Raw genomic sequence first — 51,762 nt, forward strand, 5'->3', positions numbered from 1 at the left:
GAGGTAGGGCGACTCGGGCGTGGAGACGTTGAGGTCGTCGGCCCAGCTCCCGCCCACCAGCGCGGGGAGCAGCACGCTGTGCCCCAGGCTGGAGACGGGGAAGAGTTCGGTGACGCCCTGGAGGGCGCCGACGACGAGGGCTTCCGCGTAGGAAAGATGCCCGCTCATCGACGCCCTCCGTTGATGACGCCGGACTCGGTCTCTTCGGCGGTGCGGCCGCCTCGCCGGTGTCGCAGCACTTCGATGAACAGCGGCGTGAGTGAGACGAGCACGATCAAGGCGATGACGGGGAGAAGGTACCTGTCGATGTTCTGCGCGCCCACGGCGTCACGGAGCGTGCCGGCGGCCAGGTAGCCGGCGAGAAGAACGGCGTCGGTCCACAGCAGCCCGCCGACGATGTTCCACCGGAGAAATCGCCCGAACGGCATCTGAAGGACACCGGCGACAGGATTGAGAAGCGTCCGCACGACGGGGACGAAACGGGCCAGCACCACCGCCTTGGCCGGGCCGTACCGGTCGAAGTAGGTCTCGGCCCGGGCCACGTGGGCTGATTTGAACAGGCGCGAATCCGGCCTGGCGAACAACCGGCGGCCGAATCGTGCGCCGAGATGATGGCCGAGCTGAGCGCCGATGATGGCGGACAGGGGCGCGACCAGCAGCAACAGCGGCAGGCTGAGTCGCACGCCGACGATGTCCCGCGCCACCGGGGAGGCGGCGATCCCGGCGAGGAACAGCAACGAGTCGCCCGGCAGGAAGAAGCCGACAAGCAGACCGGTCTCGGCGAACAACGTCGCCGCCACGCCCGCCACACCGAAAGCCTGCAGCAGAGAGGTCGGATCGAGGAGGTTGACGGCGGCACTGAGCGCCGCGGGCGTGGCCGTGCTCACGCGGACCGCACCGCTGTGGCACGGAAACGACACTGTCCGAGGGGAAGGTACACCGGGGTCTCCCTACGCACAAACGGCTGTTTTTCCAGCTGAGTACGGCATGACACTACACGATGTAGTAAGTACGTTCCTACACGATGTAGGAGCAGCGGATGCCCGAGCGCTCGTGCGCCCACGGCGGGTACGGTGAACACCGACGAATCGAGGTGAGATGGCACGCAGGGACGCGGCCCGGCCAAGACGTTCAGCGGGCCAGCTGGAAGGCGAGATTCTCAGTGCCCTGTGGGCGGCCGACGGGCCCATGACCGCGATCGAGGTCCAGGCGGCCGTCGGCGACGATCTGGCTTACAACACGGTGCACACGATTCTCACGCGGCTTCACTGCAAGGGGCAGGTACACCGGCTGGGCCCCGCGGGCCGCTCGACATACAAGCCGGCGAAGGGGGCCGCGGAGGTGGCGGCCGAGCAGATGAGGGCTGTTCTCGACACCGGCGCCGACCGCGGCGAGATCCTCATGCGCTTCGTCTCCACGCTCGGCGCCGCAGAAGAAGCCGCCCTTCGCGCCGCGCTGGATGCGGAAGGCTCGTAGTGACCGTCTCTGTCTACCTGCCCCTGCTGGTCAGCGTCGTACTGGCGGTGTCCGTCCGGCCGCTCGCGAAGGCACTGCCGCCTCGGCTCGGCCTGTGGGTGTTGACGGCGGCCGCGGTGATCGCAGGGGTGGGAACCGTCTGGACCTCTCTTCTGCTCGGGTCACTGCTCGTCGACGACATTCCGGCGTTCGACGCCGCCGAGCGGTTGGTGCCTGTCGACGACATGATGTCGCTGGGCGCCGCGGCGTTCCTCGGCACGGGCGCGGTGCGCTCGTGCCTGGCCGTGCGCCGCCTGCTCCACACCCGGCGGCGCCTGCGACGGCTCAATGCGATGCCAGGCGGAGAGCTGCTCGTGGTGGCCGATCCGAGACCGGACGCCTTCGCCGTTCCCGGATCGCGCGCCGGCGGCGGACGCGTGGTCGTCACCCAGGGCATGCTTCGCGCGCTCGACGCCGGACAGCGGCGGGCGCTGATCGCCCATGAACGGACGCACCTGCGGGCGCGCCATTCGATCGCATTGTCACTGGCGGAGCTCGCCGCGGCGATGAACCCCCTGTTGGTTCCCGTACGGCGAGCCGTCGGGTTCCTGAGCGAGCGGGACGCGGACGAAGGCGCCGTTGCCGTGGCGGGCAGCCGCCGCCTCGTCGCCGAAGCCCTGGCCGCCGCGGCCCGGGCCAGATCCGCCTCTGCCGCCGCCTCTCCCCTGGCACCCGGCTTCCACCAGTTCGGTGTGGTCGACCGGGTCTCCGCCCTCCTCGCTCCTGAACCCGTCACTCGCCTTCGGCACGTGTGGATTGTCGGAGCGATGACCCTGCTGGCGGTGGGGGCGGCTTTCGACGCCACGCGTGACTTCGCGTGGATCGTGCAGATCCTGCTGAGGCACTGACTCCATCGATTCCAGGGGCCGCCGGCCAGGACTGCGACCACGAGCAGCCGTCATCGGCTTGGTCACTCACGTCGCAGGCAGGCGCAACTCGATCAGACCGCCGCGTGAGACCTTGGCGGTCAGGCTCCCACCCGCCGCGTCGGCGAGTCGACGCGCGAGGGCCAGCCCCAGGCCGGCGCCCTCTCCCAGGCCGGCGGCGGCTCCTTGGACTCCCGGCATGAAGACGGTCTCGACCTCCTCGGGGGTGAATCCGGGACCGTCGTCGGCGACGGAGAACACCACGTCGTTCCCCTCGCGGGATATCCCCACCACGATCGTCGCGCGGCCGTACCGCACGGCGTTGTCGAGCAGGGGGTGGAGTATGCGCAGCACGACGTCCTGATCGCATGCGACGACCTCATGCGTCGAGGCTGCGGGATCCAGCCGCACGTCCTTGCCGCGGCCGCTGTAGGAGGCCAGCACCGTGTTCGCCGCGTCGAATGCCTTGCACGTGCCGGTGGAGGGATCGATGCTCTGCTGAGCCAGCCCGATCAGTGTGTCGACCGTGTCGGCCAGCCGGTCGGTTCCCACGAGGACCTGCCGGAGCGCGGTCCGCAACTGCTCGGGCGGGCGATTCTGCCGGAGCGCGATCTCGGTCTCCAGCCGCAGCTGCGTGAGCGGGGTCCGCAGCTCGTGCGCGATCTCGGCGGTAACCCGCTTCTCGTGGCGAAGCGCCGCGGACAGCCGGGCCAGGAGCGTGTCGAGAGTCGCGGCCAAGCCGGTCAGCTCGTCGCGTGGAGGTCCCAGTCCGAATCTCCCGTCGAGATCGTGCTCTGACCATGTGGCGGCCTGGGCGGTCATCTGCCCCACGGGCCGCAGCGCATGCACCACGGTGCGGCGGATGAAGAACGCGCCGGTGGCGAGGATCAGAACGTCGAGGATCAGGGCGCCGGCCAGTGTGGTGCGTGCGGCGTCCTCGTACGGAATCAGCGACAGGGCTGCGACCACCGTCGCCTTCGGCGCGCCGGCGTCTCGCAGGCGAAGGGCCAGCATCCGCGTGTCGTCGTGCACGTCACGGGGGATGGTCTGCGGAGATGCGCTGACCGCACGGGCGGCGCCGTCGAGCCGGCTGAATCTGGAGGGGCTGCTGATCAGGGTCCCGCGGCCGTCGAACACCCACACGCCGCTGTCGAGCGCCTCGTCGTAGGGCGTGTCCGTGAGTGTCAGGTGCCCCTGCCGGATCGTGACGTTCGCCGCCGCGGCCTCCGCCCGCGCCCGCAGCACGGCGTTCGCGTCTTGCTCAAGCCGCCACGACAACACAGCGGAGAACCCGATGGTCAGCGCCCCGAGGGTCGCCGCGAGCGTGGCCGTCGAAGTGATGACGAGCTTGTTGCGGATCACGAGATCGAATAGCCGACGCCGCGAATGGTGGTGACCACCCCTGCCCGTCCTATCTCGGCGAGCTTACGGCGCAGCCGCAAGATGTAGGCGTCCAGCGTGTTGTCGTACACCATGGCACCGGGTGGCCAGGCCGCGTTGATGAGCGCCTGGCGGCGGACGACCTCGCCGCGACGCGCCAGCAGGAGCGCGAGAACGCGGAACTCGGTCGGGGTGAGAGCGGCGGCCCGATCTCCGTCCCGGAGCGTGTGCGAGGCCGGGTCGAGGTGCAGTCCCGGCGGCACGGGACGCCGGGGGCCGCTTCGGCGGATCAATGCGAGCAGCCTGACGACAAGCTCATCGAAGTGGAAGGGCTTGGGGAGATAGTCGTCCGCGCCGGAGCGGAATCCCGACACACGGTCCGTGATGCCGCCACGCGCGGTGAGGAAGAGCACCGGCGTCTCCACCCCGCGCGCCCGCAGGGCCAGGCACAGGTCGCGGCCGTCCACGTCGGGAAGGCCGATGTCCACGATGAACACCTCCGGCGCCACAGCGTCGATCTGGCGGAGCAGGTCCGAGCCGGTGGAGACGCAGACGGGGACCTCGAACCCCTCTTCTCGCAGACCGCGGCTGAGCACCCGACGCAGCGCGGAGTCGTCCTCGACGATGGCGACGGTGGAGGTCATGGGACCAGATCTCCCTACACGTTGTAGTAGGTCGGGGTCGCCAGACTATGCGACGGCTCACGAGGGTCGCCAGGGAGCGTCGCCGCACGTGAGACCGGCCGCCACGCAGTCAGGTCAAGTTCAGGTGCGGGGTGCCAGCCTGGGCCGATGATGACTCCTGAATCGAGAACGGCCGCATGGGCCGCCAGGCGGGCTCTCAACAAGGTGCCCGCGGTCACGGTCTATTTCTGGATCATCAAGATCCTCTGCACGACCGTGGGAGAGACCGCCGCCGACTTCCTCAGTTCCACGCTGAACTTCGGGCTGACCAACACCACATACGTCATGGCCGTCCTGCTGGCCGTCTTCCTCTTCTTCCAGTTCCGCGCCAGGGCGTACACGCCATGGCTCTACTGGGTCACCGTGGCGCTGATCAGCGTTGTGGGCACGCTGATCACCGACAATCTGACCGACGGCCTCGGGGTTTCACTGGTGGTCACCACGGTCGTCTTCGGGATCGCGTTGATCGTGACCTTCGCCACCTGGTACGCCGCCGAGCGGACGTTGTCCATCCACTCCATCTCCACCACCCGGCGGGAAGGCTTCTACTGGTTGACCATCCTGTTCACCTTCGCGCTGGGGACCGCGTCGGGTGACCTCGTCGCCGAGCGCCTGAACCTGGGCTATTTCCCGTCCGCGGCGATGTTCGCCGCTGTGATCGGGCTCATCGCCCTCGCCCACGGGATGGTCAAGGTCAACGCCGTGCTGACCTTCTGGCTCGCCTACATTCTCACCCGGCCGCTGGGGGCGTCACTCGGCGACTACCTGTCGCAGCCGCGTGAGGAAGGCGGCCTGGGCCTGGGAACCGTCGTCACCAGTGTGCTCTTCCTGATCGCCATTCTCGGCTTCGTGGTCTACCTGACCGTCAGCAAGCGCGATCAGGACGTCCGCGTCGCAGCGCCCTCCGCGCACACCCGGCCCTCGTCCTCCGGCCGCGCACGCCGGGCGGCCGGAAGCCGGTACGACAGGAGGTGACGGTGCAGCGTATTCGGAGCCGGCTGCGCGGCCGCGACCGGACCACCAGGCAGCGACCTGCATGACCGCACTCGCCGCCGGCGTCGCGCTGCTCGGCTCGTTGTTCTTCGCACTCGGCGCGGCGCTGCAGCAACACGAGGCCGCGCGTTCCTCCACGCCCCGTCTGCGTGTCCTGCTTCGCAGGCCGGCCTGGCTGGCCGGCGCCGCGGCGAGCGCCGCCGGGGCCACCCTCCACATCGTCGCGCTGAGCCTCGGCCCGCTGAGCGTGGTGCAGCCGATGGGAGTGGCCAGCCTCCTGTTCGCCCTGCCGGTCGCCGCCGCGATGCACGGCCGCCTCCCGGGACGCGGGGAACTCGCCGCCGCGTGCCTGGTGAGCATCGGGCTGACGGGGCTCGTGCTCCTCGTCCCGCCGTCCTCCCAGACGCCGCAACTGACCAACGCGGGGGCGGTGGCCATGCTCACGGCCACCGGCCTCGCCGCCCTGGCCTGCTTCGGCCTCGCCCAGCGCTCGGCGGGCGCCGTCCGCAGCGCCCTGCTCGCGCTCGCGGCAGGAGTCCTGTACGGCACGACCGCGACGTTCACGCACGTCGTCGTGGGGGGAACGGGCGACAACCCGTGGTTCCTCGCGGCCCTGCCGTTGCCCGCGATGGCCGCGCTGATGCTGATCCAGCGCGCGTACGCCCCTCCCGCCAGGGGCGCCAGGAATACGGGCCGAGAGCGGGAGCGGGGGCATTTCGGCGTGGCGTTCGCCACGCTGCAGGTGACCGATCCGCTCACCGCCGTAACCTGCGGCGCCTCGCTCCTCGGTGAACCCCTGCCGGACCACGCGGCGATCGCCGTCGCGTTCGCCCTGGTGGCCGGTGCCGGCATCGCCGTACTCGCACGAACCACGCCGCTGCCCACATGAGCTCCTCGACAGCGCCTCCGGCAGCCTGAACAAAGGATCGATGACCTGATGAACGCCTTCCCGCTTGACGCCGTACCTCCGCTCGAACGGCAGGCCCCGCACATGCCGTCACAGGGAGCGGACGCCGACCGCGGCCGCACCATACTGATCGCAACGGACACCTACCCGCCCGACGTGAACGGCGCCGCCTATTTCAGCCACCGCCTGGCGAGCGGCCTCGCCGCCCGTGGCGCCGAGGTTCATGTGGTGTGCGCCTCCGATCGGGGCCCGCTGCGCGTGGAGAACGTCGACGGCGTTGTGGTCCATCGGCTGCGTTCCGCTCCGCTGCTCGTCCACCCGACGATGAGAATCAGCTTGCCCATGGGGCTCGGCCGTACGCTGTCGCGGTTGATCGGCCGGATAGGCCCGCAGGTCGTCCACGTGCAGGGGCACTTCGTGGTGGGCCGGGCCGCGATCGCGGCGGCCCGTACGGCCGGCCTGCCCGTGGTCGCGACCAATCACTTCATGCCGGATAACATGTTCCAGTTCGCCCATGTTCCTGTCCGGTTTCGGCCAGGTGTGGGCGACCTCGTCTGGCACGACTTCAACCGGGTGTTCGCTCGCGCCGACCGCGTCACCACGCCCACACGGATCGCGGCGGAACTGCTCGCCGCCAAGGGCTTCACCCGTGAGGTCGAGGCCGTTTCCTGCGGGATCGACCTGCACAGGTTCCAGCCGCAGCCCCAGCAGTGGGCGAGGCAACGGTTCGGGCTGGCCGACCGGCCCACCATCTTGTTCGTCGGCCGCCTCGACGAGGAGAAACGCCTGGACGAGCTGGTGTGGACCCTCCCCCACGTGCTGAATCACATCGACGCGCAGATCGTGTTCGTCGGGACGGGAGGGAAGAGAGCGGCCCTCGAACGGCTCGCCACACGCCTCGGCGTGGGCGAACGGGTGCGCTTCCTCGGTTTCGTCCCCGACGCCGACCTGCCACAGGTGTACTCCGCCGCCGACGTGTTCGCCATGCCGGGCGTGGCCGAGTTGCAGAGCATCGCCACCTTGGAGGCGATGGCGAGCGGGCTCCCCGTCGTGGCGGCCCGCGCCATGGCGCTGCCGCATCTCGTGGACGGCAACGGCTACCTGTACCGGCCGGGTGACGTCAGGGAACTGGCCCGGCACCTGGTCGGCGTCCTGAGCTCGGCCGAACTGCGCGGCTCGATGGCCCGCGCCAGCCTCGCGCTGGCGGCCACTCACGATCATCGTCGTTCTCTCGGGCGCTTCGAGGAGATCTATGCGGAGCTGCAGCGGACGCCGAAGCCCCATCGGTGACTGAGGACCGCCGCCTCCTCGTCACCCGCTGGTGCGGGCGGCTGTGTGTGGAACGGACACGGTCACGGTCGTGCCCGCGCCCGGCGTGCTGGTCATGTCGAACCGGCCGCCGTTGTCTTCGATCAGATGTTGGACCAGGCGGAGGCCGATGTGGCCGGGGCGGGGTGGCAGTGGTGGGGTGAAGCCCACGCCGTCGTCGGTGATGGTCATGGTGACCGTCGTCATGTCGGTGGCGGCGATGCGGATGAGCACCGTATGAGAGTGGGCGTGGCGGAACGCGTTGCGGAGCAGTTCGGCGGCGACTCGATAGAGGATGCGGGCGGGCTGTTCATCCAGGGGTCCAAGGCCGGGGGCGGCGATCTCGACGGCCGGACCGGGGCCGGGCACCTCGCTCTCCAGGATTCGCGCGGCAAGGCCGTGGAGAGCTGTTCGGAGGTCCTGGCCGACGGGGTCGGCCGGGAGGAGTTCGGTCAGCAGAGTGCGCAGCTCGCGTACCTCGCCGGCCAGCAGGTCCTGAGCGCGGTCGAGGAATTCCCGGTGACGGGGCCAGGGTTGATCGGTGAGCTGGGCCCTCTGCAGGAGCAGTCCGACTCCGGCGAGGTCCGGGATGACGCTGTCGTGCAGTCGCCTGGCCAGGTCCCGCCGGGCGAGCTCGGAGGCGGCGAGGCCGTATGCACGTGCCGCACGCTGCGCGGCGCGGTCGCGCTCCAGCCGGCGTGCCAGCGTCACCGACAGAGGGACGGTGGCGGCGGTGATCAGGACCAGGCCGAACAGCACCGTCGGCAGCAGGACCCAGGTGGTCTGCCTCGTCGTCGCGCCCACGTCCACCGGCAGATAGAGCTCCAGGCGCATGTCGTTGCCGCCGGCGTCGCGGAAGCCGAAGAAGACCTCCATGCGGCTGCCGGGAAGGCTGCTCTCATAACGGTGGTCGGCGTCGTCAGGTGCCGGCTGCACGAGCACGTCATCGGCTGCCATCCGCACGGCGATCCGGGAGTCGAGACGACCGGACATGCCCTCGACGCGGGGCTCGTCGGAGAACATCACGGTGGCGAGGGCTCCGTGAACCCGGTAGACCTTGACCCGTTGCACCGTGCCTGCTTGGAGGAACGGCCAGATGTGCGCGCGCAGATCTCCGCGGCCGAGGTCGTCGAGCCGCACGAAGTTCCGCTCGGACATCGGTGCGAGCACGGCCGCGGCGACCTGGCGGCCCATCGTCTCCACGCTCCTGCGCGCATCGTCCTCGGCGTACCGCCACGCGCCCACCGTGATGAACACCGACACTGCGGTCACGACCACGGCGGCGAGGAGCATGTGAGCCGCGAGTGTCCGCCACAGGACACGACGGCCTGTCGAAACCGTCAAGATCAATATCCGGAGCCGATGGTGATGAGGCCGAGCCGGTCGGCGGACACCACTGCGTCGAGCTGCGTGTGCACGCCGAGCTTCGCCATGACTGCTTTGATGTGGTCGCGCGCGGTGTGGAGTGATATTCCCAGCGTCGCGGCGATGCGGCTGGCGTCGTTGCCCCTGCCGAGCTCGCGCAGCACGTCGTATTCACGGTCGGTGAGGTGGATGCGGCCGCGACGGCGCTCCACTACGACCATCGGGTGCGCCGCATCTGCGGATCGGATGGCCGCGAGGATGCGCGTGAGCGGCGCGTCCTTCCCAAGGAAGGCCACCGCGCCGGCGGCGATCGCCCGGTCAGCGAGGTCCGACCGCGAGTGAGCGGTGAGCACGACGATCCGTGCCTCAGGGCGCAGCCGGTGTAACCGCGTGATGACGTCGAACCCGTCCGCGTCGGGTAGCTGGAGGTCGGTGACAGCGACGGCGAAGTCGAGAACCGCGGCCTTGGCGAGGCCCTCGCGGGCCGTGCGGGCGGTGGCGACGCAGTGGATGTCGGGCTCGACGTCCAGAGTCAACGCCAGGGAGTCGGTGAAGACCCGGTGGTCGTCGAGCAGCAGGACGGGCAGCGATGGCACCCCCCAATTTTAGGGAGGTACCCCTAACTAAGGGAAGGCTAGCCTTCCTTCGAGTTCCGAGATCGTATTCGCCAGGGAGTTCGTGTGCGAACAGCCAGACATCTTCTCACCGCGGTCGCCGTGATGGCCGCGGTCGCCCTTACCGCCTGCGGTGCCGACGAGACACCCACCGGTAGGAGCGCCGGCACTGCGCAGGAGCCCATCGTGCTCTACAACGCGCAGCACGAGGAGGTCGGCAAGGCGTGGGCCGAGACCTTCACCGCGAAGACGGGCATCAAGGTGGAGATTCGCAACGGCAGCGACTTCGAACTGGCCAACCAGATCGTCGCCGAGGGCGCGGCCTCCCCGGCCGATGTGTTCATCACGGAGAACTCGCCCGCGATGGCGCTGGTGTCGAGCAAGGACCTGTTCGCGCCCGTCGACGCGGCGACGAAGGCGCAGGTCCCCGCACAGTACTCCTCCAGCAAGGGTGATTGGGTGGGCGTCGCGGCCCGCTCCACGGTGTTCGTCTACAACAGCTCCCAGCTGACCGACGACCGGCTCCCCAAGTCGATCATGGATCTGGCGAAACCCGAGTGGAAGGATCGATTCGGCATCTCCCCGAGCGGAGCCGACTTCCAGGCGATCGTCAGCGCCGTATACGCCGTTGAAGGCGACGCCACCGCGTCGGCCTGGCTTCAGGGTGTCAAGAACAACGCCAAGATCTACCGCGGCAACGGCACCATCATGAAGGCGGCCGACTCCGGCGAGGTGCCAGGCGGCGTCATCTACCACTATTACTGGCACGGCGACCAAGCGGACGGCGGAGCCAACAGCTCCAACACCAAGCTGAAGTACTTCGGCGGCAAGGACGCCGGCGCGTTCCTCAGCGTGTCCGGCGGCGGAGTTCTGAAGTCGAGCAAGCACGCCGCCCAAGCCCAGCGGTTCCTCGCGTACATGACCAGCGCCGAGGGACAGAAGCTGCTGGCCGACGGCAACGCGCTGGAGTACACCGTCGGCACCGGGGTGCCGGCGAATCCGAAGCTGAAGCCGCTGGCCGAGTTGGACATCCCGCCCGTCGACCTCAACACGCTCAACGGACCGAAGGTCATTGAGGAGATGCAGCGGGTCGGCCTCCTGTGAGCCTGATCCACGCCGCGCGCGCCGGCGGCCGGCCGATTCAGCTCGGCGCGGCCGTCGCCGTGGCGGTGCTCACCCTGATCCCGGCGGGATACGTGCTCGCCGGAGTGCTCACGAACATCGACGCCACCCGGCTGCTGTGGCGCCCCCGCGTGGGCGAACTGCTCACGAACACCGTGTTGCTCGTCATGCTGGGCACGGCGGCATGCGTGACCGTCGGCACCCTCGCCGCGTGGCTCGTCGAACGGACGACCCTGCGCGGTCGGCCGATTTGGACCGCGCTCATACTCGCGCCGCTCGCCATACCCGCGTTCGTGAACAGCTTCGCCTGGTATTCCCTGTCGCCGTCGTTCGCAGGGCTGGGCGCCGCTGTCCTGGTGACGACGCTGTCCTACTATCCGCTGGTCTACCTGCCGGTCGCCGCCATGCTGCGCGGCATCGACCCTGCGCTCGAAGAGCAGTCGCGGATACTCGGCAACGGCCCGTACCGCACTTTCTGCCGGATCGTCCTGCCGCAGGTGCGGCCGGCGCTGTCCGGTGGCGCCCTGCTGGTGGGGCTGCACCTGCTCGCCGAGTTCGGCGCCTTGGAGGCGTTGCGCTTCGACACATTCACGACCGCGATCTATGACCAGTACCAGTCCACGTTCAACGGGGCCGCGGCCACCGCACTCGCCGGAGTGCTCATCCCCCTGTGCCTGCTGCTGCTCGGCTCCGAGAAGGCGTTGAGCGGTCGCGCCCCGCTGGTCAGAGTCGGCGGCGGCGTGGCACGGCAGGTGATCAGGTACCGGCTCGGCCACACCGCGCCGGCGGCGCTCGCCGGGCTGGTCGTCCTGGTCGCCGCTGCCCTGGGCGTGCCGCTGGGCTGCATCGCGTTCTGGCTCCTCACCAGTACCTCGACCGAGTTCCCCACAGCCGAGTTGCTGCAGACGACGAGCACGTCGATCGTCTTGGCTCTTCTCGGCGCGGCGGTCACCACCACACTCGCGTTCCCAGTGGCATGGCTGTCGATCCGCCGACAGGGCCGGCTCAGCCGGGTGGTCGAACGGAGCACCTACCTGGGCAACTCGCTCCCGGGCATCGTCGTCGCGCTCGCGCTGATCACCATCGCGGCGCGTCATCTGCCCTCGCTCTACCAGAGCACGGTGATGCTGCTCGCAGCGTACGCGGTTCTGTTCATGCCACGGGCCATGGTGAGTCTTCGGGCCGTGCTGAAGCAGACACCCCCCGAACTCGGCGACGTCGGCCGCTCTCTCGGTGTCGGGCCCGCCGGAGTCATGTCGCGCATCACGCTCCCTCTGATCGCCCGAGGCGTCGCCACCGGTGCCGCGCTCGTGTCCCTCGCCGTCATCACCGAGTTGACCTCAACCCTGCTCCTGGCGCCCATCGGCACGCGTACGCTCGCGACCCAGTTCTGGAGCGCTTCCACGTCCATCAACTACGGGCAGGCTGCGCCGTACGCACTGTTGATGATCCTCATCTCGGTGCCCGCGGCGTACCTGCTGACCCGTCGCAGCGGAGAGGTGGGGCGATGACCGACGGCTTGAAGGTGACCGGCCTTGCGAAGTCGTACGGGCCGGCGAAAGTGCTCGACGGACTCGACCTGGCGGTTCCCGCCGGCCGGTTGACGGCGCTGATCGGACGCTCCGGGTCCGGCAAGTCGACCCTCCTGCGGCTCGTCGCCGGCTTCGACCGGCCCGACGCGGGAACCGTGTCGATCGCGGATCGCCCGATGGCCGATGTGCCCCCCGAGCGACGGCGCATCGGCTACGTGACGCAGGAGGGAAGCCTGTTCCCGCACCTCACCGTGGCAGGGAACGTGACGTTCGGACTCCCGTGGCGCACACGGCGCGATCGCCGGGTCGTCGACGAAATGCTCGAACTCGTCGCGCTCGACCATCGGTACGCACGCCGTTACCCCCATCAACTTTCCGGAGGTGAACAGCAGCGAGTGGCGCTTGCCCGGGCTCTCGCCACGCAGCCCGACCTTGTGCTACTCGACGAGCCGTTCTCCGCCCTCGACGCCGAGCTGCGCGCCGACACACGCCGTGCCGTCACCGCGGCGCTGGCCGCCACCGGCACCACCACCGTGCTGGTGACCCATGACCAGGCTGAGGCGCTGTCACTTGCCGCGCAGGTGGCCGTCCTGCGCGACGGCGTCATCGTGCAGGCGGGCCCTCCCGAAGAGGTCTACCGCCGACCGGTCGACCCCGCAGTCGCCGCCTTCGTCGGCGAACTGACCACGATCCCCGCCCAGCTGACCGGCGACACGGCTGAAACGCCGCTCGGCCCCATCCCCCTGCCAAACCCGGCCTACGGCACCGGCACCGTACTCGTACGCCCCGAGCAGATCGTGTTCACCGACACCGCGACCGCCCGCGTACGCGGCAAAGCCGTCGCGATCGACTTCCGCGGCCACGACGGCCTGGTGGATCTGCTGGTCGATGCCGAAACCGGCGGCGTCAGGCTGACCGCGCGCTGCGCCGGCCAACTACTCCCGGCGCCAGGACAGCGGGTCGGCCTGCACCTTGTCGGCACAGCGCTAGGTGTGCTGACCATGGACATCGGCGACGGCGCAGTGGAATTGGCGACGCAGCGTTCATGGTCTTGAAATGGAGCGAGTGCGTGACTATGGAGCCGCGTAACCGGACAGGGGAGCCCATCCCGGGGGTGGCTTCACGAGGCTTCTACATTGGCCATTGGCCTGGATCGAGCGCTCCGACGGAGTAGCTGTCGTATATGTCGAGCAGGTCCACTGGGCACTGCCTCCCAGGGGGCACCGCTGAGTTTCGGCCGCAGGAACTCCTCCACGGCTTGGGCGAGGCACCGGTGCAGGGAGTCGGCTTCGTCCACTGCGTCGCGTTCGTCGAAGAGGACATGCAGCCCCAGCGTGGGAACGCTGTGGCAGGCTCGAACCACGGTCCGGCGCTCCGCCGGGGCCAGACCATTCCACCTGGGATACGGAAGATCCTCGCCGAGCGCGGCGATCGCAACACGCTCCCCCTCGGCGATCCGGTCGCCCGGCAGAGCGAGGACAGTAAGCTGACCCGGCCGATCCCAGCGCAGGATGCAGAGGTTTGGCGTCGTCATCAGCGCACACACATTTCCGGTAGACCTCTGACGTAGTCGATGTCCCAGTTGCGGTTCGGAAACATGAGCAATCGCATGGCAGGACTGGTGGAGCGCACGCCTCAGCGACGTGACCCGAGGCGCTCCAGCAGGAGTCCCTCCCTGGTGGACCAGGGGCAGATCTCCACGCTCGTGGCCTCACAGACCTCCATGAGAGCCTCGGCGATCAGCGCTCCGGCGAGGGACTGCTCGGCGCGGTGGCCGCTGATGCCCGGCAGCTCTCCACGGTTGGCCGGGTCCATGCCGGCGAGCATGGATAGCGACGCCTTCACGCCACTCAGCGACAGACGGCGGCGCGAGCAGGACGGGTCGCCCTGAGCAGCGGCGAGGCGGGCGAGCTGAGTGAAGGTCTTCGAGCTCGCGAGGACGTGCCCGCCCGGCTCAGGGGTCGGCAGACCGGGTTGCCTGCTCAGCTCCCGGCGCAGATGTTGCCTGACCCTGCGCAGCTGGCGCGAGGAGGAGACGGCCCCGCCGGGCAGCCATCTGCGCGTGATCGTCCTTGCGCCCAGTGGCAGTGAATGCACGGTCTGGGGCTCCCGGGCGTCGCCCGAGGCGATCTCCACGGTGCCGCCCCCGATGTCCAGCACCAGCAGCGGATCGGACGTGTGCCCCGTCCAATGGCGGGCCGCCACGTAGGCCAGTCGCGCCTCCTCCCAGCCGGGCAGCACCCGCAGCCGCGTGCCCGTGGCCCCCGCGATCCGGGCGATGACCTCGTCGCGATTGGGCGCGTCCCGGATGACGGAGGTCGCGAAGGCGAAGACGCGGGACTGCGCGGCCGGACTGGCGTCCATCGTCTCGGCCACCGCCCGCTGCACGCTGCGGATCCCACTCTCGTCCAGTTGCCCGTCCGGAGCGAGCATCCGGTGCAGGCTCAGCCGTACCTTGTGGGACAGCACCGTCTCCAAGCCGCGGTGATCGCGGGGCCGGCGGACCACGGTCAGCAGGGCACTGTGACAGCCGACGTCGAGAACAGCTGCCTGCCGCATCTTCGTACCACCTCTCCGCGGGTCCACCCGTGGGGGATGGATCGTCGCTCGGTGGTGCGTCGTCAACCGGAGGCCGGGGAGCCGTTTCGACCAGGTCGTGCGAAAATCCGGGGGACCCTGCTTCCAGGATAGTCGCTTCGAGGTCAGGTCGATCATCACACCGAGGTCACATCGTGACTTGGAGCGATCGCGCAGGCTCCTGCGAGACGGAATGCCGTTCGTCGTCCGGCAGCGGCCGTCCGGCGCATGTGGCGCCGATGTTGCCGACGGCCCCCGCCCGCTCACCGCAGCGCCGGACGGCCCAGGTTCTCGCCTGGCAGATCGTTCCATACCGTGACAGAGATCAACGGCCGTCGCGTTCCTGGAGGACGAAATGCCACGGCACCGCAGATTCTCCCTCGTCATGGCGACCGCGCTCGCCGCCGCCCTCTCCACTACCCTTGCGACCGGAACCGCCGCGGTCGCCGAGCCCGCCGGACGTCCAGGGCACGGGCCCCACCCGGGACCTTCGTGCCTCGGCCCGGACTTCGGCAGGGACGTTCCCGGCCCACCCCCGCCGACGGTGGTGAAGGGCTCGCTGCCGACCGGCAACCCCCGCCCCGGTCCCGACATCCTGTACGCCCCGCTCGCCGACGCGCCCCAACTGCAGAACACCCTGCCGTGGAAGGCCGAGCCGATCCTGGTGTCGGGGACGAGCGCGTACCGGCGCGGCGAGTTCCTCTACCAGGACTTCCTCTACGACGACGCGGGGGCGGGACCGTACACCTATCCGACCGACCCGGCCTACGCCAGGAACGCAGCCGACCTCGTCGAGTTGCGGATCAAGCCGCTGGCCCGCGGCACCGCCATCCGGCTCACCTACAACACCATGCTCAACCCCGACCTGGTCGGCACGACGATCGCCTTCGGCGACGCGGCCGGGGTCCGCCCCCTGCCGTACGGGGCCAACGTCAAGGCTCCCGCGACCCTGTTCGTGACGGTCCACGGGTCGACCGCCACGCTGACCGACGCGGCCACCGGCACCCTGGTCTCCGAGGCGCAGCCGCAGGTGGCCGTCGACACCGTCCGCCGCCAGGTGAGCATCTGCGTACCGTACGCCGCCTTCGACCCCCGCGGGCAGCGCTCAGTACGGGTCGCCGCGGGCACCGGCCTGTGGGACCAGGCAGCCGACCGGTACCTCCTGCCCGGCACCGAGCCGGCCGACGCCACCCACCCCGGCGGCGCCGGCACGCTCACCGCCCCGCCTGCGTTCTTCAACGCCGCCTTCCGGTACGACGAGCCGATGAGCGGGTTCCGCACCGGCCGCCAGACCGCAGTCCTGCGCACCGGCGACCTGAGCCCGTTCTTCGCAAACGTCGACTTCGTCAAACTCGCGACCGGCAGGGACGACAACATGACCGGCCAGCCGGGCGGCGTCCCCAGGACGGGTTACATGAACCGCATCCTGGCCAGCCATTTCGAGTCGGCGCAGGGCCGCGGAACCGCCACGACCCTGCAGCCGGACCTATGTCCCGCGACCGGCTGCCAGGCGCCCAGCTACGCCGGGCGGCTCCAGCCGTACGAGATCTACGTGCCGGAGCGGTCGGCCCCGCGCAACGGATACGGCCTCATGCTCAACCCGCACGCGGCCGGCGGCAACCACAACAGCTACTCCGGAGGCCAGCCAAAATGGCAGCAGGAAGTCGGTGAGCGCGACACCCCGTACATCTCCGTGACCCCCAACGCCCGCGGCACCACCTACTGGTACTACGGACAGGCCGGCGCGGAGGTCTTCGAAGTCTGGGCCGACGTCGCCCACCGCTACAAGCTCGACCCGAGCCGGACCGTCATCGGCGGCCTTTCGATGGGCGGCTACGCCACCTGGAAACTCGCCGGACAGTTCCCCGACCTGTTCGCCGCCACTCCGATGATCGTTCCCTGCCCCAGCGCGGGCGTCGGCTACCAGCAGGGCGGGACGGTGCCGGGCGGCCAGGCATCCCTGACCCGCCTGCTCGCCCCCGCCTTCCGCAACGTCCCGCAGCTGGTGTGGGCCGGCAGCCAGGACCCGGTCTGCTCGTACTGGGCCCAGGTCGAGTACATGGACACGATGGACCAAATGGGCTACCGCTACCAGTTCTACTCGTTCCCGGTCGGGCACGCTTTCCCGCTCGGCAACGAGTTCCAGCCCATGGTCGACTGGATGGGCGACCGACGAGTGGTGCGGGACCCCGCCCACGTCACGTACGTGCTCAACGGCATGATGAACGAGCCCGCGGTCGGCCTCAACGCCGACCACGCGTACTGGGTATCCAGGCTGAAGCTGCGGAACGGCGGCGTTACCCCGCCGACCGGGACGGTCGACGTCTTCTCGCACGGGTTCGGCACGGGCGATCCCGCGCCGGCACCGCTGCACACGGAGTCGGGCCAGCTGCAGGGTGCCACCCAGCCCATCTCCTACGACATGCGGTCGCGCGACTGGGAGAAGGCCCCCTCCATCCCCGTCAAGAACCGGCTCGACATCACGGCGACGAACATCGGCGAGGTAACCGTCGACGTCCGGCGCGCCCGGGTACGTTGCGACGCCGTCCTGGACGTGCACAGCGATGGACCGATCGCCGTCACCCTCGACGGCTGCGGCCCCCGAGGTCGGCACCTGTTCGACGGCACCCGATGAGCTCGACGGCCTGAGGCGAAGGCGGCCGCCCGGGAAGCCGGGCGGCCGCGACGGAGCCGGCGGACAAGACCGCGGACCTGCGCGGTTGCCGTTATCTCCCGCTAGCTCTGTGGGAATTGTCAGTGCGGGGCGACCGCCTCCAGCCGTGCGGGCGTGAGTCCCCCGGTACGGTCGAGGGCGCGCATTGCTACGGCGCATCCGGCACCGACTGCGGCAAGTGCCCACCATGGCAGTCCCGGCAACGCCATCTGCCGGCCGGCGTCGATGGCCGCCCCTGTCAGCAGGTTTCCGGCCGCGATGCCGACTCCGGACAGGGTGTTGTAGAGGCCGTAGTAGGTGCCGATCATGCGGTCTCCGCCGAGAATCGCGATGGTCGTCATCTCGAACGGATAGACGATCATCGTAGAGATCGTCAGTAGAGCCGTGGCAAGGAGCACGGCAATGAGCGCGAGGCTCGCTGGGAGCTTCAGCGGGGCGGTGAGAGCGAGAGGAAGAAATGCGAGTCCCATCAGCCATAGGCCCCGCGTCATCGCCTGGCCGGGTGTCCACCGGGACTTTGCCCACGCGGTGATGGGAACCTGCCCGGCGATCGCGAGTCCGCCAGAAAGGACGAACAGCAGAGTTACGCCGAGCTCGCTGCCACTCACCCGGCGGACCTCGATCGGCAACCCCAGGTAGACCTGGAAGTTGAGCACATAGGAGCCGATCATGGCGAGGGAGAACAGCAGGAACGGCCGGTTGGACAGCGCCTGCCGCCAGTCGTGCCAGATGCTCTCGTCCGCGCCGGTACGACTGCCTCGACGCGAGGGCAATGCGCGCGCCTGCGCGATGGCGAGCAGCGCGAACAGAAACGCCGCCGTGAGGCAGGTGACCCGGAAGGCGAACCCGGTGAGCAGCAGGCCGACGAGCGGCCCGATGAGGATTCCTAGCTGGTAGAACACGTTGAAGACCGCGAATGCCTCAACCTTGCGTTCACCCGCTTCCTGCGCCACATAGGCGCGGACCGCGGGATTGAAGAAGGCGCCGGCCAGGCCGGTGATGGCGGACGCCGCAAGGAGAGCCGGCACCGTGTCGACCAGGCCCAGCAATGCGAAGCCGACGGTCCTCAGGACGAGACCAGTAAGGATCATCGGCTTGTAGCCCAGCCGGTCGGCGAGGCTGCCGCCGATCAGGAACATGCCCTGCTGGCCCAGGTTGCGCACGCCCAGGATCAGCCCGACAAGCCAGGCGGCCAAGCCCAGCTGCCCCGCGAGGTGGCCTGCCAGATACGGCATGAGCATGTAGAAGCCGACGTTGATGGAGAGTTGATTAAGGAGCAGCAGTCGGATGGGACGGCTGAACGATCGTGCCTGTGCGACGGTCGTTTTCATGCGAGCGGATCCACCACCTCCGTGCAGCGGGTCCATCGCGTGACCTCGCGTTCGTCCAGGTGACTGAGCTCGTCCGGGAAGGGATCGGGAATCTTCTCGAGCAGTCCGTGCTCTGCGCAGTACTCATCGTTGTAGACGGTGTCGAAGTAGCGTTCCGGACGGTCGGGGAAGACGGCGGCGATCCGGACGCTGCTCGGCTGGGTGACGGCCTGCCAGGAGGCGACGAGCGCGACCGCGCCGACGCTCCATCCTCCGGTGGCGAATCGGGCACTGGACAGCTGGCGGCAGGCCCAGACGGCCTCTGCCGGCGCGACCCAGTGAATCTCGTCGATGCTGTCGTAGGCGACGTTGCGTGGGTGGATGCTGCTGCCGAGGCCTCGCATCAGCCTGGGCCGGGCGGGTTGCCCGAAGATCGTCGAGCCTACGGTATCGACCCCTATCACTCGCAGATCGGGGAACAGACGCCGCAGGACGCGCGATATACCCGCGCTGTGGCCTCCGGTGCCGACACTGCAGATGAGCATGTCGACGCGGCCGAGTTGGCAGGCCAGTTCCATCGCCAAACTCTGGTACGCGGCTACGTTGTCGGGATTGTTGTACTGGTCTGGGCGATAACCGCGCGGGTGCTGTTTTAGAAGCTGTTCCGCCCGCTGACGGCGCGCCTCCTGCCACCCGCCGGTGGGATGAGGCTGGTCCACAACATGAACCCGTGCTCCGTAGGCGGCTAGTAGTCGGCGCATCATCGGCTCCATGCCCGGATCGGTGACCAGCTCGACTGGGTGCTCGTAGACCATTCCGGCGAGCGCGAGACCCATGCCGAGGGTGCCGCTGGTGGATTCGATGATCGGTGCCCCCGGCACCAACTCGCCGCGTTCCCGTGCGCGGCCCACCATGTGCAGGGCAGCCCGATCCTTGATTCCACCGGGGTTGTAGCCCTCCAATTTGGCCCAGAACCCCTTCCGTGAGCCGGACCAGATTTCTGGGATCCACAGCACTGGAGTGTTTCCGACCAGCATGGCCGGCGATGGGCAGGTTGAGCCGGCCACCCAATGGCCGGGCGTCGGAGTTTTGAGGGCCTGAGGCGCAACACGTAGGCCGAGCGTTGTCATCGTCTTCCCCTTGAGCGACGTATCAGGACAGATCGCATGGGGCGTGGCCATACCGAAGGCCGAGCACGACAGGATTGATCAGGCTGAGCGTGCCCATGTGGAAGCTACGGCGATGGCTCACGCCGTTGCGATCACGTCCGTGACGTGCACAGGGTGGTCAGCAGGCGAACGCCTGCCAGGTGGCTGGGAGGTCGCAGCGGAGCCGCGCACCGGAAGCGGGCTCCAGCCCGGACGGCGCCCGCAGGCAGAAGAAGCCACCCTGCGGACAGGCAGAGCAGTACGAGCTCGGCCGGCCGGTGCGCCGCGTCTGCGGGAAGAGCTGCGGTACTTGAGCAGTCCAGGTGGTCGTCCGGATGCGGATGACCGGGATGATGGTCATCCGGGATGGCGGCTGCGGAGATGCCGCTGGATATGGGTGTGCCGCTGACGTGGTAGCCGCACAGGCAAAGGACGAAGTGCAGCACCATGGTGACGCTGAGCGTTGCAAGGCACGCTGGGGCGCGCCTCGGTGTTCGTGAGCTTCTCGCGGCGACGTCTGCGATCACACCCTCGAAGGTATGTCACTGTGAGTACATGCACATCTAACTGCGCGTAATAACGCAACGTAGACGGTTCTGTGCGCCATTCCGGCCCATGTCACGCGATGGATCTCACGCGCCTCGCCTGGGAACGCGAGCTCCATGGTCGCGTCGCGACGAAACCGCATGCGCAGCTCTCCTATGAAACGTGGGAGCCTGGCGGCAGCCGACTCTGATGCAGCATGCAGCGGTCGGTGTCGCGTCGCAGTGCGATTCGTCGCGCCCGCCCGTACCGAACTACTGGGTTTGACAGCACGCCAAGGCCCTGCGATGGGGCTTCTGGCCCTCGGCATGGAGTTGCGTGTGTGTCATCCCGGCCGCTTTGCGGGCGAGTGGGACGGCGTCGCTTTGGGCCTCGTGAGCGGGTGTGTCGGGCGAGGACTGGGGCTGATCACAAGCTTTGTCGTTTGACCGCCTGTCGTCGATGTGGCCTCCGCCGGTTCTTCTTCGTGCAAGGTGTGGGCGCCGGCGAGTAGCACGCCGGCGGTCGTGGCCGCAACGGCGGCGATGGCGATCTGGCGGGTGGACAGGCGTCCGTTGCGTTGTTTGCCGGCGGCGAGTTTCATGCCGACGATCGCGGTGCGCAGGAGGACACCCATGACCATGCTCAGCAGGATGGGGACCAGTTGGGGAGGGAGCGGTGCGATGGTGGCGGTGGCGACACCGACCGCAGGGCTGACGCAGGAGACGACGAGCCAGGGCGCGAGGCGCTGCCGTGCGATGTCCAAGAGAGCGGCCAGGGCGAGTCCTTCGCTGGCGGAGTGGACGGTCAATGCGATGACGACCACGACGGAGGCGGTCAGCGCGAGGGTGGCGCCTTCGATGGCGCGATGCATGGTCAGGGCGGCCGCGGTCCCCATCCCGCCGAACACGGCTGCGTCAATACCCTGCTTGACCCGCCGGTGAATACCTGGTGCGTGCATGCCGTTGCGAAGTGGCTCGTCCTCGGGACAGGCACAGCCCTTGCGGGTGAAGTAGGTGATGACGAGGAAGCCGAACGCGGCGGCGAGCGCCGGCTCCCAGAGAGGGACACCGGTCTCTCCAGCTTCGGCGTAGGCGTCGGGGAGTAGGTCGACGAGGGCCGTGACGATCATCATCGCCGAGGCGATCGCCAGCCACAGGGTCATCCGTTGGCTGTTGCGTCGTGCAAGCCATGCGCCGGCGAGCGTAGAGGCGCAGACGAGCAGGACCGCTGCCCAGGCTTCTTGACGTGCGGGCTGTCCTTCGAGCACTGGCTCCACGGCCTGTGCCCAGGCGGATAGGGGCATTGAAAGCACCTCGCGTGATCTGTCCGCTATGGATTGACGGCGGGGATAGACATCTCGTCCGTAGACCGGCAGTCATAGGCCACGGTTATGGAGCAAAGTCCCCTGGTGCGTGGCTGTTCACCGGACGGTGGTCGGCGGCGCCTGCCGTGTGGCTGCCGAACACCGGTTGTGGCGAGTCATGGCCATGGAGCTGGTCGAGCAATGTGCGCATGCGGCCGATCTGGCCGTCCAGTGTCTGCTTCATATGCGTGTCGAAGTCGGCGATGAAGGCGTGCAGTGTCTGAATGCGACGTCCAAGCGCTTCCCGGTGATGGGTGCCGTGGGCGGCGGCTCGGCGAACGGCTGCTGTTTTGCCGAGCGCGTCGTTTTCGATCTGCTCGGCTCGGTCGCGGGCCTGGGTCAGGATGGCCTCGGCCTCCTGCTGCGCCTTGGCGACGGTTCGTTCGGCGGCTTCGTGTGCGATTTCGAGGATGCGCGTGGCGTTGTCCCCCAGCGGCGATCGTGCCTGCTGTACTTCGTGAGCGATTTGGCGAGAACGGGCGCGGAGTTCATCGTTCTCTCGCAAGATCGTGGTCAGGGTGGTCTCCACGAGGCCCAGGAAGGTGTCGACTTCCGACAGGTCGTAGCCTTCGCGCAGCCGTACCACGGTGAAGACCTGATTCCGTACGGCCACCGGATCTAGCAGCCCCTCTGGTCCTTTCGGGTCGAGGACCCGTGAGGTCGAGATGCTCGCCGGCGTTTCTGTGGTGTGACCGTGTCCATGTCCATGGCCGTCGCTCATGACGAGTTCACCAAGCCTTTCGACGGGTTAGAGCGTGGCGCTTCTATCGAGCGGATCGTCGGGGCCCCGCTTCCGAGATGCGCGAACTCGGAAGCGGGCCTCGTAGTGAAGGCGGGTCGTGGTTTCAGGCAGAACTAGTGCGAGTTGCCACCTGGCGGCCCAGGGCTGTACGGGTTAGCCCTCGGTCGGGGCCGTGTGACAGTGCCCGTGCTCGTCGTAGTGGTCGTGGTCGTGGTCGTGGTCTTCCTGGCTGTCCGTTGGAGCGCTGCTGGTGCAGGACGTGTCCGTACACGACGAATGTGCGTGCAGGACGGGCTCTTCTGAGTTCATCGAAAGCTCCACTTCGCTATGGACCCTGTTGCGTGGCATGTTTGATTGCCAGGCGATATGTGGTGTCGCGCGATTTGAGGTGGATCAGCCGTCGCGGCTCTATGGGCCGTGTTGATGGTGTGATGGCGGAGAATCAGTGGGGCTGTGGGAGCGGCGCCACTTGTATCGCCGTGAGAGCGATGTCGGACCCGCGGATGACGCGGAAGAAGGTCGGTGCGCAGAGCCGAGGGGTGAACGCGAAAGGGAGTCGCTGCTAGCCGCCGACCTTCTGGAGGTAGTACGCAGGTGCCCAACCGGGCCGGCCGTTCGAGGATGTGACGGGGATCCAGCTCTGTGTGGCGGTGCATCCCCCGCCGAATCGCCCATTCGTCAGGCTCAGCGTCCCGACTGGCTGAGATGAGGAGCTGCGACTGCTGTAGACCGTGACGGTGCCGGTCGGCCGAACCCGGGTGAGCTGATACATGCATCCCCATGGTCGGGAGGCAGCCGGAGTGGCTGAAGCGAGTGGGCTTCTCGTGGTCTTGCGCAGATAGTGCCCGAATGCCCAACCGGAGCGACCGTTGGACGACTTGACGGCGACCCACCCATGAGTGGGTGCACACCCGCCTGCGAGTCGCCCGTCAGAGACCCGCAGCGACCCCACTCGACGAGCACCGACCCATGGAGCCGTACGTACGTTGAGGTAGCTGCTTCGGCGAACGTTGGCGAGTTGGTACGTGCAGGCCAAGGAGGGGCGTCGCGGGACGGCGGTGCGGGGCGGCGAAGAAACTTTCTGCAGGTAATGGCCGGAAATCCAGCCGGAACTGCCGGTGGGTGATCTGACGGCGACCCAACCACGGCTGGATGTGCATGTGCCGGTGAATCGTCCGTCGGATGTTTTCAGCATCGCGACCGGCCGGGCGTTCAGTGCCGGAGCCGTCCGAACGTTGACGTAACCGCCTGCCCGGAGGTTGGTGAGTTGGTACGTGCAGGTCGGCATCTGACGGGCCGGCACGGCGCCCGCATGGGCCGGATCAGCCGGTACCGCGAGCGAACCTGCGGCGGCGCAGACGGTCAGGGCAGGGATGACGCGCTTGGTGATCTTCACGTTGGCTCCCTTCGAGTCCGCATCGCTTTGCCTGGGGTCGCCAGTCTTGGCCGGATCCAGGTGATCCGACCTGCGATGCTTACTATCCGTAGTTAAATGATTACGCTGAAGGCAACGATTGAGCAATTGTTCAATCGTTTCTTTTACCTAACGCCGAAGTCGACATCGATAACCATGCGCACCCGGTCGGTCACGTTCGGTCTTGACAATGAATGACTGCCGCCTAGGCTTGTACATGTGAATAGTCGTTCAAACGTTGTGCCGATCGTCGCGGACACCTGCTCGTCGCCTGTCGTGGACGCCGAGCGGGTGGCCGCCGTCCAGCGGGCACTCCCGTCGGAGGAGTCCGTGCAAACCTTGGCGCACGTCTTCGGGTTGCTCGCCGACCCCGGACGGCTTCGTCTCATCTCCGCACTGCTCGAGGGCGGCGAGATGTGTGTGTGCGACCTGTCCGCGGCCACGGGGCAGAGCATGTCGGCCGCATCCCATGCCTTGCGACTGCTCCGTGCCGACCGGGTGGTCAAGGTCCGCCGATCCGGGCGAATGGCCTACTACCGGCTGGCCGACTCGCACGTGCGGATGTTGTTCGACCTGGCCATCACCCATATCGGGCACGACACGGGAAGCGGCGGCGGTGATTAACCGCCGGGCGATCAACGACACCGGCAACGAAGAACGAGTTGAGCCCGGACTCGAAAGCTCGCATGCGCACGGAATGGGTGCCGAGGCCGACCGCGCTATCTGTCTGGTGCCCTGGCGCTGATCGTCGCTTTCATGGTCATCGAGGTGGTCATCAGCTTCGCTGCCCAATCGCCCGCATTGATCTCGGACGCGGGCCACATGCTCACCGACGCGTCGGAAACGACGAACTCCGACCTCGCCTGGGCAAACCGACCTGAATGGTCATTTCATTTCTTGCGAACGTGAAGAGTTTTCGCGGGTCACGCATAGCCGAGGGAACCGATGCCGGCAGCACTCTTCACCGCGATCCCGGACAGTGGCACATACAGGGGCATGACCCAAGGAAATGCCCCCTAAATGGATGAATAACTCCGAATTGCCCGCACTTCCCCTGCAAATCGTCGCGAACCTTCGATTCTTCCCCCAGGGTCCGGGCGTCTATTCAACATGAAGCTTGTGACAAATGACACGAAAGCCAGCCAAATCCATTTGCAAAATTTCGATGAGAGCAAATCGCGGCCTGGCTAAAAGGAAATTGGATCTCTAGCATTCAACATATGAGCAACCGTTCAGATGTAGTCCAGAAGGAGGCTGAGACCACGCGCCCGGTCGACCCTGAGCGTGTCGCCTTGGCCCTGGCAGCTATGCCCTCCTCAGAATCGATCGAGGAGTTGGCGCAGATCTTCGGACTGCTGTCCGACCCGCCGAGGATGCGCTTGATCATCGCGCTACTCAGGGGTGGCGAGATGTGCGTATGCGACATCGCGGCAGTGTCAGGACATCGAGAGTCTGCTGTCTCACACGCGCTGCGCTTGCTGCGTGCTCACCACGTCGTCCGAGTACGCCGATCGGGACGCCTGGCCTACTACCGACTCGACGACTCACACGTCCGGATGCTTTTGGATCTCGGGCTGTCCCACATCACGCACGTTCCAGTCGCGCACTCCACCGCTGCTCACTAGCCCGCGGTCGTAAGAGGAGTACTCACCATGACGATCTCGCAACCTCATGGATCCGAGCTGCACGCCGCTCCGCAGGGACACGGCCATGGGCATGGGCACGAAGGCGAGGAGCACGGCGACGGCCATGGACCGGACCTCCCATACGACCATGCGAACGAACGACACCATCCCCAAAATCACGGTCATGGGCACGGTCACGGTCATGGGCACGGACATGCGATCTCCGCCGACGCGGACCGGCGCTACCTGTGCGCTGCACTGGCCCTTCTCGTCGCATTCATGGCCGGGGAGTTGGTCGTCGGGTTCGTCGCACGGTCACTCGCGCTCATCTCCGATGCGGGCCACATGTTGACCGACTCGGCCTCGATCGTGTTCGCATTGGCGGCAATGAGCCTGGCCGTTCGCCCGGCGCGCGGTATCTTCACCTTCGGCTTCAAAAGGGCAGAGATCCTTTCGGCCCAGCTGAACGGGGCGACTCTCGTAGCTCTCGGGGTCTTCTTCCTCATCGAGGCGATTCGGCGCCTGGTTTCGCCGGCCGAAGTCGAAGGCGGATTGGTGCTCGTCACCGCACTGGTGGGCATCGTGGTCAACGTCGGGGCGACGTGGTTGCTGAGCAAGGCGGATCGCAGCAGCCTCAACGTCGAAGGTGCGTTTCAGCACATCCTCAACGACCTGTACGCCTTCATCGCGACGGCGATCTCCGGGCTGATCGTCGTGCTGACCGGCTTCGTCCGCGCGGATGCGATCGCAACCCTCATCGTCGCGACGCTCATGCTCAAGGCGGGTTACGGACTCATGCGGGACACCGCCCGGATCTTCCTTCAAGCGGCACCGTCAGGCCTCGTTCCCGCGGAGATCGGAGCAAGGCTGGCAACGCAACCGGACGTGTCCGAGGTTCACGATCTCCACATATGGGAGCTCACATCCGGCTACTCCACCCTGTCCGCGCACGTGTTCGTCCATCCCCGGGGAGACGTGAGTTCCGTACGACGTTCACTGCAAAAGCTTCTTGCCGACTCCTACGGCATCATGCACACCACCCTGCAGGTGGACCAGGCTTCCCGAATCGCGACAGGCGACGTCGGCTGCGTCGACATCGCCCACTGCGCCGATCCTCACGGACCGCATTTCTTGTCACCGCACGACTGAGTCTCGGTCAGCCTGGCCGTATCAGCCTCGAATTCGATGCACAGCAGTGGTGAGGGGGCCCTAATGGACGGACATCCGGCTGTGGGAGTCCGTAGGTTCGTCGGAGTCGCGAACCGGACTTTCTCGGCGGTGGAACGCGGCGTTCACCGCGTCCGAGTCACAGCGGTACGTGCCCTGCTCATGTCCGTCCTGCTCCCGCTGATGAGCCTTGGGTGTTCCAGCGGGGACGATGACGTCCTGGCGCGCGCCCGTGCTTCGGGGACTCTTCGCGTGGCCCTCACCGAAGCCAACCCTCCATGGAACTTCCTCGACGGCGGTGACCATCCGGTCGGCTATGACGCGGACGTCGCCAATGAACTGGCCAGGCGCCTGAGGATCGGCCGAGTGGACTTCGTGGGATCCGACTTCGCGAGCTTCGTCGGTGGCATACGGGCCGACAGATTCGACATCGTGATCTCCGGACAGACGATCACGGCTCGGCGGCGAACGCAGGTCGACTTCTCCCGCCCCTATGCCGTCAACGAGGTCTCCATCTTCATCCGGCAAGACAACGATGCCATCGCCGGCGTCAAGGACCTGGCCGGCAAGAAGATCGCAGTCTCGGAAGGCACCACGCAGGCCGATTTCGCGCGCACTGGCATCCCAGAGGCGGATGTCCGGACATACAAGAACGCGACGCTCGGCCTGACGGATCTGGCTCAAGGCCGCGCCGACGCCGCCTTGATCTCTCGGTTCCAGGGTGTCTATCTGGCCCAGAACAAGGGCCTTCCGGTGAAACCCGTCGGCCCGACCCTGCAGAGAGAAGTCCTCGGCATGTCCTTCAGAAAAGGGTCGCTGCCATTCAAGCAGGCCGTGGACCAGGCGATAAACGCGATGATCGCCGACGGCACGTTGTCGACGTTCTCCCGCCGGTGGCTGAACGGCATCGACATGGCCGCCGAGCTACGAGAGGTCCAGGCGAGCCAATATTCCTGAACCCACCCAGCAAAGGACTGAACCTCATGGATCTGCTCGAACAATCCGTGCCCATCCTGCTGAAGGGCATGGCCATTACGATCTTCCTCGGTGCGACCTCATTCGTCCTCGGCTTCGGGCTCGGCGGGCTCATCGCATTGGCGAGGATCTCCCGGTTCGCCCTGCTCAAGGTGCTGTCGATCATCTACGTCTCGGTATTTCGCGGGACGCCGCTCCTCATCCAGATCATGCTGGTGTACTTCGGGCTCCCCCAACTTGGCATCCAGATTTCGCCTGTTCCGTCGGCCATCCTCACCTTCACGCTCTACTCGGCGGCATACCTCAGTGAGAACTTCCGCGGAGGCATCCTCGCCGTCGAGAAAGGTCAGTGGGAGGCGGCCGGCTCGATGGGCATGACCTACAGCGGGACGCTCCGGCGGGTCATCTTCCCGCAGGCACTGCGCATCGCCACCCCCGCAATCGGCAACCGGTTCATCGCTCTGATGAAGGACACCTCTCTCGCCTCCGTGGTCACCGTCGTCGAACTCACTCGTGTCGCCGAAAGCGTCGGCAGTTCGACCTTCCGGTATGTAGAGGCGTTCGTCGTAGCCGGCGCCGTCTACTGGCTCATCAATTCAGTCCTGTCCGTCGGGCAGGAACTCCTCGAACGAAGGATGGGAAGGGCATACGCATGACAGACAACGTGGCGATCCACGCACAGGGACTCCACAAGCGCTTCGGCGACCTCGAAGTGCTGAAAAGCGTGGACCTGACCGTCCGCAGCGGCGAAGTAGTCGTGATCATGGGTCCGTCCGGATCCGGCAAGACCACGCTGTTGCGCTGTCTGAACCTCCTCGAGGAGCCGGACGCGGGAAGCATCACCGTCCGTGGGCGGACCGTGGACTGCTCGGGACCGCGTCAAGGCCGCGGCCGGAGGCGACTGATCCGGGACATCCGGGTCCGCACCGCGATGGTCTTCCAGCAGTTCAATCTGTTCCCGCACATGACGGCCCTCCAGAACGTCATCGAGGGCCCGATCCACGTACGGCGCCTACCGCGGTCCTATGCCATAGAGGTCGGCGAACGCCTTCTGGCCCGAGTCGGGCTCAGCGACAAGCGCGACGAACACCCTGCACGGTTGTCGGGTGGCCAGAAGCAAAGGGTCGCGATAGCCAGGGCGCTTGCCATGGAACCCGAGGTGATTCTCTTCGACGAGCCCACCTCCGCCCTCGATCCCGAACTACGCGCAGAGGTCCTGCAAGCCATCAAGAACCTCGCGGCCCACGGGATGACAATGGTGATCGTCACTCACGAGATCGCCTTCGCGCGCGAAGTAGCCAACAGGGTGGTCTTCATGGACAAGGGCTACATCCTCGAAGAGCAGAGCCCGAGCGTGTTCTTCAGCGACCCCGCCAACACCCGCATCCGATCGTTCCTGCGTCTGATGTCCGACACCGGTCCCCACCCCGAACTCGAAGAAGCCAGTTGAGGGGCCATCTGGGTCATAACTCGTCGTGCGCCCTGTCTTTCTAACATCATCAAGCAAAATCCGGCTCGGGCCGCGCAGACCACGGACCGCCTGTGAAGCAAGGCTGGGAAATACAGCGATGCCGCAGAGGCGGGAATCGCTCCGCTGACCGGATCGTTCCGCGTAGAGCCCCGATGGTGTCTTATGCGGTCCACTGTCCGGCGACAGGCTTGGGGGCATGAAACGCGCACTCATCGTCGTCGACGTCCAGGAATCCTTCCGGCAGCGCCCCAACTGGCGGGCCGTGTCCAACCCCGGAATCGTGGGCCAGGTCAACCGTCTGGTGACTTGGGCCCGGGACCGAGGTGACCTCGTCGTCTGGATCCTGCACGCCGAGCCGGGCACCGGCACGGTCTTCGATCCGGACTCGGGCCACGTCCGGATGATGGACGGGCTGAAGCCGGAGGATGGTGAGCCGGTGCTCACCAAGACCTCGCGCAATGCGTTCACCACCACTAACCTGCAGCAGATCCTCACCATGGAAGGCATCCGCGAGCTGGTCGTCTGCGGCATCCAGACCGAGCAGTGCTGCGAGACGACGACGCGCCTGGCCGCGGACCTGGGGTTCGATGTCACGTTCGTCACCGACGCCACCGCGACCTTCCCGATCCCCCACCGCGACGCGCCGCAGGACCGCGAGCTCGAGGAGATCCTCGCCGACCCCCGGACCCTGCAGGTGGCGGAGATCATCGCCAGGACGGAGTACGTCCTGGCCGGCCGCTTCGCCGCCATCACCGGCACGACCGCGTTGGTAGGCTGACCAGATCGTGCCACGAGTCGTCTTCCTGCTCCTCCCCCGGCTGCACCTGCTGGACCTCGCCGGCCCGGCTCAGGTGTTCTCGACGGCCGCCGATTTCGGTTATGCCTACGAGCTGCGCTACGTGGGTGAGCGGGAGGACATCCCCACAGCCCAGGGCCTGCCGATCCGGGCAGAGGTCACCTGGCCCGAGCTGGACCCGGGTGATCTGGTCGTGGTGCCGGGCTGGCGGGGGCCGACATTCCGCGGCAGCCCCGGCCTCGATCCGGAAAGCTCTCGCCGGCTCGTCCAGCATCACGCGGCCGGCGGCACGGTGGCCAGCGTCTGCGCGGGGGCGGACGCGCTCGGCCGGGCCGGGCTGCTCGACGGCAGACGGTGCACCACTCACCACGGCCTGCAGGACGAACTGGCCCGCCGCTATCCCCGGGCGACCGTGGTGCGCAACGTGCTGTTCGTCGTCGACGACCGGGTAGTGACCTCGGCCGGCATCGCCAGCGGCATCGACCTCGCGCTGCACCTCATCGCCGTACGGCACGGGCCGGGGATCGCCGCACGGGTCGCCCGCGAGATGGTGGTCTACACCCGGCGCAACGGTGACGAACGGCAGGCGGGCGCCCTGCGCTACCGCTCACACCTCAGCGACGTGGTCCATCGGGTGCAGGACCTGATCGACTCCCGCTTCACTGAGCCGCTGCCGCTGGACGGCCTCGCCGCCGCGTCCGGGGTCAGCCCTCGCACTCTGACAAGGATCTTCGGCGAGGCTACCGGCACGACCCCGCTGCGCTACCAGCAGACTCTCCGGGTGGAACGCGCGGAGCACCTGATCGGCCAGGGCGCGACGCTGGAGTCCGCTGCCCGCGCGGTCGGCTTTCAGGACGCCCGCATGCTCCGCCGCCTCAGAACCCGGACACGCGGGGCACGCTCCGCTGCCGTCGAGGGCCCGGCCTGAGCTCGGACGTCCGCACCATCCGACGTATATTGGTCAACGACATACATGTCGCGTCATTGATTTACTGATGCGGCCCACATCGCGGCGCGACACGTTCGAACGAGAAGGTGCTGTTCATGCTCTCCCACCTGTGTCACAACCGCGTCGCAGGGCTCCCTGAGCCGGCCCGTGCGGAGATCGTGATCAGCCGCGCATCGCGGCTTGCTCTCGCCGCCTGCTCTCCGGCCGAAGGGCGGGGAGCCGGCGCATGAGACCCGCCGAAGAACTCCGGTACCTCATCCTGGCCGCCCAACGAGAGGGGAATCGACTGCTCCTCCAAGCCCTGCGGCCGTTGGGCATCACCCCTTCCCAAGCCGAAGTGATCCGTGTCCTTCAGGACCACCAGCCGCTCGCCCTCAACAGCCTCGGCGACCTGCTGGTCTGCGAGACCGGGAACAGTCCCAGCCGGCTGGTCGACCGGCTCACGTCCGCGGGCCTGGTCAACCGCCAGATATCGGCACATGACCGTCGCCACGTCGAATTGACCCTCACAGAGGAGGGGCGGCACCTCGCCGGGCAGATCGCCACCATCGAAGACGACCTCTACCGGTCCATCGATGCCGCGGTCGAAGGGCGCGACACCGATCAGATCACCGGCTTTCTCCGAGCATTCGTCGCCGACATGCCAGCCGGTCAGGCTCTGGCCCGGCGCACCGGCGTTTGAGGAGCCGGCTGAGCCGCGGTGCGCAGGTGCCCCCGGGCCTCGCGGGGATGGCGGGCCCGGCGCAGCGCCAAAGCTCCGCCACCTGTTCGTATCCATCAGCGCGGGTGGTGGGTTCCCGGTGCACGGCGAGGCCCGGCCGGTCTTACCCGAGGGTCAGGTGTTCCGGGCTGAGCAAGCTCAGGAAGTCCTTCGCGTCGAAGCGTGCGCCAACCGAGGCGACGCCGGTGGTGTCGCCTGTTCCAGCCAGTATTCGGCAGGCTGCCTCGACGACCAGAGGCGCCGTGACCGCATAGATGTCCCTGCCGCTCGCCACCGCGCGACGTTCCATGCCATCCGACTGTGCGACGACCTCGACCAGGAACGTCTGTGCCGAGCGGCCGTGCTCGTCGGCCGCGACCGGGCCTGACGGGTCAGCGGCGCGCAGGTCGTCGACGGCGTTGCTCGTCATGAACGTGCAGATCTCGGGTGCGTCCAGATGTGTCGGAATGGTGGCGCTATCGGCCATCGTGAATTCGCCGACAACCGACCGGGTGCCGATGGGGGCCGGGAAGGTCCACTCGGTGCGGGCGGCATCGCCGTCGCGGAACTGCAGCCGGTGGCCGCTGTAGACGATCCGACGACCGTCGCGGCGTTGCGCGGAGACACGACCCGTCGCTCGGGTGCCGGGAGTGGGGCGCCAGCTGCTGAGGGCGTAGGCGATGGTGATCTGGTCGGCGGCCGGCCAGTCGTCCGTCGCCATGGTGGCGAGCAGGTCTCCCAGACCGCCGTAGAACGCCACCGCCGGCACGATCGGGATGCCGGCCTCGGCATATGAGGCGAAGGTGTCCGTCACGACCTCGATTTCGGCGGTGACGTCGAGATAGGGGATCCCGGCGCGGATCGCGGATTCGATCACCGGGGCGGCTGTGGCCGCGAACGGCCCGGCGCAGTTGATCACCGCGTCGGCGTCCAGGAGCGCCGCGTCCAGATCGGTGGCGCGACCGCAAGGGATCGGCGTCACGCCCCGCCGCCGTAGTTCGGCTACGACAAAACCACCTGTGTGGCCCTTGGCGCCCATGACCGCGACTCGCTTGTTCATGTGTTCAGCGTCGCCCATGTGATCGGGCACAGCCCAGTGTCCGCAGCGACGTATCCCGTACAGTTTCGGACATGTCCTCCGTCGCTCTGGCTGTCACCGACGGCACCCCACTGTTCGAGCTCGCCGCGGCCTGCGAGGTCTTCGGCGTCGACCGTGAGCTCGCCCACCCTTGGTACGACTTCGCCATCTGCGGCCAGAACGACGCGGAGGTCGGCGGCTGGCTCAGGGCCGGCATCCGGCACGACCTGGAGGCGCTGGCCGACGCCGACACGGTGATCGTTCCGTCCTGTCGCGACGCCGCGGAACCGCCACCGCCGGCGCTGGTCGACGCCGTCCGTGCGGCCCATCGGGCCGGCGCCCGGGTGGCCTCTCTGTGTACCGGCGCGTTCGTGCTCGCCGAGGCCGGCCTGCTCGACGGCCGGCGCGCGACCACGCATTGGGCGCACACGGCGCTGCTGCACGACCGGTATCCCGCGGTCCGCGTCGACCCCGACGTGCTCTACGTCGACGAGGGCGATGTGCTGACCTCGGCCGGCAAGGCCGCCGGCATGGACCTGTGCCTGCATCTCGTACGGACCGACCACGGCACGGCGGTGGCCAACGCGCTCGCGCGCAGCCTCGTGGTTCCCCCGCACCGCCCGGGAGGCCAGGCCCAGTTCATCCCGGCCGCGGTCGCACATGGCCGGAACCATGTCCTCGCCGAACTCATGTCGTGGGTGCTGGAACGACTGGAGCACCCGCTGACGGTGCACGACCTCGCGTGTGAGGCCGGGATGAGCTCACGCAACCTCGCACGGCACTTCAACGCGGTAGCCGGGACCAGCCCGCTGCGCTGGCTGCTGATCCAGCGGGTACGGCGCGCACAGGAACTGCTGGAGACCTCAGACCTGAGCGTCGAGCAGATCGCGTCGCGGACGGGCATGGGCACCGCGACCACACTGCGCCGCCACTTCAGCCAGCAACTCGGCGTGCCACCCGAGACCTACCGCCGGACCTTCCGCCCCTGAGCCGCCGCGGCCTGCATCAGGGCAGCGTGAGAACGATTTTGCCGGTGGTGCGGCCGGTCTGGAGGAGGTCGTGAGCCTTGGCGACGGCGTCCAGAGGGAGGACGGCGGCGATCTCGGGGCGCAGCCGGCCCGCCTCGGCGAGTGCCGCGAGTTCCCGTAGCCCCGCCTGGTCCGACTCGACGACCATGAATGTGGCCCGCTTTCCGGCAGCCCGCGCTTCGCCTGCCAGATACGCCTCGCCGGGAGAGGCGAGGGACACCACGATGCCGCCCGCGCGGAGAGTACGCAGCGAGCGCGGGCCATACGAGCCGCCTATGGTGTCGATCACCATGTCCAGGTCGCTCAGCACCTCGTCGAAATGCACCTCCGTGTAATCGATCAGCTCGTCCGCGCCGAGCCGGCGGAGAAACTCGTGCTTGGCCGCGCGAGCCGTGCCGATGACGTACGCCCCGCGCGCCTTTGCGATCTGGACCGCGATATGCCCGACGCCGCCCGCCGCGGCGTGGACGAGCACGCGCTGCCCCGGTCGTACGTCGGCGATTTCGGCGAGCGCCTGCCAGGCGGTCAGGCCGGCCAGCGGAAGCGCTCCGGCTTCCTCGTCGGTCAACGAGGCGGGCTTGCGCACGAGATGCCGTGCCGGGGAGACCACATACTCGGCGTGCGTCCCTGCCGGCGACGGGTGGCGTGGCAGGCCCATGACCTCGTCGCCCGGCACGAAGAGTGTGACGCCCGTGCCGACGGCCTCGACCACGCCGGACACGTCCCAGCCCAGCCGGACGACCCGCCCTGCCAGCCCGCCGGTCATCCTGTGCCAGACGTCCGTCGGGTTGACCGCGGCCGCGCGCACGCGGACCAGCACCTCCGCCGGGCCCGGCTCGGGCCGTTCCACGTTTGCGATCTTCAGCACCTCGGGCCCGCCGAAGTCGTCCTGGATCACCGCACGCATGACATGTCTCCTGTCTGGAGCCGTCCCGGCCGGACCGCCGGGTTCGCCCAGGCTGCCATCCGGGTCGAACCCTCGGCGAGTGGCTAGATCGCCAATATGTGGAAGGATCTGGCCATGCATCGCGTCGTGGTCCTGGCCCTGGATGGCGTGTACCCGTTCGAGTTGACGATCCCGCAGCGGATCTTCGGCACCGCGACAGGAGCCGAAGGAGAGCCGCTCTATGAAGTGGTGACCTGCGGCGTCACGGCTGGACCCGTCCGAACCAGCGCCGACTTCAGCATCACCGTGGAGTACGGCATCGATGTCGTCGCCACGGCCGACACCGTGGTGATCCCGCCGTTCGTATGCGAACCCGAGGACACACAGGACTGGCTGCCCGGTCCCGTCGCCGCCACGCTGGCCCGGATCCGCCCCGGAACGCGAGTGATGTCCATCTGCACGGCGTCCTACGTGCTTGCCGCCGCGGGCCTGCTCGACGGTCGTCCCGCGACCTCCCACTGGAACGTCGCCGAGCATTTTCAGCGGATGTTCCCGCAGGTCAACGTGGATGCCAACGTGCTGTTCGTGGACGACGGGGACGTTCTCACCGCCGCCGGCGTGGCAGCGGGGATCGACCTGTGCCTCCATCTGGTGCGCCGCGACCACGGAGCCGAGATCGCCAACCAGGTGGCGCGGCGCTGTGTCGTACCACCGTGGCGGGAGGGTGGCCAGGCGCAGTTCATCGAACGGCCCGTCCCGGAGTCGGCGGCCTCGTCCACGTCCGCGACCCGCGCGTGGGTGCTCGAGCGCCTCCACGGGCCCATCACTCTGTCCAGCATGGCCCGGCATGCCCAGATGAGCGTCCGCACCTTCTCCCGCCGCTTCCGGGAGGAGGTCGGCATGACACCGGGTCAGTGGCTCATCCGACAGCGCGTCGAACACGCCCGCCGCCTGCTGGAGACCACCGACCTACCAGTGGACGGAGTCGCCGTGGAGGCGGGTTTCGGAACAGGCGCCTCACTGCGGCAGCACATGACCGCCGCCTTGGGAGTGTCGCCCACCGCGTACCGCCACACCTTCCGCGCAGCGGTCCCCGCCGCCCGATCAGATCTCAGGCCTCGCGCAGGCGACGATCACAGTGCCGGACCTGGCCGGATGATCGGAAGAGTTCGTTGCTGAGGCACTCAACGTGCCCCCGCGTCGGGAGACTCGAGGATGTCCTTCAAAACTCGCAGATTTCGCGCGACGGCACCGGTCATGCCACGGGTCAGCAGGCCACTCGGCACGCTCAGGGTGCCCGCCTGGAGTTCGATCTCGTTGACGAGGTCGGTCGCGGTGGCGGACCTCTCCAGATCGTAGATCGCGCGCCCCTGGAAGGGGCCGAAGCCGCCCTCTATCACGAGGCGGCGGTCGCGCTCGTACTCGACGATCTCGAGCCGTTCCCACATGGGCCTGGGCAGGGTGCGGAACTGCTCGAACACGGTGCCGGGGCCCACCGGTCCCGGCGTGACCGGTTGTGTTATGTGAATCGCGTAGTTCCACGCGGGCAGGTTGCGCAGATCCGCCAGATAGTCGAACACCACGCTGACCTGGCGCTCGACGCGCAACGTGTTGGCGAACCTCACGTTCCTTCCCCTCCGTGAGGATCCGAACAAGCCTGTGATCATCGTTCACTCCTTGGGTGAATGCAGGAGCCGGGCAGATGGGGACGTCGGATGACGCCCAAAGTCATGCGCAGAGTCATGCGCTCGGAACCGGGTTGAGCGGCGTGGTGAGGCGGTCGGCCGCGCTGGGGTCGTGGGCCGCCAGAACCACCAGACCGGGCATCGTGGCGCGTAGGGCGTTCACCTTGCCCACCGCGTCGCGCATCTGCTTCTTGTCGCCCACTCCGGGCAGCTTGCCGTCGGCCAGGAGGTCTGCGTCGTAGGTGAGGTCGCCGACCAGGATCAGCGGAGCGTGGCCGGGGCGGCGGATCAGCAGGGACAGCGAGCCCGGTGTGTGCCCGGGAGTTGGCAGGAGCGTGAGGCTTCCGTCGCCGAACAGGTCGTGGCCGATGCTGAAGGGCGCCAAAGTCGGATCCGCGAGCGGTTCGGGTGTGATCAGGTTCCAGTTGAGCCCCGGCAGGTCGATGTGCGAGGACATCAGGCCGCGGGCCTCCGGAAGCGGCTGGTGCAGGGACTGCCATTCGTCGTGGCTGACGATGATGTCGGCGTGGCCGAGCAGCGGGAGGCCGCCGATGTGGTCCTGGTGAAGGTGGGAGATCACCGCGGTGTCGACGTCGTGGATGGCGTATCCCAGCCGGGACAGGCCGGCCGAGAGCGTCTGGTCGGGTTCGATGGCGAATTTCGCGAGGCGTGAATAGATCAGCCCGTAGATTCCGCCAGGGAAGTAGTCCGGGTCGGTCACCGAGGCGCGGTCCTGCCCGGTGTCGAACAGCACCACACCATCGCGATGTTCGATCACGTAGACGTTGATCGGCCGGGGCGCGGTCCACCGTGTCGAGGTGAACAGCCAGAAGTAGAGGTTTTTCCACGTCGGCCCGACATGCTCTGGCCGGATGGCCACCGAGCCGGTGCTGATGACGGAGACACGCGCGATCGGATCGGTCGATGCGGTCATTTCAGAGCCCTTCACAGGATTGTGTGTCGTGTCATTAAATTACACGACATACATATGAGCGACAAGGCCCGCCCGCAGGTAGCCGGCACGGCCTCACCGCACAGCGCGGCGCCGACCCGGCACCGCGCTGTTCGAGCGACCACTATCGACGTTCGAGGGGGCCCTGGCCCGGTGTCGTGATAGGACGAGTCCCTCGATAAGACAGCGGATGCCTCGTCAGCGGCCGATCTTGCCCAGCTCGGCAAGGTCCTCGTCGGAGAGCGAGAGTCCCGCGCCGGCGATGTTCTCGCGCAGGTGCGCCGTGGACGAGGTGCCGGGGATTAGCAGGATGTTCGGCGACCGATGCAGTAGCCAGGCCAGGGCGACAGACATCGGCGTCGCGTCCAACCAGGCCGCTACGGTCGAGAGCGCCGAGGACTGCAGTGGGCTGAAGCCACCAAGAGGGAAGTAGGGCACGTAGGCGATGCCCTGTTCGGCCAGCCTGTCGATCAGCTCGTCGTCTTGGCGGTATGCGAGGTTGTACATGTTCTGCACGCATACGATCGGCGCGATCGCCTGTGCCTCGGCGACCTGTTCCACCGTCGCGTTGCTCACCCCGAGGTGCCGGATCAGGCCCTGCTGCTGGAGTTCGACGAGCGTCTCGAACGGCTCAGCGAGCGAGCCGGGTTGGGGTCCCTCGGTCGATGGCGACGATGACGGCAGCCCAGAAGAGGGCACAGACCAAGGCGGAATATGACGCTTTCCTAGCGGCATGTCCTAGCCGCAAGCTGCTCGACCGGATCTCCGACAAGTGGGTCACGTTGGTCCTGGCCGCGCTGGGCAGCGACGGCTCGCATCAATTCGGCGCCTACTGCGCCGGTGAGCCCCGGTCGATGCGTTACTCGGAGTTGTCCCGCCTGCTGGCCGGCGTCAGTCAGAAGATGCTCACTCAGACGCTGCGCTCTTTGGAGCGTGACGGTCTCATCACCCGCACCGCGACGCCGACCGTGCCCGTCACGGTCTCTTACGAGCTGACCGACCTGGGTCTCTCACTGCACCAGATGATGCGCGGCCTCAAGACCTGGGCCGAGATGCACATGGACGATGTGCTCGCCAACCGTGCGACGTACGACACCCGCGCCACCTGAACCGGGGAGCGAAGGCGTCACATCAGCGGTGGTGTGAGAAGAGGAGGGTCGGGCGACCCGACCCTCCTCCTCGATTTCCTCGTTGCGTCTACTTGTGCTTGGGGACGTACAGCTTGATCGAGTCGATCGTCGCGGTGCCCTCACCAGCGTCGGTGTACGGGTCGCCGATCACGGGGAAGTCGGGGTAACCCGAGCCGGCCGGCCACTGGTCCGGCCACTCCTGGTGGTCGTAGACGCCGTTCTGTACGAGAGTGCCGTTGTAGCGGCCGTCGTACTGATCGGGCGTGTTGTTGTAGTGCCAGATCGGCACGTTGTCGACGACGAAGTCCCGGTGGAAGCGGATCGTCCGGTGCCCGCCGTGCAGGAACGTTCCGGTGACCTCTTCGGTGTAGCCGGTCTTGTCCCGCTCGACGGCGAAGATGTAGTCGCTGTTCGGCATCAGTTCGGGGATCATCTCTGCCGCCGCGGACGGCGACACCGGCTCGGCGACACCGTCGGAACAGGTGGTCATGAACCACTGCGAGTTGCCGGTGATTCCGCCCTTGCCAGGCTTGTAGTTCGGCAGGCCGTTGATCCACATGTCGATGATGTTGTTGGTGCTGTCGCGGATCGGGTAGTACGTGTTAGTCGTCGGGTCACAGATGCGCCCGCCGCTTCCCGTGCCGATCCGGTCGGGGTGCTGGGCGAACGAGTCCATGAGGATCTTCCGCCGGTAGTGCCAGAAGTGCAGGTTCGCCGGCTGCGGGTTGGAGAAGTCGACGATGCCGAGCAGGTGGAAGGCGTTGTATCCGAAGGGACCATTCGTCACGCTCTGCCAGTCACACGGATTTGTCGTGATCTGGCTGTTCCACCCCTTGGTCCCGATGCCTTCCGCGTACGGGAACTGCGTCTTGCACTCGCCGGCAACGGGCGTGTACCCGTTCTCTTTGCCGTCGTAGAAGACGCTGCCGTTGCGCTCCCCGCCGAAGTCGAGCGTCTTGAGGTGGTACTCGAGACGGTATTCGGGTGGCAACTTCTGCGTGGTGGTGACGAGCGCGCCGTCGTAGGAATCCGGTGAACTGATCTTAAGAACGTTGCCGCCCTTCGCCTTCTCGGTCGAGATTGTCGGCGGCCGCTCCGGAGTGCCGTTCTTGTCCCAGTCGCGGGCCGATAATGAGGCGGTCAGCCAGCCGTCCTTGCCGAATTGCACGTCCTTGCGGTATGTCGCGAAGCTGTTCAGCGCCGCTTGCATGTCGGGGCCGTAGTCGTTCTTCCACCAGTCCCCGTAGTCGTCCATGATCGTGTCGACGGGCTGGTCACCGGTCCAGCGGATCCACGGACTCGAGTCCGTGTTCAGGTCCTTCTCGCGGCCCTGGAAGTCCTCCGAGTACTTCAGTTGCCAGCCGGCGGTGGCCGCCGCCGACTCGGCGTCCGGCGTGGCCGCGGTGGCCGGGACGTTCACGCCCGGGATCGCGGCCGCCGCGATGACGAGTCCGGCGATACCGATCCTCACTGTTCGCTTACTACGCACTGCATCTCCTCTGCTTGTTGTTGTGCAACCCCAGGTTCAGATGCTTGCCTTGCTCAGTGCCCGTTCCGCCGTACCGTTGCCGGCGCAGTGACCGCTGCCCCGGTTCCGGCACAACCGTCAGAACGTGCCCTTCTGGATGTGCTCCTGCGTTCTCCTTGGTGATCTGTGGCGACTCGGCCACCGTGTCCTTCTCCACCTCCTTGCCGTCAGAGCACCTTGATGGCCCGGTCGAGCCCGAGGCGGCCGATCTGGTCGGCGCTGTTCAACCTGGTGACGACGTAGATCTCCCGCCTGCCAGATGACGCGCCGGCAGGCGACCCCCATCAGGTGCCGGACTCGGCCGTGAGCAGGGTGGTGCCGTGGGTGTCGGTGAGCACCAGCCGGGCCTGCGCGCCCGGCGCGACCTTGCCCTTGAGCTTGACCGAGGTGTTCGCCGACCCGGTGAAGGCGCTCTTGTCCAACGCCTTGCCGGTCGTGGCGTCGACCAGGGTCGCGCGCAGCTTCTGCCCGATCGCGGTTGCGAACAGCCGGCCGGTGACGTTGCCCGACGCGTCCACCTTGACGTCCGCGGCGCCGTCGGCGTTCGCGTTGGTGACGTCGCCGAGGTCCATCGTCGGCAGGAACGTTTCCGTCCACGACAGGGTCTGCCCGGCCTTGAGCGTGGCGGGGCTGAAGAACTTCATGGACACACCGGCCCAAAGCTCGATGTAGGGGCGGGCCGAGTTGCCCTTGCTGTAGATGTTGGTGTCGAAGGAGCCGTTCTGGCCCCACTCCCAGAACTTCATGCCGGGGGTCTTGGTGTTGTCGCCGACCCGGACGACGCCCTCGTCGTTCTCGTGGTTGACGACGCCCCACCAATCGCCCTGCTGCATGGTGGCCAGGTCCTGGCCGTAGGCGATGCCCGAATTGGTCCAGTTGGACATCTGCTTGAGCTTGTCCAGCTTGAGCAGGCCGGAGCCGGCGGGACCGGCGGGCTGTTCGACGCCCTCCATCCATCTGTAGCCAGGGTCGCGGTAGATCGTCTTGACCGGCGAGACGACCGACATCGTCGGGGATCCCGAGTGCGATGGGGCGCCCGGCGCGAGAGTCGTGCACGTCCAGTACTCGTACTGCTTGTCCTGCGCGCTCGGGTTGTTCAGGCTGACCGTCATATCGACGGTCGGCTTGTGCGCGTCCACGGAGTAGGTGACGGACGTCTTGATGCCGGTGGCGCCGTGCACGTACTTGGACGGCTTGAACGGGTAGTCGACGTCGTCGGTCTTGGTCATGGTGACCGAGAACTTGCCGTTACTCTGGTCGACCTTGTAGTCCCACGGCACATTCCAGTACTTGCCGTGCTCGGCTTCGGTGAGCGTCGGGAACACGCCGCCGTACACCATCAGCCAGTTCTGGTAGAACGGCGAGTTGCCAGGCGTCCCGGGCGCCGCGCTGGAGAACCCGTACGGGGTGCCGACGGGGTTGGTGTACAGCAGATCGTGCCCGGTCGGCTTGTAGATGATCGAGAGGAGACGGCCGCCGTAGCTGGGCGCGAACGTCGCCTTGATGTACTTGTTCTCCACCTCGATGGTCTTGATGGTCTGCCCGACCACCTTGTCGGCCACGCCGTCCGACCGGACGGACACACCGTCGTCGCTGACCTTGTAGTCGTAGCGCTCGAAGACGGTGGTGGCGTGTGTGTTGACCTTGAGGTAATCCGGGCCGTTCGAGTTGAAGCCGGTACCCGCCGAGGTGACGTGCCTCGGGGCCTGGACGGACACGGACGCGGTGCTCGTGTTGGCCGTGCCGGTGACGTCGGTGACAGCCCCGTTGGCCAGCGCCACCCCGCCGCGCGCGCCGGCCCTGAGGGTCTGTCCGCTGTCCAGCTTGATCACAAGGGTGGACGCGTCGGAGAAGTACGCCGCGTCGTCGCGCAGCGCCTGGCTCACGTCCTGGCCGGAGGTGGTGGTGAGGCCGGTGAAGCGCAGCAGTTCGCGGACCTGGTCGGCCGTGACGTTCGTGCCGCTCACGCCGGTCTTGGTCTCCTTCACCGCCAGGTCGCCGGCCTTGGCGATCCGGTGGCTGAACCGGACCTCGATCCTGTCGCCGGAGGCCCCGACCTCGGCACCGGCGATCTTCGGAGCCGTGTAGGCGCCTCCGCCGCCCTCGACGGTCGCGCCGACCTCGGTGGTGGCCGGTCCCGCGTTCGTCGTCAGTCTCAGGCCGGTGCCGAGGGTCAGCTGATACGAGACGTCGCTGTTCAGGTCGGCGCCGAAGTACAGCCGGTAGCCGCGCTGGCTGGTCCCGGCGAGGCTTTCCACGTACACCGGGTGGACGGACGAGTCGCCGCTCGTGAGCGTGATGGTCGTTCCGGTGTAGGCGCCGGCCGGCATCCCCGACCAGACCGTCCCGGCGAACGTAACGTCGACCGTGCGCGCGTCCACCTGCTTGGCGGACGAGACGGTTGCGAGCGCGGCGTCCTGGATGGTGCCGCGGAACTTGGACCGCTTCGTCGACGAGCCGGGCAGCACACCGCCGTCCGCGGACCGGAAGAACAGGTCGCCGAGCTTGTCGCTTCCGCCGTCGAACCACAACTCGTAGGTGTGGCCGTCCAGCGTGGCGCCGGCACCCAGCACCACCCTCAGTGTCCGGTGGTCAGGGGTGTCCACGGGACGGACGGTCGTGCCCGCGATCTGCGAGAGCGGCCGGCCGTCGAGCGCCGCGTCCGCGCCGCCGGCAACGCCGCCGCTGACCTTGATGTACTGGGCCGCGTACGCCGCATTGGCCGCGGTGAACTGCAGGATGTCCGACCCGAGCGCCTTGTTGAAGGTGATGTCGATCGACTTGTCGTCGTTTGAGGACACCTTGCTGACGCGCAACGACGGCTGCGCCGACTGCTGGGGCGACTGCTGTGACTGGGCGAGCACCGGCTGCGGCAGCGACACGACCGTGCCGCCCACCGTGGTCAAAGCCACTGCCAGGGCGAGGGCCGCGCCGCGCGGGCGCGCCCGGTTAAACTGGGTGTTCATGTAGTCCTCTCCTATGAGGGGTGGTCCCGGAGCCCGGTGTGCAGACCGGGCTCCGGTGGCTTTTTCGGCGGGCGTCAGGCGGATTCGCCGTAGGACGGCTCGACATCTGGGGATGCGCCCGCCCGCACCCGCGCGATCTCCTGCGCGCTCGGGTAGGACCTGGCGCAGCCGGGCCACCGGCACGACAGCGCCCCAGCGATCACGGCCAGTTCGAGCGCGTCGGGCGGTGCCGTCCCGGCGAGCCGTCCGGCCAGGTAGGCGCCGGCCAGCGCGTCGCCGGCGCCCGCAGTGTCGACGACCACGACCGGTGGTGCCGCGACGCGATGGATCTCACCGCCGGTCAGCACCACCGCCCCGGCCGGGCCGTCGGTCAGCACGATCTCCTGCGGTCCCTCGCCCAGCGCGGCCCTGACCCGGTCGGGACGGTCCGTGCCGAGCACCGCGCGGGCGTCCTCGCTGGACAGGATGACGATGTCGGCGGCGCGGGCGAACGCGAGATTCCGGTCGGTATCGGGGCGCAGCATCCTGCGGTGGTTGACGCAGAAGGTCACCGCGACCCCACTGTCGCGGGCCAGTTCGGCCGCCCGCTCGGCAGCCTGGGCGGCACTGCCTGAGATCGCCAGCGAGATCCCGCTGACGTGCAGCGCCCCGGCACCGTCCAGCAGGCGCTTGTCCATGTCCGCCGCACTGAGCCGCGTCGCCGCCGAGCCGGACCGGTAGTAGCCGAAGGCGTGCCCGCCCTGCCGTACCGCGTTGACGTACATTCCGGTGGGAGCGGACGGATCAACGGCGATCCACTCGACGTCCAGGTGCGCACGCCGCCAGAAGTCGAGCAGCAGGCGACCCGGAGCATCCGCGCCGAGGCGGGTCAGCAGCCTGGCCCGGGTGCCCATCCGGGCCGCCATGACGGCCACGTTGGCGACGTCCCCGCCGAAGCCCCGGCCGAGGTAGTCGGAGGGAAGGTCGTCACGCACGCCCACCTCCAGCAGTCCTTCGCCCACGGCGACGAGGACCGGCGTCCCTTCGCTGCTCGCGGGATCGCTGTTGTTTTGGGTCACGCCGACTTCCTCACTCCCGATATCGGTACGGCACAGCGGCTCGCAAATCCGTCGGTCAGCGGATTCGTCAACGTCTAGCTCCTCGCGGTCGTTCCACTATGTAGAATCACAATTTGTCTTGTGGAATCGTTCAAGACATTAAAATGATCGAAATGGGCTGTCAATGGGCGAACCAACCGAAAACGTGCGTCACAGCGGCCGGGGCTCCTCGGCGGGCAACGCGGTGACCAAGACGCTCAACGTGCTGGAGGCCGCCGTCGCCGGACACGGACCGCGCCGGCTCGCCGACATCTGCGCCGATTCAGGCGTTCCGAAGGCCAGCGTGCATCGCATCCTCGCAACGCTCACCGATCTCGGCTTCATCACCAGCGAGGGCGGCGGCAGTTACCGCGCGGGCACGCGCATGCTCGCCCTCGCCGAGGAGGTCAAGGCCGCCGGCGCAACCGGCATCGGCGACGTCCTCACCAAGCTCTCCCGGGAGGTGCGCCAGACCGTCCACCTCGCGCTGCGCAGCGGCGACCACGCCGTCTACGTCCACAAAGTCGAGGCCGACCAGCCCTACCGGATGGCCTCCCGCGTCGGCATGCGCCTGCCCCTGCACTGCACGGCGATCGGGAAAAGCATCCTTGCGCATCTGCCGGAGCACGAGCTGGAGTCCATCTTCGCCACCGCGGGAATGCCCGCCAAGACGTCCGAGACGATCACCGACGTCGAGCGGCTGTCCGCAGAGCTAGCGCAAATCCGCGAACAGGGCTATGCCATCGACGACGAGGAGAACGAAAAGACCATACGATGCATCGGCGCCCCGGTCTTCGACCGGACCGATACCGTCGTCGGCGGCGTCAGCATCTCGACCGTTGCCTTCATCCTGCCCCGCGAGGAACTGCTCACCTTCGCCCCCGCTCTGCAAACGGCTGTCGCCTCTCTCACAAACCTTCTCTAAATAGGCGTTTGATCCTCAAAGGTGGCGAAAGCTGCTATCGGCCCGGTCGAGCCGGCTCCCTTGTCGCAGTGCCGGGCCTGTCCAGTTCAAGCGTGAGAGGTCTACCGGCCGGCGTGGGAAGCGAGAGAGGGCCGGTCGAGGATCGCCTGGCCGAGTGTCAGGCCGCCTCCGATCGCAAGACCGATCGCGGCGGCCTGGCCGATGGCCAGGAACCCCAGCCCGACCTGGCCATGGCTGAGTTGTAGCAGGCCCTGGTAGATGGTGTAACCGGGGGCCAGCGGCACGATGCCCGCGACGGTGTGCAGCAGCGCCGTACCGTTGGTGCGCCGAGCGAAGGCGTGGCCGCCGATCCCGACGATGACTGCGGCGACCGCGACGGCCAGCGCCGGCGGGAAGCCGTACTCCTGCGTGAGCACCAGGTAAACCGTCCAGCCCACCGCTCCGGCCAATCCGGCGGTGAGCATGTTCCACCGCGTCGCCTGGACACAGAAGGCGAAGCAGACGCAGACCATCATCGCGGCCGGAACCTCCACAGGCAGCCCCGCCCAGCCGTGCGGTGTCAACGCGTCCGGCTGGACCTGAGGTACCCGTAGCCCCGAACGGACCGCCGCGTACAGAACCGTTCCCACCCCGGCCACGATCGCTGCGACGACCACCGTGGTCTCCATCGCCCGCGCCGCGGCGGTGACCAGGTATCCCGCGATCGCGTCCTGCACCGCACCGACGAACGACAACCCGGGCAACAACATCGCGATGCCGCCCGCGACGACGAGCGGCGCCTGGGTCGTCGCGCCGGAGAGGAAGAGCACGGTCGCGACGGCTGTGGCGACCGCTCCGCCGAGGACCGCGTGATGAAAGGCGGGAACGCCGCGCCGCGACAACCAGCGGCCGGCGCGGTCGATGAACGCGGTCACGGCGGCGGCGGCCAGGAACACCACCGGCCCGCCGCCGAGCATCACGGTGAAGAAGCCGCCGAGGCACGCCCACGACAGGGTGACCTGCCACGCCGGATGGGCCGGCCGTGCGGCCTCGATCTCGTCCAGGCGAGCCGCCGCCGCGAGCGTGCCCATCCGCCCGCCTCTGATCTGCTCGGCGAAGCGGTGCAGGGCCTGGATGCGCGCGTAGCCCAGGACGGCGGCTCGGACGACCCTGATCTCGGTCAACGGCACCGCACGCGGCCCGCTCCGGTAGGACAGGACGATGGAGCCCGAGGTGACGTCCGCGGCGCAGTTCCGCAGCCCGAAGGCCTCGGCGACCTCCGTCATCGTGACCACCACGTCGGCCGCGGGCGCTCCACTTCTCAGCAGCAACTCGCCCATGCGCAGGACGATCAGCATGATCTCGCTGGCATCCTCGCCCGCGGGCGTGGACCGGCCCCCGGCCGGCTCGGCAGACTCCGGCCCCCGCACGACGGTCATCGTGCCGCGCCCAGACCGGTCAACAGCCCGATCCGCCGGCTCAAGGAGTTCAGAAATCCTTCGTACGGCTCGGCCACATGGGCCGCCTGCCCCAGCACCTGGAAGAAGGCCCGGATTCGATGCTCCGCCTCCGGGGCGCTGCAGGCACGCCGCTCGAGATCCAGCGCCTCCCGCCTGGTGGCGGCCCCCTTTTCCAGGAGCGCCACTCGGGCGTCCCGCTTGTCCGTCATCCCGCCCGCTATCGTCCTGTTTGACACCCTGTGCACGAACCGTACCAGTGGTGGCGTTCGTCATACAGGCTGACGACATGCTGCCGGGCGACTGCCCCCGATTGCCGAGGTCGGAGCGGGCGCGGCCGATGACCGATTGCTGCGGGTCGGGCACGTCCGCCCAGAGTTCTCCGCATGCCGGAAATCGCGCCTCGTCAGACACGGTCGAAGACGAATATGTCGCCGATCATGGGAGACTCCCTTCATGCTGAGGCGAATCGCCTCATGGGACGGGGTGCTTTTCCAACGTAGAAGTCCGGAGATCGGGGCATCCAATAGCGATTTCGCGCGGTCCGACTGAATTTCGTTATGACTCAGGTCGATATGCGAGTTGCCGCAGGGGCAGGGGTATCGCGCAACAGTTGCGCCGCGCGTTCGGCGATCGCGTAGACGGTGGCGTTGGGGAAACCGACCAAGGCGCCCGGCATGACGGAGGCGTCGGCGATGCGTAGCCCTTCGACGCCGCGCACACACAGCGTGGTGTCGACGACGGACTGCTCGTCCGTTCCCAAACGGCAGGTGCCGGCAGGGTGGTTGATGCTACCCAGGTTGTCCCGGACGTACGTGGCCAGTTCCTCGTCCGTGTCCGCACCATGGCCTAGCGCGATCTCCGAGTGGCACCAGGGGGCGAGGGCGGGCGCGGCACCGATGCGGCGTGCGGCCCGCACGCCCGCGATCATGATTTTGAGGTCGTCGCCGTCCTGCAAGTACCGCGGGTCGATCACAGGCGGGGTGAGCGGATTGGCGCTCGCGAGCCGTACGGTCCCGCGGCTGGCGGGCCGGGCGAGGACGACGGATAGGGAATATGCCTGGCCCAGATCGGGCGAGCGGTGGCCGGGCGCGTCGACCAGGAGGATCTGGTGATCGGGACCGTCCGTCGCGTAGGGCGAACGGCAGAACCCCCATACCTCGCTGCGCTGGTTGCGCGCTGAGGGCACGGGCTTGGCTGCGCGGTACACGAGGTTGCTGATCGGGTGGTCCCGGAGGTTCGCGCCGACTTCCGGCGCGTCGTGCACGACGGGGATGCCGAGACTGTGCAGGTGCTCTCGCGGTCCCACTCCGGACAGGAGGAGGAGCTGCGCGGAGCCGAAGGTTCCGGCTGTCAGGACCACGTCACGGCGTGAGCGCACGGTCACCAGGGTGCCTGGCGTGTCGGGCGGCGCGTAGACGATGCCGGTGCAGCGACCCTGCTCGATGACCAGCTGGTGCACCAGAGCGCCACCGATGATGCGCAGGTTCGTCCGCGCGCGCACGCCGGGGGTGAGGTAGGCGTCCGTGGCGCTCTGCCGCCTGCCGTCGACGATGTTCCAGTCAGGGCGTCCGAAGCCCTCTTCCAACCCCGAGCTCACGTCCTGTGCGGTGGGGTGCCCGCACTGGGCTGCGGCCTCCAGTCCGGCGAGGATCAGCGGGCTCAGCGGTTCCGCGGGCCTCGGCGTGAGCGGTCCGTCCGTACCCCGGACCGCGGGATCACGATGAGGCGCCGTCTCCGAGCGCCTGAAGTAGGGCAGCAGGTCGGCGTAGGCCCAGCCGGCGGCGCCGGCCGCTTCCCATGCGTCGTAACCCGAACGGTGGCCTCGCGCGAACATCATGGCGTTGATGGAGGACGAGCCGCCCAGGCCGCGGCCACGAGCAATGAACGTGGAGGTACCGGTGGCCCGCTGGGTGACCGTGGAGTCGCCCCAGCAGGCCGCGCTGTCCAGCAGCTCGGGCCATGCGAGCGGTGACGCGATCTTTTCCGCGATCTCGACACTGTACGGGCCGCCCGCCTCCACCAGCAGCACCCGCGTACCGCTGTCCTCCGACAGCCGGGCCGCCAGTACACAGCCTGCGCTCCCGGCGCCCACCACTATGTGGTCGTACACGTCCGTATCCATCACGCCGCTCCGATCCTGACTTGAAGAGAACAGCCGCGTAGCTCACGGGGCAGAGGCTCACCCGTCACCTGGGTGCGATGGTGTAGGCATTGGTCAGAACGGATAGCTGGGGACCTGTGTGTGAACAGTGATCCAGCGGGTGTCCGTGTATGCCTCGATGTTCGCCGCGGCGCTGCCGAAGCGTGCGGAGTTGCCCGACTCGCCCATCCCGCCGAAGGGGACGTGGGCGTCGTCCTTGAGTGTCTGGTCGTTGACGTGAGCCATACCTGTCGGGATGCGCTTGGCCAGCGAAAGGCCGGTTGCGACGTCGGCGGTGATGATGCCCAGCGCGAGCCCGTACTGGGTGTTCGATGCCAGCTCGACGGCCTCGTCCAGGGTGGAGAACCGGGTGACGCACGCCACCGGGCCGAACACCTCGTTGTCGTAAGCGGGAATGCCGGGACCCGCCTCGGCGAGAACGGTGGGCCGATAGAAAAGGCCGTCATAGGTCCCGCCCGTGAGCAACTCGGCCCCCGCAGCGACACTGTCCATGACGAGGGAGTGGATCCTGTCGCGTTGCTTGGCGTCAATGATCGGCCCGAGCGCCACTTCGTCGGATTCCGGGTTGCCTACGACGAGTGCGGACGCGCGGTCAGCAAGCTTGTGCACATACGCGTCATAGATCGATTCGTGGACCAGGTGCCGACCGATGATCACGCAACCCTGACCCTGGTTGAAGAAACTCCCGAAGGCGACCGCGCTCATGGCCTGGTCCAGATCTGCATCGGCAAGCACGATCAGTGCGTTGTTGCCGCCTAGTTCCAGGTGCGTACGGGTGAAATGCCGCGCGGCGAGCTCACCGACCGCGCGGCCGGCCTGTGTGGAACCGGTGAACGAGATCGCCCGTATGCCGGGGTGAGTGACCATCGCCGAACCAAGGTCACCGCCTCCGGGAAGGACGTGCAGCAGCCCGTCAGGCAGTCCTGCCTCTTCGAAGATCCTCGCGAGGATGACGCCTCCGGAGTATGAGGTCCGCGGGTCAGGCTTGAGGATGACGGCGTTGCCCAGAGCAAGGGCAGGCGCCACGGAACGGATCGCGAGGAGTAGCGGCAGGTTGAACGGCGAGATGACTCCGACCACCCCTACAGGTGTGCGAACCGTCATGCTCAACTGGGCACTCTCGGATGGCATGACCTCGCCCAGGGCGTGGGAGGGCAGCGCGGCGGCCTCCAAGCACTCATCGACAGCGCCGTGCACCTCGAATTCGGCTTTCAGGCGAATGCTGCCCGCCTCGTGGATCAGCCAGTACTGGACGGCCGCGGAATGGTGTGTCCACAGATCGGCCGCCCGCCGCAGGATGGCGGCCCGCTCTGTGAACGGCCTCGCAGCCCAAGCGGCTTGCGCCTCGCTTGCCTGTGTCACCGACCTTTCCAGGTCGCTGACATCGGCGCGGCCCAAGCTTGTGATCTGCCGCCCCGTGGCCGGCTCCATCACAGAGATCACTCCGCCGCTGAGCCACCATCCGCCGGTGCCGCTCCACCGCTCATCATCAGGGAAACTCATGTTCACTCCTATCGGAGTACGTGTTTCTCTCGAGTAAGGAATCGCCGGGAATCCGAGATGTTCTGTTCCGGCGCTTGAAGCTCTGCGGAGCCCTACGACCAGCCCGTCAGGATCAGGCTTCCCGGAGCCTGTACGGGACGCGTAGTCCCGACGGCGGAGCGCTCATGACTGAGGCGGACCAGCAGCTTCTGTGATCATCGCGCCCGATGTCATCAACTGATGTCATCACTTGATGACAAGATGAGCACAAATACCTCCTGCTGTCAAGGACAGCGGACGTTCATCCTCCAAGATCGCCCAGAGGCCTCACGGACATCGGGTGACCAGCGGCATTACCGTTGAAGGAGCCTGATCAATGGCGCCGGAGTCGTCCGTCAATTCATCGGGATGACGCTCTGAAGGAGAGAAAGAAGCTCTTCTTTGGTGGTAGCGGCAAGATGGGGCAGGGTCCCGGCATGGCGGCTAAGGATCACCCCGATGAACATCGCGAAGAAAAATTCGGCTCGCAGTTCCGGCTGTTCCTCGCCTCGCGCCGCGAGGTGCTCACTCAATGGCGTGATGCCCCTTCGGTACAGCTCTTCCAGGGACACCCTCTGCGCGTCGGAGTTGTCGTAAGGACGAATGACCGCCTGGTAGACGGGGCCGGGACCGCTGCGCGCAATGCGGTCCAGCATGCGTGACAGCCGGTCGCCGCTGGTCATCGGCGTGAAGGGCTCGGATTCTTTCTCCGAGCGGAGCACGGCAACGTAGAGCTGCGATTTCCCACCGAAATACCGGGCGATCAACGCGGGATCGACCCCGGCGCGCTCGCCGATGTCGCGTGCTGTCGTGCGGTCGTAGCCTCGGTCGGCGAACAGCTCGCTTGCCGCGCGGAGCAGGAGGTTACGGCTGGCCGCGGCGTTGCGACGACGACGAGGCTCTTCTTTGCTCATGCGTCAATCATGAGGCTTGTCAGACGACACACGCGGGTGCCCATCGGGTGTGCCTCGCCCCTCCGTCCACGCAGTCGAGCGGGATCGGGACCGTCTCCACGCGGCTCGTCGTCCCGATCCGTTCGGCGATCCAGTCGATCTTCGGGTATCGGCGGCGCTCGGCGGCGATGAGTTCGGGGGCGTACTCGGCCAGCCACAACAGGTCGAGTGCGCCGCGACATCCAATCAGCGCCTCGGGTGCGGCGTACCAGGTACGGCATGCGCCGGCGGTAGCCGTTCCGCAGCTCCTCGACCGGTCCCGAAAGGGCTGACAGCACGGCAGCCGTAACGATCATCCTGCGATAGTCACGCCCTATCACCCGATAGGAACAAACGCTTTGACCTGTGGATCTTCATGGGCGGAAGGTGAGGGCAACCCCCACCGACAAGGAGTAGGTGCCATGGCAAAGGTGCTGTGCGTGCTGTACGACGACCCGGTCGACGGATACCCCACGACGTATGCGCGCGACGACCTCCCGACGCTGAGTGGTTACCCGGGCGGCCAGACGCTGCCGACGCCGAAGGCCGTCGACTTCACCCCCGGGCACCTGCTCGGCAGCGTCTCTGGCGAGCTCGGGCTGCGCCGCTTCCTTGAGGACCGCGGCCACACGCTCGTCGTCACCTCCGACAAGGAGGGCCCCGGCTCGGTCTTCGACCGCGAACTGCCCGACACGGACGTGGTCATCTCCCAGCCCTTCTGGCCCGCGTACCTT

General features: G+C 67.6%; 51 protein-coding genes and 1 pseudogene (1 of these 52 only partly in view). 24 read left to right on the forward strand and 28 right to left on the reverse strand.

All coding sequences use genetic code 11. The features are described from left to right. Positions 1-168, reverse strand: partial view of an undecaprenyl-diphosphate phosphatase gene (locus Pth03_RS24590; RefSeq protein WP_203946736.1) — the beginning only. It extends 774 nt beyond the left edge of the window; the window shows 168 of its 942 coding nt (coding positions 1-168); its start codon is at positions 166-168; the stop codon falls past the left edge of the window. After that, positions 165-887, reverse strand: a complete 723-nt coding sequence (locus Pth03_RS24595) for a DedA family protein (RefSeq protein ID WP_203946737.1) — start codon at positions 885-887, stop codon at positions 165-167. The genes Pth03_RS24590 and Pth03_RS24595 overlap by 4 nt, the downstream gene beginning before the upstream one ends. A gap of 211 nt (positions 888-1,098) precedes the next feature. Between Pth03_RS24595 and Pth03_RS24600 the strand changes: the two genes are divergently transcribed. Together Pth03_RS24600 and Pth03_RS24605 are read left to right on the forward strand one after the other, a co-directional pair. Beyond that, on the forward strand, positions 1,099-1,476 hold the full coding sequence (locus Pth03_RS24600; protein WP_203946738.1) for a BlaI/MecI/CopY family transcriptional regulator: 378 nt from the start codon (positions 1,099-1,101) through the stop codon (positions 1,474-1,476). Next, positions 1,476-2,363: a M48 family metalloprotease gene (locus Pth03_RS24605; RefSeq protein WP_203946739.1), complete on the forward strand. Its 888-nt coding sequence runs from the start codon at positions 1,476-1,478 to the stop codon at positions 2,361-2,363. The genes Pth03_RS24600 and Pth03_RS24605 overlap by 1 nt, the downstream gene beginning before the upstream one ends. 66 nt (positions 2,364-2,429) lie before the next feature. On the opposite strand, the gene Pth03_RS24610 is transcribed toward Pth03_RS24605, so the two are convergent. Together Pth03_RS24610 and Pth03_RS24615 are read right to left on the reverse strand one after the other, a co-directional pair. Further along, entirely contained in the window at positions 2,430-3,743 is a 1,314-nt protein-coding gene (locus Pth03_RS24610; protein WP_203946740.1) for an ATP-binding protein, read from the reverse strand. Next, the gene (locus Pth03_RS24615) at positions 3,740-4,405 is read right to left on the reverse strand and encodes a response regulator transcription factor (protein ID WP_203946741.1); all 666 of its coding nucleotides are present in this window, start codon (positions 4,403-4,405) and stop codon (positions 3,740-3,742) included. The genes Pth03_RS24610 and Pth03_RS24615 overlap by 4 nt, the downstream gene beginning before the upstream one ends. Positions 4,406-4,552: 147 nt before the next feature. Between Pth03_RS24615 and Pth03_RS24620 the strand changes: the two genes are divergently transcribed. The 3 genes from Pth03_RS24620 to Pth03_RS24630 all read left to right on the forward strand — a co-directional run bounded on the left by Pth03_RS24620 (position 4,553) and on the right by Pth03_RS24630 (position 7,634). After that, positions 4,553-5,419: a COG4705 family protein gene (locus Pth03_RS24620; protein WP_203946742.1), complete on the forward strand. Its 867-nt coding sequence runs from the start codon at positions 4,553-4,555 to the stop codon at positions 5,417-5,419. Between the two features lie 61 nt (positions 5,420-5,480). After that, positions 5,481-6,326 carry a DMT family transporter gene (locus Pth03_RS24625; RefSeq protein ID WP_203946743.1) on the forward strand — a complete coding sequence of 282 codons (846 nt, stop codon included), beginning with the start codon at positions 5,481-5,483 and terminating at the stop codon, positions 6,324-6,326. A 48-nt stretch (positions 6,327-6,374) separates the two neighbouring features. Continuing rightward, positions 6,375-7,634, forward strand: a complete 1,260-nt coding sequence (locus Pth03_RS24630; protein ID WP_373318591.1) for a glycosyltransferase — start codon at positions 6,375-6,377, stop codon at positions 7,632-7,634. Between the two features lie 21 nt (positions 7,635-7,655). On the opposite strand, the gene Pth03_RS24635 is transcribed toward Pth03_RS24630, so the two are convergent. Next, positions 7,656-8,996 (reverse strand): sensor histidine kinase, encoded by a 1,341-nt coding sequence (locus Pth03_RS24635; RefSeq protein ID WP_203946744.1) that lies wholly within the window; start codon positions 8,994-8,996, stop codon positions 7,656-7,658. 2 nt (positions 8,997-8,998) lie between these two features. After that, positions 8,999-9,613: a response regulator transcription factor gene (locus Pth03_RS24640; RefSeq protein ID WP_203946745.1), complete on the reverse strand. Its 615-nt coding sequence runs from the start codon at positions 9,611-9,613 to the stop codon at positions 8,999-9,001. An 84-nt stretch (positions 9,614-9,697) separates the two neighbouring features. On the opposite strand from Pth03_RS24640, the gene Pth03_RS24645 reads away from it, so the two are divergent. From Pth03_RS24645 to Pth03_RS24655, 3 genes are read left to right on the forward strand one after another with little or no spacing between them, the layout of a single operon-like run. Continuing rightward, the gene (locus tag Pth03_RS24645) at positions 9,698-10,735 is read left to right on the forward strand and encodes an iron ABC transporter substrate-binding protein (RefSeq protein WP_203946746.1); all 1,038 of its coding nucleotides are present in this window, start codon (positions 9,698-9,700) and stop codon (positions 10,733-10,735) included. Next, positions 10,732-12,264, forward strand: a complete 1,533-nt coding sequence (locus Pth03_RS24650; protein ID WP_203946747.1) for an ABC transporter permease — start codon at positions 10,732-10,734, stop codon at positions 12,262-12,264. The genes Pth03_RS24645 and Pth03_RS24650 overlap by 4 nt, the downstream gene beginning before the upstream one ends. Continuing rightward, positions 12,261-13,340 carry an ABC transporter ATP-binding protein gene (locus tag Pth03_RS24655; protein ID WP_203946748.1) on the forward strand — a complete coding sequence of 360 codons (1,080 nt, stop codon included), beginning with the start codon at positions 12,261-12,263 and terminating at the stop codon, positions 13,338-13,340. The genes Pth03_RS24650 and Pth03_RS24655 overlap by 4 nt, the downstream gene beginning before the upstream one ends. Before the next feature lie 580 nt (positions 13,341-13,920). Here the strand turns inward: Pth03_RS24655 and Pth03_RS24660 are convergent. Beyond that, on the reverse strand, positions 13,921-14,844 hold the full coding sequence (locus Pth03_RS24660; RefSeq protein ID WP_203946749.1) for a Ppx/GppA phosphatase family protein: 924 nt from the start codon (positions 14,842-14,844) through the stop codon (positions 13,921-13,923). A 373-nt stretch (positions 14,845-15,217) separates the two neighbouring features. Here Pth03_RS24660 and Pth03_RS24665 point away from each other — a divergent pair, with 373 nt between their 5' ends. Continuing rightward, positions 15,218-17,497 (forward strand): glucodextranase DOMON-like domain-containing protein, encoded by a 2,280-nt coding sequence (locus Pth03_RS24665; RefSeq protein WP_203946750.1) that lies wholly within the window; start codon positions 15,218-15,220, stop codon positions 17,495-17,497. A 119-nt stretch (positions 17,498-17,616) separates the two neighbouring features. On the opposite strand, the gene Pth03_RS24670 is transcribed toward Pth03_RS24665, so the two are convergent. The 6 genes from Pth03_RS24670 to Pth03_RS42595 form a co-directional block, all read right to left on the reverse strand. After that, on the reverse strand, positions 17,617-18,867 hold the full coding sequence (locus tag Pth03_RS24670) for an MDR family MFS transporter (protein WP_203946751.1): 1,251 nt from the start codon (positions 18,865-18,867) through the stop codon (positions 17,617-17,619). Then, positions 18,864-19,976 carry a PLP-dependent cysteine synthase family protein gene (locus tag Pth03_RS24675; RefSeq protein WP_275413194.1) on the reverse strand — a complete coding sequence of 371 codons (1,113 nt, stop codon included), beginning with the start codon at positions 19,974-19,976 and terminating at the stop codon, positions 18,864-18,866. The genes Pth03_RS24670 and Pth03_RS24675 overlap by 4 nt, the downstream gene beginning before the upstream one ends. 886 nt (positions 19,977-20,862) lie before the next feature. After that, the gene (locus Pth03_RS24680) at positions 20,863-21,786 is read right to left on the reverse strand and encodes a ZIP family metal transporter (protein WP_203946752.1); all 924 of its coding nucleotides are present in this window, start codon (positions 21,784-21,786) and stop codon (positions 20,863-20,865) included. 121 nt (positions 21,787-21,907) lie between these two features. Continuing rightward, the gene (locus tag Pth03_RS24685) at positions 21,908-22,603 is read right to left on the reverse strand and encodes a DivIVA domain-containing protein (RefSeq protein ID WP_203946753.1); all 696 of its coding nucleotides are present in this window, start codon (positions 22,601-22,603) and stop codon (positions 21,908-21,910) included. Positions 22,604-22,777: 174 nt separating this feature from the next. Further along, entirely contained in the window at positions 22,778-22,933 is a 156-nt protein-coding gene (locus Pth03_RS24690; protein ID WP_203946754.1) for a hypothetical protein, read from the reverse strand. A gap of 253 nt (positions 22,934-23,186) precedes the next feature. Further along, on the reverse strand, positions 23,187-23,912 hold the full coding sequence (locus tag Pth03_RS42595; protein ID WP_373318592.1) for an SH3 domain-containing protein: 726 nt from the start codon (positions 23,910-23,912) through the stop codon (positions 23,187-23,189). Between the two features lie 345 nt (positions 23,913-24,257). On the opposite strand from Pth03_RS42595, the gene Pth03_RS24700 reads away from it, so the two are divergent. The 3 genes from Pth03_RS24700 (at position 24,258) to Pth03_RS41690 (ending at position 25,663) form a co-directional block, all read left to right on the forward strand. Beyond that, on the forward strand, positions 24,258-24,662 hold the full coding sequence (locus tag Pth03_RS24700) for an ArsR/SmtB family transcription factor (protein ID WP_239119331.1): 405 nt from the start codon (positions 24,258-24,260) through the stop codon (positions 24,660-24,662). Positions 24,663-24,794: 132 nt separating this feature from the next. Further along, complete coding sequence (locus tag Pth03_RS24705) at positions 24,795-24,947, forward strand: hypothetical protein (RefSeq protein WP_203946756.1); 153 nt, start codon at positions 24,795-24,797, stop codon at positions 24,945-24,947. Between the two features lie 464 nt (positions 24,948-25,411). After that, positions 25,412-25,663, forward strand: a complete 252-nt coding sequence (locus Pth03_RS41690; RefSeq protein ID WP_239119335.1) for an ArsR/SmtB family transcription factor — start codon at positions 25,412-25,414, stop codon at positions 25,661-25,663. Here the strand turns inward: Pth03_RS41690 and Pth03_RS41695 are convergent. Beyond that, positions 25,583-25,879, reverse strand: coding sequence for a hypothetical protein (locus Pth03_RS41695; protein WP_239119337.1), 297 nt, complete (start codon positions 25,877-25,879; stop codon positions 25,583-25,585). The genes Pth03_RS41690 and Pth03_RS41695 overlap by 81 nt on opposite strands. 3 nt (positions 25,880-25,882) lie before the next feature. On the opposite strand from Pth03_RS41695, the gene Pth03_RS24715 reads away from it, so the two are divergent. The 7 genes from Pth03_RS24715 to Pth03_RS24745 all read left to right on the forward strand — a co-directional run bounded on the left by Pth03_RS24715 (position 25,883) and on the right by Pth03_RS24745 (position 31,703). Further along, positions 25,883-26,812 (forward strand): cation diffusion facilitator family transporter, encoded by a 930-nt coding sequence (locus Pth03_RS24715; RefSeq protein WP_275413197.1) that lies wholly within the window; start codon positions 25,883-25,885, stop codon positions 26,810-26,812. 180 nt (positions 26,813-26,992) lie between these two features. Next, the gene (locus tag Pth03_RS24720) at positions 26,993-27,787 is read left to right on the forward strand and encodes a transporter substrate-binding domain-containing protein (protein ID WP_203946759.1); all 795 of its coding nucleotides are present in this window, start codon (positions 26,993-26,995) and stop codon (positions 27,785-27,787) included. A gap of 26 nt (positions 27,788-27,813) precedes the next feature. After that, positions 27,814-28,461 carry an amino acid ABC transporter permease gene (locus tag Pth03_RS24725; protein WP_203946760.1) on the forward strand — a complete coding sequence of 216 codons (648 nt, stop codon included), beginning with the start codon at positions 27,814-27,816 and terminating at the stop codon, positions 28,459-28,461. Then, positions 28,458-29,255, forward strand: coding sequence for an amino acid ABC transporter ATP-binding protein (locus tag Pth03_RS24730; protein WP_203946761.1), 798 nt, complete (start codon positions 28,458-28,460; stop codon positions 29,253-29,255). Before Pth03_RS24725 ends, Pth03_RS24730 begins: the two co-directional genes overlap by 4 nt. Before the next feature lie 217 nt (positions 29,256-29,472). Then, positions 29,473-30,054 (forward strand): cysteine hydrolase family protein, encoded by a 582-nt coding sequence (locus Pth03_RS24735; RefSeq protein WP_203946762.1) that lies wholly within the window; start codon positions 29,473-29,475, stop codon positions 30,052-30,054. Between the two features lie 7 nt (positions 30,055-30,061). Next, positions 30,062-31,000 (forward strand): GlxA family transcriptional regulator, encoded by a 939-nt coding sequence (locus Pth03_RS24740; protein ID WP_203946763.1) that lies wholly within the window; start codon positions 30,062-30,064, stop codon positions 30,998-31,000. A 247-nt stretch (positions 31,001-31,247) separates the two neighbouring features. Continuing rightward, a complete protein-coding gene (locus tag Pth03_RS24745) occupies positions 31,248-31,703 on the forward strand; it encodes a MarR family winged helix-turn-helix transcriptional regulator (RefSeq protein ID WP_203946764.1) in 456 nt (151 codons plus the stop codon). A gap of 142 nt (positions 31,704-31,845) precedes the next feature. Here Pth03_RS24745 and Pth03_RS24750 read toward each other — a convergent pair whose 3' ends face one another. Continuing rightward, on the reverse strand, positions 31,846-32,781 hold the full coding sequence (locus tag Pth03_RS24750; RefSeq protein ID WP_203946765.1) for a saccharopine dehydrogenase family protein: 936 nt from the start codon (positions 32,779-32,781) through the stop codon (positions 31,846-31,848). Between the two features lie 71 nt (positions 32,782-32,852). On the opposite strand from Pth03_RS24750, the gene Pth03_RS24755 reads away from it, so the two are divergent. Further along, the gene (locus tag Pth03_RS24755) at positions 32,853-33,788 is read left to right on the forward strand and encodes a helix-turn-helix domain-containing protein (protein WP_203946766.1); all 936 of its coding nucleotides are present in this window, start codon (positions 32,853-32,855) and stop codon (positions 33,786-33,788) included. A gap of 16 nt (positions 33,789-33,804) precedes the next feature. Here the strand turns inward: Pth03_RS24755 and Pth03_RS24760 are convergent, their stop codons facing one another. After that, positions 33,805-34,734 (reverse strand): NADP-dependent oxidoreductase, encoded by a 930-nt coding sequence (locus tag Pth03_RS24760; protein ID WP_203946767.1) that lies wholly within the window; start codon positions 34,732-34,734, stop codon positions 33,805-33,807. 114 nt (positions 34,735-34,848) lie between these two features. Here Pth03_RS24760 and Pth03_RS24765 point away from each other — a divergent pair, with 114 nt between their 5' ends. Further along, complete coding sequence (locus Pth03_RS24765; protein ID WP_203946768.1) at positions 34,849-35,892, forward strand: GlxA family transcriptional regulator; 1,044 nt, start codon at positions 34,849-34,851, stop codon at positions 35,890-35,892. A gap of 5 nt (positions 35,893-35,897) precedes the next feature. On the opposite strand, the gene Pth03_RS24770 is transcribed toward Pth03_RS24765, so the two are convergent. The 3 genes from Pth03_RS24770 to Pth03_RS24780 form a co-directional block, all read right to left on the reverse strand. Further along, positions 35,898-36,338 carry an SRPBCC family protein gene (locus Pth03_RS24770; RefSeq protein ID WP_203946769.1) on the reverse strand — a complete coding sequence of 147 codons (441 nt, stop codon included), beginning with the start codon at positions 36,336-36,338 and terminating at the stop codon, positions 35,898-35,900. 115 nt (positions 36,339-36,453) lie between these two features. Next, on the reverse strand, positions 36,454-37,332 hold the full coding sequence (locus Pth03_RS24775; RefSeq protein ID WP_203946770.1) for an N-acyl homoserine lactonase family protein: 879 nt from the start codon (positions 37,330-37,332) through the stop codon (positions 36,454-36,456). Between the two features lie 216 nt (positions 37,333-37,548). Continuing rightward, positions 37,549-38,049, reverse strand: a complete 501-nt coding sequence (locus Pth03_RS24780) for an aldo/keto reductase (protein ID WP_275413196.1) — start codon at positions 38,047-38,049, stop codon at positions 37,549-37,551. Here Pth03_RS24780 and Pth03_RS24785 point away from each other — a divergent pair. Continuing rightward, the gene (locus Pth03_RS24785) at positions 38,016-38,459 is read left to right on the forward strand and encodes a winged helix-turn-helix transcriptional regulator (protein ID WP_203946771.1); all 444 of its coding nucleotides are present in this window, start codon (positions 38,016-38,018) and stop codon (positions 38,457-38,459) included. The genes Pth03_RS24780 and Pth03_RS24785 overlap by 34 nt on opposite strands. Before the next feature lie 88 nt (positions 38,460-38,547). Here the strand turns inward: Pth03_RS24785 and Pth03_RS24790 are convergent, their stop codons facing one another. The 3 genes from Pth03_RS24790 to Pth03_RS24800 form a co-directional block, all read right to left on the reverse strand. Further along, positions 38,548-39,951, reverse strand: coding sequence for a hypothetical protein (locus Pth03_RS24790; protein ID WP_203946772.1), 1,404 nt, complete (start codon positions 39,949-39,951; stop codon positions 38,548-38,550). A 341-nt stretch (positions 39,952-40,292) separates the two neighbouring features. Continuing rightward, entirely contained in the window at positions 40,293-42,974 is a 2,682-nt protein-coding gene (locus tag Pth03_RS24795; RefSeq protein ID WP_203946773.1) for a DUF5107 domain-containing protein, read from the reverse strand. 74 nt (positions 42,975-43,048) lie between these two features. After that, positions 43,049-44,032 carry a sugar kinase gene (locus tag Pth03_RS24800; protein WP_203946774.1) on the reverse strand — a complete coding sequence of 328 codons (984 nt, stop codon included), beginning with the start codon at positions 44,030-44,032 and terminating at the stop codon, positions 43,049-43,051. A gap of 223 nt (positions 44,033-44,255) precedes the next feature. Between Pth03_RS24800 and Pth03_RS24805 the strand changes: the two genes are divergently transcribed. Beyond that, entirely contained in the window at positions 44,256-44,975 is a 720-nt protein-coding gene (locus Pth03_RS24805) for an IclR family transcriptional regulator (protein ID WP_203946775.1), read from the forward strand. Positions 44,976-45,076: 101 nt separating this feature from the next. Here Pth03_RS24805 and Pth03_RS24810 read toward each other — a convergent pair whose 3' ends face one another. The 6 genes from Pth03_RS24810 to Pth03_RS24835 all read right to left on the reverse strand — a co-directional run bounded on the left by Pth03_RS24810 (position 45,077) and on the right by Pth03_RS24835 (position 51,209). Then, on the reverse strand, positions 45,077-46,393 hold the full coding sequence (locus tag Pth03_RS24810) for a threonine/serine exporter family protein (protein WP_203946776.1): 1,317 nt from the start codon (positions 46,391-46,393) through the stop codon (positions 45,077-45,079). Next, positions 46,390-46,623: a hypothetical protein gene (locus tag Pth03_RS24815; RefSeq protein WP_203946777.1), complete on the reverse strand. Its 234-nt coding sequence runs from the start codon at positions 46,621-46,623 to the stop codon at positions 46,390-46,392. The genes Pth03_RS24810 and Pth03_RS24815 overlap by 4 nt, the downstream gene beginning before the upstream one ends. A 353-nt stretch (positions 46,624-46,976) precedes the next feature. Continuing rightward, a complete protein-coding gene (locus Pth03_RS24820; RefSeq protein WP_203946778.1) occupies positions 46,977-48,536 on the reverse strand; it encodes a GMC family oxidoreductase in 1,560 nt (519 codons plus the stop codon). A gap of 93 nt (positions 48,537-48,629) precedes the next feature. Further along, complete coding sequence (locus Pth03_RS24825; protein WP_239119336.1) at positions 48,630-50,006, reverse strand: benzaldehyde dehydrogenase; 1,377 nt, start codon at positions 50,004-50,006, stop codon at positions 48,630-48,632. Between the two features lie 446 nt (positions 50,007-50,452). Continuing rightward, positions 50,453-51,010 carry a TetR/AcrR family transcriptional regulator gene (locus Pth03_RS24830; protein ID WP_203946780.1) on the reverse strand — a complete coding sequence of 186 codons (558 nt, stop codon included), beginning with the start codon at positions 51,008-51,010 and terminating at the stop codon, positions 50,453-50,455. Positions 51,011-51,029: 19 nt separating this feature from the next. Beyond that, the gene (locus Pth03_RS24835) at positions 51,030-51,209 is read right to left on the reverse strand and encodes a hypothetical protein (protein ID WP_203946781.1); all 180 of its coding nucleotides are present in this window, start codon (positions 51,207-51,209) and stop codon (positions 51,030-51,032) included. Positions 51,210-51,450: 241 nt separating this feature from the next. On the opposite strand from Pth03_RS24835, the pseudogene Pth03_RS24840 reads away from it, so the two are divergent. Then, positions 51,451-51,762: pseudogene (locus Pth03_RS24840) on the forward strand (NAD-dependent formate dehydrogenase); the annotation flags it as partial.

The sequence above is a fragment of the Planotetraspora thailandica genome, assembly GCF_016863335.1.
Taxonomy (GTDB): domain Bacteria; phylum Actinomycetota; class Actinomycetes; order Streptosporangiales; family Streptosporangiaceae; genus Planotetraspora; species Planotetraspora thailandica.

Excerpts from the sequence above, each read along its gene's own strand:
- Pth03_RS24765 (WP_203946768.1), top strand. The coding sequence starts at position 34,849 with ATGCATCGCGTCGTGGTCCTGGCCCTGGATGGCGTGTACCCGTTCGAG.
- Pth03_RS24685 (WP_203946753.1), bottom strand. The coding sequence starts at position 22,603 with ATGAGCGACGGCCATGGACATGGACACGGTCACACCACAGAAACGCCG.
- Pth03_RS24665 (WP_203946750.1), top strand. The coding sequence starts at position 15,218 with ATGCCACGGCACCGCAGATTCTCCCTCGTCATGGCGACCGCGCTCGCC.
- Pth03_RS24690 (WP_203946754.1), bottom strand. The coding sequence starts at position 22,933 with ATGAACTCAGAAGAGCCCGTCCTGCACGCACATTCGTCGTGTACGGAC.
- Pth03_RS24820 (WP_203946778.1), bottom strand. The coding sequence starts at position 48,536 with ATGGATACGGACGTGTACGACCACATAGTGGTGGGCGCCGGGAGCGCA.
- Pth03_RS24775 (WP_203946770.1), bottom strand. The coding sequence starts at position 37,332 with ATGACCGCATCGACCGATCCGATCGCGCGTGTCTCCGTCATCAGCACC.
- Pth03_RS42595 (WP_373318592.1), bottom strand. The coding sequence starts at position 23,912 with ATGCCGACCTGCACGTACCAACTCACCAACCTCCGGGCAGGCGGTTAC.
- Pth03_RS24655 (WP_203946748.1), top strand. The coding sequence starts at position 12,261 with ATGACCGACGGCTTGAAGGTGACCGGCCTTGCGAAGTCGTACGGGCCG.
- Pth03_RS24615 (WP_203946741.1), bottom strand. The coding sequence starts at position 4,405 with ATGACCTCCACCGTCGCCATCGTCGAGGACGACTCCGCGCTGCGTCGG.
- Pth03_RS24735 (WP_203946762.1), top strand. The coding sequence starts at position 29,473 with ATGAAACGCGCACTCATCGTCGTCGACGTCCAGGAATCCTTCCGGCAG.
- Pth03_RS24755 (WP_203946766.1), top strand. The coding sequence starts at position 32,853 with ATGTCCTCCGTCGCTCTGGCTGTCACCGACGGCACCCCACTGTTCGAG.
- Pth03_RS24785 (WP_203946771.1), top strand. The coding sequence starts at position 38,016 with ATGGCGACGATGACGGCAGCCCAGAAGAGGGCACAGACCAAGGCGGAA.
- Pth03_RS24625 (WP_203946743.1), top strand. The coding sequence starts at position 5,481 with ATGACCGCACTCGCCGCCGGCGTCGCGCTGCTCGGCTCGTTGTTCTTC.
- Pth03_RS41695 (WP_239119337.1), bottom strand. The coding sequence starts at position 25,879 with ATGTCCGTGCCCATGACCGTGACCGTGCCCATGACCGTGATTTTGGGG.
- Pth03_RS24810 (WP_203946776.1), bottom strand. The coding sequence starts at position 46,393 with ATGACCGTCGTGCGGGGGCCGGAGTCTGCCGAGCCGGCCGGGGGCCGG.
- Pth03_RS24705 (WP_203946756.1), top strand. The coding sequence starts at position 24,795 with ATGGTCATCGAGGTGGTCATCAGCTTCGCTGCCCAATCGCCCGCATTG.
- Pth03_RS41690 (WP_239119335.1), top strand. The coding sequence starts at position 25,412 with ATGCGCTTGATCATCGCGCTACTCAGGGGTGGCGAGATGTGCGTATGC.
- Pth03_RS24675 (WP_275413194.1), bottom strand. The coding sequence starts at position 19,976 with ATGACAACGCTCGGCCTACGTGTTGCGCCTCAGGCCCTCAAAACTCCG.
- Pth03_RS24670 (WP_203946751.1), bottom strand. The coding sequence starts at position 18,867 with ATGAAAACGACCGTCGCACAGGCACGATCGTTCAGCCGTCCCATCCGA.
- Pth03_RS24725 (WP_203946760.1), top strand. The coding sequence starts at position 27,814 with ATGGATCTGCTCGAACAATCCGTGCCCATCCTGCTGAAGGGCATGGCC.
- Pth03_RS24830 (WP_203946780.1), bottom strand. The coding sequence starts at position 51,010 with ATGAGCAAAGAAGAGCCTCGTCGTCGTCGCAACGCCGCGGCCAGCCGT.
- Pth03_RS24730 (WP_203946761.1), top strand. The coding sequence starts at position 28,458 with ATGACAGACAACGTGGCGATCCACGCACAGGGACTCCACAAGCGCTTC.
- Pth03_RS24745 (WP_203946764.1), top strand. The coding sequence starts at position 31,248 with ATGAGACCCGCCGAAGAACTCCGGTACCTCATCCTGGCCGCCCAACGA.
- Pth03_RS24620 (WP_203946742.1), top strand. The coding sequence starts at position 4,553 with ATGATGACTCCTGAATCGAGAACGGCCGCATGGGCCGCCAGGCGGGCT.
- Pth03_RS24795 (WP_203946773.1), bottom strand. The coding sequence starts at position 42,974 with ATGAACACCCAGTTTAACCGGGCGCGCCCGCGCGGCGCGGCCCTCGCC.
- Pth03_RS24760 (WP_203946767.1), bottom strand. The coding sequence starts at position 34,734 with ATGCGTGCGGTGATCCAGGACGACTTCGGCGGGCCCGAGGTGCTGAAG.
- Pth03_RS24630 (WP_373318591.1), top strand. The coding sequence starts at position 6,375 with ATGAACGCCTTCCCGCTTGACGCCGTACCTCCGCTCGAACGGCAGGCC.
- Pth03_RS24660 (WP_203946749.1), bottom strand. The coding sequence starts at position 14,844 with ATGCGGCAGGCAGCTGTTCTCGACGTCGGCTGTCACAGTGCCCTGCTG.
- Pth03_RS24720 (WP_203946759.1), top strand. The coding sequence starts at position 26,993 with ATGTCCGTCCTGCTCCCGCTGATGAGCCTTGGGTGTTCCAGCGGGGAC.
- Pth03_RS24750 (WP_203946765.1), bottom strand. The coding sequence starts at position 32,781 with ATGAACAAGCGAGTCGCGGTCATGGGCGCCAAGGGCCACACAGGTGGT.
- Pth03_RS24600 (WP_203946738.1), top strand. The coding sequence starts at position 1,099 with ATGGCACGCAGGGACGCGGCCCGGCCAAGACGTTCAGCGGGCCAGCTG.
- Pth03_RS24825 (WP_239119336.1), bottom strand. The coding sequence starts at position 50,006 with ATGGAGCCGGCCACGGGGCGGCAGATCACAAGCTTGGGCCGCGCCGAT.
- Pth03_RS24815 (WP_203946777.1), bottom strand. The coding sequence starts at position 46,623 with ATGACGGACAAGCGGGACGCCCGAGTGGCGCTCCTGGAAAAGGGGGCC.